The organism is Massilia sp. LXY-6 (assembly GCF_051233485.1).
Lineage (GTDB): Bacteria > Pseudomonadota > Gammaproteobacteria > Burkholderiales > Burkholderiaceae_D > Telluria.
The window spans coordinates 110,492-164,745 of sequence record NZ_JBKFGF010000003.1; the positions used below are offsets into that span (position 1 = coordinate 110,492).

Annotated in this window: 59 protein-coding genes and 1 tRNA gene (2 of these 60 running past the window's edge); 44 read left to right on the plus strand and 16 right to left on the minus strand. The window is 66.3% G+C overall.

The features are described 5' to 3' along the window. The 4 genes from ACI48D_RS02140 to ACI48D_RS02155 all read left to right on the plus strand — a co-directional run. Positions 1-654 carry the 3' portion of a SpoIIE family protein phosphatase gene (locus ACI48D_RS02140; RefSeq protein ID WP_435569560.1) on the plus strand. It extends 381 nt beyond the left edge of the window, so 654 of the gene's 1,035 nt are visible here — the last part of the coding sequence; the start codon falls outside the window, past its left edge; its stop codon occupies positions 652-654. After that, a complete protein-coding gene (locus ACI48D_RS02145; RefSeq protein WP_435569561.1) occupies positions 651-1,973 on the plus strand; it encodes an ATP-binding protein in 1,323 nt (440 codons plus the stop codon). The genes ACI48D_RS02140 and ACI48D_RS02145 overlap by 4 nt, the downstream gene beginning before the upstream one ends. Positions 1,974-1,976: 3 nt before the next feature. Continuing rightward, the gene (locus ACI48D_RS02150; protein ID WP_435569562.1) at positions 1,977-3,866 is read left to right on the plus strand and encodes a hybrid sensor histidine kinase/response regulator; all 1,890 of its coding nucleotides are present in this window, start codon (positions 1,977-1,979) and stop codon (positions 3,864-3,866) included. Positions 3,867-3,991: 125 nt separating this feature from the next. Beyond that, on the plus strand, positions 3,992-4,180 hold the full coding sequence (locus ACI48D_RS02155) for a hypothetical protein (RefSeq protein ID WP_056436957.1): 189 nt from the start codon (positions 3,992-3,994) through the stop codon (positions 4,178-4,180). Between the two features lie 68 nt (positions 4,181-4,248). On the opposite strand, the gene ACI48D_RS02160 is transcribed toward ACI48D_RS02155, so the two are convergent. Together ACI48D_RS02160 and ACI48D_RS02165 are read right to left on the minus strand one after the other, a co-directional pair. Beyond that, positions 4,249-5,667 (minus strand): M16 family metallopeptidase, encoded by a 1,419-nt coding sequence (locus tag ACI48D_RS02160; RefSeq protein ID WP_435569563.1) that lies wholly within the window; start codon positions 5,665-5,667, stop codon positions 4,249-4,251. 10 nt (positions 5,668-5,677) lie between these two features. Then, the gene (locus tag ACI48D_RS02165; protein WP_435569564.1) at positions 5,678-7,120 is read right to left on the minus strand and encodes a M16 family metallopeptidase; all 1,443 of its coding nucleotides are present in this window, start codon (positions 7,118-7,120) and stop codon (positions 5,678-5,680) included. Positions 7,121-7,531: 411 nt separating this feature from the next. Between ACI48D_RS02165 and ACI48D_RS02170 the strand changes: the two genes are divergently transcribed. From ACI48D_RS02170 to ACI48D_RS02180, 3 genes are all read left to right on the plus strand, one after another. Then, a complete protein-coding gene (locus tag ACI48D_RS02170; RefSeq protein ID WP_435569565.1) occupies positions 7,532-8,293 on the plus strand; it encodes a GIN domain-containing protein in 762 nt (253 codons plus the stop codon). Positions 8,294-8,366: 73 nt separating this feature from the next. Next, the gene (locus ACI48D_RS02175) at positions 8,367-8,981 is read left to right on the plus strand and encodes a tetratricopeptide repeat protein (protein ID WP_435569566.1); all 615 of its coding nucleotides are present in this window, start codon (positions 8,367-8,369) and stop codon (positions 8,979-8,981) included. A 166-nt stretch (positions 8,982-9,147) separates the two neighbouring features. Next, on the plus strand, positions 9,148-9,495 hold the full coding sequence (locus tag ACI48D_RS02180) for a KGG domain-containing protein (RefSeq protein ID WP_435569567.1): 348 nt from the start codon (positions 9,148-9,150) through the stop codon (positions 9,493-9,495). 51 nt (positions 9,496-9,546) lie between these two features. On the opposite strand, the gene ACI48D_RS02185 is transcribed toward ACI48D_RS02180, so the two are convergent. Further along, positions 9,547-9,741: a hypothetical protein gene (locus tag ACI48D_RS02185; protein WP_435569568.1), complete on the minus strand. Its 195-nt coding sequence runs from the start codon at positions 9,739-9,741 to the stop codon at positions 9,547-9,549. After that, entirely contained in the window at positions 9,738-9,944 is a 207-nt protein-coding gene (locus ACI48D_RS02190; RefSeq protein WP_435569569.1) for a hypothetical protein, read from the minus strand. The genes ACI48D_RS02185 and ACI48D_RS02190 overlap by 4 nt, the downstream gene beginning before the upstream one ends. 109 nt (positions 9,945-10,053) lie before the next feature. Here ACI48D_RS02190 and ACI48D_RS02195 point away from each other — a divergent pair, with 109 nt between their 5' ends. From ACI48D_RS02195 to nhaA, 32 genes are all read left to right on the plus strand, one after another. Further along, positions 10,054-11,037 carry an NAD(P)H-quinone oxidoreductase gene (locus tag ACI48D_RS02195; RefSeq protein WP_435569570.1) on the plus strand — a complete coding sequence of 328 codons (984 nt, stop codon included), beginning with the start codon at positions 10,054-10,056 and terminating at the stop codon, positions 11,035-11,037. A gap of 129 nt (positions 11,038-11,166) precedes the next feature. Then, positions 11,167-11,913 carry a triose-phosphate isomerase gene (tpiA, locus tag ACI48D_RS02200; RefSeq protein WP_435569571.1) on the plus strand — a complete coding sequence of 249 codons (747 nt, stop codon included), beginning with the start codon at positions 11,167-11,169 and terminating at the stop codon, positions 11,911-11,913. 54 nt (positions 11,914-11,967) lie between these two features. Then, entirely contained in the window at positions 11,968-12,399 is a 432-nt protein-coding gene (secG, locus tag ACI48D_RS02205) for a preprotein translocase subunit SecG (RefSeq protein WP_435569572.1), read from the plus strand. A gap of 239 nt (positions 12,400-12,638) precedes the next feature. After that, positions 12,639-12,723, plus strand: a tRNA-Leu gene (locus ACI48D_RS02210). 229 nt (positions 12,724-12,952) lie between these two features. Further along, positions 12,953-13,312, plus strand: a complete 360-nt coding sequence (locus ACI48D_RS02215; RefSeq protein ID WP_435569573.1) for an NADH-quinone oxidoreductase subunit A — start codon at positions 12,953-12,955, stop codon at positions 13,310-13,312. Between the two features lie 3 nt (positions 13,313-13,315). Further along, complete coding sequence (locus tag ACI48D_RS02220; RefSeq protein WP_135190173.1) at positions 13,316-13,792, plus strand: NuoB/complex I 20 kDa subunit family protein; 477 nt, start codon at positions 13,316-13,318, stop codon at positions 13,790-13,792. A gap of 21 nt (positions 13,793-13,813) precedes the next feature. Continuing rightward, positions 13,814-14,407, plus strand: a complete 594-nt coding sequence (locus ACI48D_RS02225; RefSeq protein WP_435569574.1) for an NADH-quinone oxidoreductase subunit C — start codon at positions 13,814-13,816, stop codon at positions 14,405-14,407. Beyond that, positions 14,407-15,660: an NADH-quinone oxidoreductase subunit D gene (locus tag ACI48D_RS02230; RefSeq protein ID WP_435569575.1), complete on the plus strand. Its 1,254-nt coding sequence runs from the start codon at positions 14,407-14,409 to the stop codon at positions 15,658-15,660. The genes ACI48D_RS02225 and ACI48D_RS02230 overlap by 1 nt, the downstream gene beginning before the upstream one ends. Before the next feature lie 34 nt (positions 15,661-15,694). Further along, positions 15,695-16,171 (plus strand): NADH-quinone oxidoreductase subunit NuoE, encoded by a 477-nt coding sequence (nuoE, locus tag ACI48D_RS02235; RefSeq protein ID WP_435569576.1) that lies wholly within the window; start codon positions 15,695-15,697, stop codon positions 16,169-16,171. Next, on the plus strand, positions 16,168-17,463 hold the full coding sequence (gene nuoF, locus ACI48D_RS02240; RefSeq protein WP_435569577.1) for an NADH-quinone oxidoreductase subunit NuoF: 1,296 nt from the start codon (positions 16,168-16,170) through the stop codon (positions 17,461-17,463). Before nuoE ends, nuoF begins: the two co-directional genes overlap by 4 nt. Before the next feature lie 21 nt (positions 17,464-17,484). Further along, positions 17,485-19,827: an NADH-quinone oxidoreductase subunit NuoG gene (gene nuoG / locus ACI48D_RS02245; RefSeq protein ID WP_435569578.1), complete on the plus strand. Its 2,343-nt coding sequence runs from the start codon at positions 17,485-17,487 to the stop codon at positions 19,825-19,827. A gap of 3 nt (positions 19,828-19,830) precedes the next feature. Further along, positions 19,831-20,913, plus strand: coding sequence for an NADH-quinone oxidoreductase subunit NuoH (nuoH, locus tag ACI48D_RS02250; RefSeq protein WP_435569579.1), 1,083 nt, complete (start codon positions 19,831-19,833; stop codon positions 20,911-20,913). Positions 20,914-20,925: 12 nt separating this feature from the next. Further along, the gene (nuoI, locus tag ACI48D_RS02255; RefSeq protein WP_435569580.1) at positions 20,926-21,414 is read left to right on the plus strand and encodes an NADH-quinone oxidoreductase subunit NuoI; all 489 of its coding nucleotides are present in this window, start codon (positions 20,926-20,928) and stop codon (positions 21,412-21,414) included. Positions 21,415-21,448: 34 nt separating this feature from the next. After that, the gene (locus ACI48D_RS02260) at positions 21,449-22,126 is read left to right on the plus strand and encodes an NADH-quinone oxidoreductase subunit J (RefSeq protein WP_435569581.1); all 678 of its coding nucleotides are present in this window, start codon (positions 21,449-21,451) and stop codon (positions 22,124-22,126) included. Further along, positions 22,123-22,431 carry an NADH-quinone oxidoreductase subunit NuoK gene (gene nuoK, locus ACI48D_RS02265; protein ID WP_036168632.1) on the plus strand — a complete coding sequence of 103 codons (309 nt, stop codon included), beginning with the start codon at positions 22,123-22,125 and terminating at the stop codon, positions 22,429-22,431. Before ACI48D_RS02260 ends, nuoK begins: the two co-directional genes overlap by 4 nt. A gap of 46 nt (positions 22,432-22,477) precedes the next feature. Next, positions 22,478-24,589: an NADH-quinone oxidoreductase subunit L gene (gene nuoL, locus ACI48D_RS02270; protein WP_435569582.1), complete on the plus strand. Its 2,112-nt coding sequence runs from the start codon at positions 22,478-22,480 to the stop codon at positions 24,587-24,589. 17 nt (positions 24,590-24,606) lie between these two features. Next, positions 24,607-26,124 (plus strand): NADH-quinone oxidoreductase subunit M, encoded by a 1,518-nt coding sequence (locus ACI48D_RS02275; RefSeq protein ID WP_435569583.1) that lies wholly within the window; start codon positions 24,607-24,609, stop codon positions 26,122-26,124. Between the two features lie 6 nt (positions 26,125-26,130). After that, a complete protein-coding gene (gene nuoN / locus ACI48D_RS02280) occupies positions 26,131-27,645 on the plus strand; it encodes an NADH-quinone oxidoreductase subunit NuoN (protein ID WP_435569584.1) in 1,515 nt (504 codons plus the stop codon). A 6-nt stretch (positions 27,646-27,651) separates the two neighbouring features. Then, a complete protein-coding gene (locus ACI48D_RS02285; RefSeq protein WP_435569585.1) occupies positions 27,652-27,972 on the plus strand; it encodes a DUF2818 family protein in 321 nt (106 codons plus the stop codon). A 60-nt stretch (positions 27,973-28,032) separates the two neighbouring features. After that, the gene (locus ACI48D_RS02290; RefSeq protein ID WP_435569586.1) at positions 28,033-28,590 is read left to right on the plus strand and encodes an NUDIX domain-containing protein; all 558 of its coding nucleotides are present in this window, start codon (positions 28,033-28,035) and stop codon (positions 28,588-28,590) included. Position 28,591: 1 nt separating this feature from the next. Further along, on the plus strand, positions 28,592-29,317 hold the full coding sequence (locus ACI48D_RS02295; protein WP_435569587.1) for a hypothetical protein: 726 nt from the start codon (positions 28,592-28,594) through the stop codon (positions 29,315-29,317). An 11-nt stretch (positions 29,318-29,328) separates the two neighbouring features. Further along, entirely contained in the window at positions 29,329-30,033 is a 705-nt protein-coding gene (gene ispD / locus ACI48D_RS02300; RefSeq protein ID WP_435569588.1) for a 2-C-methyl-D-erythritol 4-phosphate cytidylyltransferase, read from the plus strand. A gap of 5 nt (positions 30,034-30,038) precedes the next feature. Further along, positions 30,039-30,551, plus strand: a complete 513-nt coding sequence (ispF, locus tag ACI48D_RS02305; RefSeq protein WP_435569589.1) for a 2-C-methyl-D-erythritol 2,4-cyclodiphosphate synthase — start codon at positions 30,039-30,041, stop codon at positions 30,549-30,551. A 90-nt stretch (positions 30,552-30,641) separates the two neighbouring features. After that, positions 30,642-31,883, plus strand: a complete 1,242-nt coding sequence (locus ACI48D_RS02310) for an MFS transporter (protein WP_435569590.1) — start codon at positions 30,642-30,644, stop codon at positions 31,881-31,883. Position 31,884: 1 nt separating this feature from the next. Next, on the plus strand, positions 31,885-32,193 hold the full coding sequence (locus ACI48D_RS02315) for a hypothetical protein (protein WP_435569591.1): 309 nt from the start codon (positions 31,885-31,887) through the stop codon (positions 32,191-32,193). Between the two features lie 112 nt (positions 32,194-32,305). Beyond that, positions 32,306-32,713, plus strand: a complete 408-nt coding sequence (locus tag ACI48D_RS02320; protein ID WP_435569592.1) for a TerB family tellurite resistance protein — start codon at positions 32,306-32,308, stop codon at positions 32,711-32,713. Positions 32,714-32,780: 67 nt separating this feature from the next. Next, positions 32,781-33,335: an NADPH-dependent FMN reductase gene (locus ACI48D_RS02325; protein WP_435569593.1), complete on the plus strand. Its 555-nt coding sequence runs from the start codon at positions 32,781-32,783 to the stop codon at positions 33,333-33,335. Then, the gene (locus tag ACI48D_RS02330; RefSeq protein ID WP_435569594.1) at positions 33,325-33,765 is read left to right on the plus strand and encodes a VOC family protein; all 441 of its coding nucleotides are present in this window, start codon (positions 33,325-33,327) and stop codon (positions 33,763-33,765) included. Before ACI48D_RS02325 ends, ACI48D_RS02330 begins: the two co-directional genes overlap by 11 nt. A gap of 16 nt (positions 33,766-33,781) precedes the next feature. Further along, complete coding sequence (locus tag ACI48D_RS02335; RefSeq protein ID WP_435569595.1) at positions 33,782-34,729, plus strand: ion transporter; 948 nt, start codon at positions 33,782-33,784, stop codon at positions 34,727-34,729. A gap of 167 nt (positions 34,730-34,896) precedes the next feature. Continuing rightward, complete coding sequence (locus ACI48D_RS02340; protein ID WP_435569596.1) at positions 34,897-35,493, plus strand: phasin family protein; 597 nt, start codon at positions 34,897-34,899, stop codon at positions 35,491-35,493. A 145-nt stretch (positions 35,494-35,638) separates the two neighbouring features. Beyond that, positions 35,639-35,914 (plus strand): hypothetical protein, encoded by a 276-nt coding sequence (locus ACI48D_RS02345; RefSeq protein WP_435569597.1) that lies wholly within the window; start codon positions 35,639-35,641, stop codon positions 35,912-35,914. Between the two features lie 128 nt (positions 35,915-36,042). Beyond that, entirely contained in the window at positions 36,043-37,218 is a 1,176-nt protein-coding gene (gene nhaA, locus ACI48D_RS02350; RefSeq protein ID WP_435569598.1) for a Na+/H+ antiporter NhaA, read from the plus strand. Here nhaA and ACI48D_RS02355 read toward each other — a convergent pair. From ACI48D_RS02355 to ribA, 3 genes are read right to left on the minus strand one after another with little or no spacing between them, the layout of a single operon-like run. Then, positions 37,215-38,183: an FHA domain-containing protein gene (locus ACI48D_RS02355; protein ID WP_435569599.1), complete on the minus strand. Its 969-nt coding sequence runs from the start codon at positions 38,181-38,183 to the stop codon at positions 37,215-37,217. The two genes, nhaA and ACI48D_RS02355, sit on opposite strands and share 4 nt — an antisense overlap. After that, positions 38,180-39,655, minus strand: coding sequence for a S1 family peptidase (locus tag ACI48D_RS02360; RefSeq protein ID WP_435569600.1), 1,476 nt, complete (start codon positions 39,653-39,655; stop codon positions 38,180-38,182). The genes ACI48D_RS02355 and ACI48D_RS02360 overlap by 4 nt, the downstream gene beginning before the upstream one ends. 56 nt (positions 39,656-39,711) lie before the next feature. Next, on the minus strand, positions 39,712-40,371 hold the full coding sequence (gene ribA / locus ACI48D_RS02365; protein ID WP_435569601.1) for a GTP cyclohydrolase II: 660 nt from the start codon (positions 40,369-40,371) through the stop codon (positions 39,712-39,714). 163 nt (positions 40,372-40,534) lie between these two features. Here ribA and ACI48D_RS02370 point away from each other — a divergent pair, with 163 nt between their 5' ends. From ACI48D_RS02370 to ACI48D_RS02380, 3 genes are all read left to right on the plus strand, one after another. After that, entirely contained in the window at positions 40,535-42,826 is a 2,292-nt protein-coding gene (locus ACI48D_RS02370) for a sensor histidine kinase (protein WP_435569602.1), read from the plus strand. 167 nt (positions 42,827-42,993) lie between these two features. Continuing rightward, positions 42,994-43,422 (plus strand): hypothetical protein, encoded by a 429-nt coding sequence (locus ACI48D_RS02375; RefSeq protein WP_435569603.1) that lies wholly within the window; start codon positions 42,994-42,996, stop codon positions 43,420-43,422. Positions 43,423-43,453: 31 nt separating this feature from the next. Continuing rightward, on the plus strand, positions 43,454-44,179 hold the full coding sequence (locus ACI48D_RS02380; protein WP_435569604.1) for a response regulator: 726 nt from the start codon (positions 43,454-43,456) through the stop codon (positions 44,177-44,179). Here the strand turns inward: ACI48D_RS02380 and ACI48D_RS02385 are convergent. From ACI48D_RS02385 to ACI48D_RS02425, 9 genes are all read right to left on the minus strand, one after another. After that, a complete protein-coding gene (locus ACI48D_RS02385; protein WP_435569605.1) occupies positions 44,131-46,467 on the minus strand; it encodes a putative bifunctional diguanylate cyclase/phosphodiesterase in 2,337 nt (778 codons plus the stop codon). The two genes, ACI48D_RS02380 and ACI48D_RS02385, sit on opposite strands and share 49 nt — an antisense overlap. Before the next feature lie 26 nt (positions 46,468-46,493). Next, the gene (locus ACI48D_RS02390) at positions 46,494-47,129 is read right to left on the minus strand and encodes a methylamine utilization protein (RefSeq protein ID WP_435569606.1); all 636 of its coding nucleotides are present in this window, start codon (positions 47,127-47,129) and stop codon (positions 46,494-46,496) included. A gap of 14 nt (positions 47,130-47,143) precedes the next feature. Continuing rightward, positions 47,144-47,602: a nuclear transport factor 2 family protein gene (locus tag ACI48D_RS02395; protein WP_435569607.1), complete on the minus strand. Its 459-nt coding sequence runs from the start codon at positions 47,600-47,602 to the stop codon at positions 47,144-47,146. Between the two features lie 138 nt (positions 47,603-47,740). Then, positions 47,741-49,429: a hypothetical protein gene (locus ACI48D_RS02400; RefSeq protein WP_435569608.1), complete on the minus strand. Its 1,689-nt coding sequence runs from the start codon at positions 49,427-49,429 to the stop codon at positions 47,741-47,743. A 2-nt stretch (positions 49,430-49,431) separates the two neighbouring features. Continuing rightward, the gene (locus tag ACI48D_RS02405; protein WP_435569609.1) at positions 49,432-50,841 is read right to left on the minus strand and encodes a glycosyltransferase family 2 protein; all 1,410 of its coding nucleotides are present in this window, start codon (positions 50,839-50,841) and stop codon (positions 49,432-49,434) included. Next, positions 50,838-51,923 (minus strand): HEAT repeat domain-containing protein, encoded by a 1,086-nt coding sequence (locus ACI48D_RS02410; protein WP_435569610.1) that lies wholly within the window; start codon positions 51,921-51,923, stop codon positions 50,838-50,840. The genes ACI48D_RS02405 and ACI48D_RS02410 overlap by 4 nt, the downstream gene beginning before the upstream one ends. After that, positions 51,920-52,303 carry a response regulator transcription factor gene (locus ACI48D_RS02415; RefSeq protein ID WP_435569611.1) on the minus strand — a complete coding sequence of 128 codons (384 nt, stop codon included), beginning with the start codon at positions 52,301-52,303 and terminating at the stop codon, positions 51,920-51,922. Before ACI48D_RS02415 ends, ACI48D_RS02410 begins: the two co-directional genes overlap by 4 nt. 134 nt (positions 52,304-52,437) lie before the next feature. Then, entirely contained in the window at positions 52,438-53,139 is a 702-nt protein-coding gene (locus ACI48D_RS02420; protein WP_435569612.1) for a pirin family protein, read from the minus strand. Positions 53,140-53,255: 116 nt separating this feature from the next. Continuing rightward, positions 53,256-53,465, minus strand: a complete 210-nt coding sequence (locus tag ACI48D_RS02425) for a DUF3820 family protein (protein WP_435569613.1) — start codon at positions 53,463-53,465, stop codon at positions 53,256-53,258. Between the two features lie 41 nt (positions 53,466-53,506). Between ACI48D_RS02425 and ACI48D_RS02430 the strand changes: the two genes are divergently transcribed. Both ACI48D_RS02430 and ACI48D_RS02435 read left to right on the plus strand, forming a co-directional pair. Continuing rightward, complete coding sequence (locus ACI48D_RS02430) at positions 53,507-53,929, plus strand: DUF1810 domain-containing protein (protein WP_435569614.1); 423 nt, start codon at positions 53,507-53,509, stop codon at positions 53,927-53,929. Continuing rightward, positions 53,926-54,254 carry the 5' portion of a cysteine dioxygenase gene (locus ACI48D_RS02435; protein ID WP_435569615.1) on the plus strand. It continues 256 nt past the right edge of the window, so the window shows 329 of its 585 coding nt (coding positions 1-329); its start codon is at positions 53,926-53,928; its stop codon lies off the right edge, out of view. Before ACI48D_RS02430 ends, ACI48D_RS02435 begins: the two co-directional genes overlap by 4 nt.

The following is a 54,254-nucleotide window of genomic DNA, read 5'->3' on the forward strand; positions in this document are numbered from 1 at the left end:
CGTGGCAAGGGGGCCGCCTTCTTCATGCGCCTGTGGCGCGGCAGCCCGCCGCCCGAGGCCTGCGGCATCGAGATCGGCGCCCTGTGCGTGCCGCTGGCGGGCGAAGAAGCCTGCGGCGACGGCTGGGCCGCGAGCTGTGACCTGGACGGCGCCACCCTGCTCGGGGTGGACGGCCTGGGCCACGGCCCGGAGGCGGCCAAGGCCGCGCGCGCGGCGATCGAGGCCCTCGAGCGGCGGCCGTCGTCGGCGCCGTCCGAAGTGCTGCATGCGGCGCACGAGGCGCTGCGCATCACGCGCGGCGCCGCGCTGTCGGTGGCGCGCATCGACTACGGCGCTGACCTGCTGCGTTTTACCGGGATCGGCAACGTGAGTGGGCTGGTCCACGACGGCACGGCGCGGCGCGCGCTGGTCTCGCACAACGGCATCGTCGGCGCCAACATGCGCAAGGTGCAGGAGTTCAGCGTCGACTGCCCGCCGGGCGCCCTGTGCATCCTGCATTCGGACGGCGTGCAGACCCAGTGGGACCTGAACGATTATCCCGGCCTGCACGCGCGCACCCCGGCGCTGGTGGCGGGCATCCTGATGCGCGACTTCATCCGCCGCCGCGACGATGCCATGGTGCTGGTCGGCCGCCGCCGGGGAGGACATGCATGAGCGGCCAACGCATCCTCAACGTGAGCCTGGCCGGCGATCAGGACGTGGTGCTGGTGCGCCAGCGCGCGCGCCAGGTGTCGGCCCTGCTCGGCTTTTCGCAGCAGGACCAGGTGCGGATCGCCACCGCGGTGTCGGAAGTGGCGCGCGGCGCCTGCCAGCTGGGCTTCGGCGGGCGCGCCGCGTTCCTGGTGCGCGAGCATGCCGGCCGCCAGTGCCTGGAGATGACGATCGCGGCCGGCAGCACGGCCGTGGGCGCATCCCTGCCGGACGACGCCGTGGTGACCGCGCATCGCCTGATGGACGAGTGCACGATCGAGACCGACGCGCACGGCGTGCCGATGCTCACGATGTGCAAGCTGCTGCCGCCCCAGTCGTGGGTGGACGGGGCGCGCCTGGCCGAGCTGGGCGCCCAGCTGGCCAAGGACAGCCCGGTGGCCAACAGCTACCTGGAAGTGCACCAGCAGAACCAGGAACTGGTGTCCACGCTGGCCGAGCTGCGCGAGCGCCAGGAAGACCTGCTGGCGCTGACGCGCGAGCTGGAGGATACCAACCGCGGCATCGTCGCGCTGTACGCCGAGATCGAGGACAAGGCCGAGCACCTGCGCCGCGCCGACGAAATGAAGTCGCGCTTTTTGTCGAACACCAGCCACGAACTGCGCACGCCGCTGTCGTCGATCCGGGCGCTGGCCAAGCTGCTGCTGGACCGCCTGGACGGCGACCTCACGGTCGAGCAGGAGCGCCAGGTCAAGTTCATCGAAAAAGCCGCCAACGACCTGTCGGAACTGGTCAACGACCTGCTCGACCTGGCCAAGATCGAGGCCGGCAAGGTCGAGCTGCTGCCGGCGCCAGTGGTGGTCGAGAACCTGTTCCGCGCGCTCAAGGGCATGCTGCGTCCGCTGGTCGACGAGAGCAAGGTCGAGCTGGTGTTCGAGACGCCGGACTTCGACGAGCCCTTCGACTCGGACGAGGGCAAGATTTCCCAGGTGCTGCGCAACTTCATCTCGAACGCGCTGAAATTCACCGAGCAGGGTTCGGTGCGCGTGAGCGCGGACTGGGATCGCCAGCACGATACTATCGCATTCGCGGTGACCGACACCGGGATCGGCATCAGCCCGGACAACCTGCAGCTGATCTTCGAGGAGTTCAGCCAGATCGAGCATCCGCTGCAGCGCCGCAGCAAGGGCACCGGCCTCGGCCTGCCGCTGTGCCGCAAGCTGGCCGAGCTGCTGGGCGGCCGGGTCGAGGTCGAGAGCCAGGTCGGCGCGGGTTCCACCTTCAGGCTGGTCCTTCCGCGCAGCCTACCGCAAATTGATGGATAGACGATGACGAATCCCACCCTCATCCTGAATGTCGACGACAACGACGGCGCCCGCTACGCCAAGACCCGGATCCTGCAGAGCGCCGGATTCGAGGTCATGGAGGCCACCAACGGCACCGACGCGCTGGCGGCCGTCAAGCAGGGCCCGATCTCGCTGGTGCTGCTGGACGTGAAGCTCCCCGACATCAACGGCATCGAGGTCTGCCGCCGCATCAAGGCCGATCCCGACAGCGCGATGGTGCTGGTGCTGCAGACCTCGGCCGCGCTGACCGGCCGCGCCGACAAGATCCGCGGCCTGGAAGGCGGCGCCGACAACTACCTGGCGGCGCCGATCGAGGCCGACGAATTGATCGCCAACGTCAACGCGCTGCTGCGCATGCGCCGCACCCAGAGCGCGCTGCGCGACAGCGAGGAACGCTTCCGCCAGCTGACCGACAACATCGAGGACGTGTTCTGGATGTTCTCGGTGCCGGCCCGCGCTCTCGAATACGTCAGCCAGGCCTATCCCACGATCTGGGGCCGCAGCGTCGAGTCGCTCGAGCGCGAGCCGGGCAGCTGGATGGAGGCGGTACACCCGGAAGACCGCGGCTACGTCGAAGGCCTCTGGCGCGGCGTGCGGGAACATCCGCATTACGAAGCCGAATTCCGCATCGTGCTGAACGACGGCGCGGTGCGCTGGGTGCGCGACCGCCTGTTTCCGGTGCGCGACGAGCGCGCCGAGGTCTACCGCGTGGCGCGCGTGACCAGCGACATCACGCGGCGCAAGGAAATGGAAAGCCTGCTGCGCGCGGCCGACAGCAACAAGAACGAATTCCTGGCGACCCTGGCGCACGAATTGCGCAATCCGCTGTCGCCGATCCGCAATGCGGCCGCGCTGCTGGGCTCCAGCGGCGCCGGCGCGGCCGAACGCCAGGCCAGAGCCCGCGAGGTGATCACGCGCCAGGTCGACCACCTGGCCCACCTGGTCGACGACCTGCTGGACGTGGCGCGCATCTCGGAAGGCAAGATCGCGCTGCGCAAGGAGGAGGTCGAGCTGAAGGGCGTGATCGCGCAGGCGATCGAGACCGCAGGCCCGCTGATCGCGGCGCGCGGGCACCACCTCGAGGTGCTCCAGCCGGAACGCGAAATCTGGGTGATGGGCGATCCGGTGCGGCTGGCGCAGTCGATGGGCAACCTGCTGCACAACGCCGCCAAGTTCACGCCCAAGGGCGGCCAGATCAGGGTCGAGGTGCGGCTGGACGGCGAGCTGGTTCGCATCGCGGTGCAGGACAATGGCATCGGCATCGCCGAGGACAGCCTGCCGCGCATCTTCGGCATGTTCACGCAGGCCGCGGTGCCGCCGGACCGTGCACCGGAAGGGCTGGGCATCGGCCTGTCGCTGGTGTCGCGCCTGCTCGAGATGCACGGCGGACGCCTGTCGGCGACCAGCCCCGGGATCGGCATGGGCAGCACCTTCACGGTCGAGCTGCCGGTGCTGCGCACCGCGATGCCGGAGCCGTCCGCACCGGCCGCCGAGCAGGTCGGTCATGCCGCGCAGGGCGGCCGGCGCGTGCTGCTGGTCGACGACAACCTCGACGCCATGGAGATGATGTCCTTCCTGCTGGCCGAGATGGGCTACGACGCCACCACCACGGCCGACGCCACCCACATCATCGACCTCGCGCTGGAGCGCCGCCCGGACGTGATCGTGCTCGACATCGGCCTGCCGAACGTCGACGGCTACGAAGTGGCGCGCATGCTCAAGCGGCATCCCGAGCTGCAGTCGATCCGGCTGGTGGCGCACACCGGCTACGGTTCGCCGGAAGACCGCCGCAAGGCCCAGGAGGCCGGCTTCGACGCGCACCTGGTCAAGCCGGCCGAGCTGGATGACCTCGAGAAGGCGTTGCAGGGGTGATCGGATGCGTGGGCGATTGATGCCGGGGGCATCAATCGAGTGCCCACGCGCTACGTTCGTCATCGCACCGAAACGTCCCCGTGTCCGGTCTACTCTGGCGGCATCACCACCAGACGGAGGCCATCATGCCCAAGGGAGCCAGCCCAAAGCGCGAGCGCGAGTTCAAGAAGCTCGAGACCGAGTTCAAGAAGGAGCACCGCTATCCCGGCCGCGAGGAAGAGGTCGCGTCGCGCATCGTCAACAAGCAGCGCGCCGAACACGGCGAGACCAAGCAGTCGTCCAGCGGCGGCAGCAAGCAGTCGGCCAAGAAGTGAGGCAAGGATAAAAAACAAGCCTCCCGGGCTCGCACCCGGGAGGCTTTCGTTCGCCCGTACCTGAACGATTACTTGTCCGTCACGGTGAAGTCGCCGAAGGCCTTCAGCTGTTCGCCCACGGCCTTGCTATCGCCGACCACGACGATCGACTGGTTCTCGGGCGCGAAGTACTTCTTCGACACCTCGCGCACCTGTTCCGGCGTGACCTTCTGGATCAGCGGCACGTACTGGACCAGGTACTCGGCCGGCAGGCCGACCAGCCAGTTGCCGGCCAGGGTGGCGGCCACCGCGCGCTGCATCTGGTTGCTCAGCACGTAGCCGCCGGCAACGTAGCGCTTGTGCATCTGCATTTCCTGCGGCGTGATCAGCTCGCTGCCGATGCGCTTGTACTCGTTGAAGTACTCGGTCAGGGCCGCGCCGGTCACTTCGTTGCGCACGTCGGCGCCGCCGACGATGCTGCCGCCTTCGCGCATCATGCGCGCGCCGGCCGAGGCGCCGTAGGTATAGCCCTTTTCTTCGCGCAGCTTGATGTTGACGCGGCTCGAGAAGCCGCCGCCCAGCACCGTGCTGGCCAGGCGCAGCGGCACCTGGTCGGCGGCGGTGGCGGCGATGCCGGAACCGCCCAGGCGGATGGTCGACTGCACGCTGCCCGGACGCTCCAGCAGCACATGGACCGGCTTGGCGGCACCAGGCGCCTTGGGCGCCGCGGCCGGGGCCGGGCCTTCGGCCTTCCAGTCGCCGAAGGCCTGCCGGGCCAGTTTCAGCGCGTCCGCTTCCTTGATGCGGCCGGCGATCACCAGCAGCGCCTGGTCGGGACGGAAGCGCTTGGCGTGCTCGGCGCGCAGCAGCGCTTCGTCGGTCGAATTGATCGCTTCGACGGTCGGGGTGGTGTGGCCGTAGGGATGCTCGCCGAACAGTGCGCGGTTGAGGGCGCGGTCGGCGCGGAAGCGCGGCTGGGTCTCGGCCACGCGCAAGGATTGCAGCGCGTTGGCCTTGGCCAGCGCCACTTCCTTGGCCGGGAAGACTGGTGCGCGCGCGACTTCGGCCAGCAGCTGCATCATCGGGCCGGCTTGCGAGGCCAGCGCGTTGGCGCTGACGGTGATGCCGTCGGCGGAAGCGCTGCCGCCTACCGAGCCGCCCAGGCCCTGGGCCAGCTCGGCGATGGCGCGCGAGTCGTGCTTGGCGGTGCCTTCGTTCAGCAGGCCGGCCATCATGTTGGCGAAGCCCGGATGGGCGGCGTCGTCGGCGACGTAGCCGGCGCCGCGCACGGCCAGGACCATGTCGACGCGCGGTACGCCCTTGCGCGGCACCACCCAGACCTGCAGGCCGTTGGCCAGGGTCTTCTTGGCGATGTGCGGGGTCGGCAGCGGCTTGTCCTTGGCGTAGGCGGGCATGCCGGCCGGGGCCGCCGGGGCGGCTGCTTCGGCGGCGAAGGCCGAGCTTGCAAACGCCATCGAGATGGCGGAAATGAGCATCAGCTTTTTCATCGTGCTCTCCTTAGTTTTTTGCGCCGGCAGCGGCCGGTGCGGTTTTTTGTTCGGCCGGGGGCGGCGTGGTGACTGCCTTGTTCGCCGGCTGCGGCGCGGCCGGCGGGGCGGGTTTCGCCACCGGCTTCCGGTCGATCACGGTGCGGTTGGCCGGCACCAGGTAGGTCGCGGCGACGCGCTGGACGTCCTTCGAGGTGACGCCCTCGATCCAGCCCGGCACCTTGTTGACCACGTTGGCGTCGCCCCACAGGGTCTGCAGCTTGGCCAGGCTGTCGGCGCGGCGCAGGATGTTTTCCAGGCTGTTGTTCCAGTCGGCCACCATGCTGGTCTTGACGCGCTTCAGCGTGGCGTCGTCGACGCCGTCCCTGGCGACCTTGGCGATCTCCTCGTCCATTGCGGCGAGCAGGGCGTCGGCGTTGCTGTTCGGCTTGTACAGCGCGGTCACGGTGAACAGGGTCGGGCCGTCGTATTCGAACGGACCGGTCAGGCCGAAGCCGCCGGACATGTTCAGCGCGATCTGCCGGCCTTTCACCAGGCCCTGGTAGAACAGCGAGGCATCGCTGCCGGCCAGCAGCTCGGCCAGCACGGCCATCGGCGCCTGGTCGGGCGTGCCGCGGGCCGGCACCTTCCAGGCGGCGGCCACGGCTGGCACCTGGGCCAGGGCGTCGCTCTGCTCGATCCGCTTTTCCTCGGTGTTCAGGCCTTCGGTGAAGTCGGTGCCTTTCGGCGTCGGGCGCCTGGCGATGCCGCCGAAGTATTTCTGGGCCAGTGCGAAGCCCTGGGCCGGGGTGAGGTCGCCGGCGATCGCCAGCACCGCGTTGTTCGGGCCGTAGTAATCGCGGTGGAAGCCACGCACGTCGTCCAGGCTGGCGCCTTCGAGGTCTTCGAAGCTGCCGTAGCCGTCGTGATTGTTTTCCCACTTGTTGAAGGCCAGCTTGCTGATGTCGATCCAGTTGAAGCCGCCGTAGGGCTGGTTCTTCACGTTCACGCGGATCTCTTCCTTCACCACGTCCTGCTGGTTCTTCAGCGTGGCCGGATTGAAGTCGAGGGTCTTCATGCGGTCCGCCTCCAACCACAGGATCGGCTCGAGCGAGGACACCGGCGCGGTCTCGATGTAGTTGGTGAAGTCCGGGCGGGTCGAACCGTTGTTGTTGCCGCCGCCGCCGGTGATGGTGCGGTCGAACACGCCCTTCGGCGCATTCGGCGTGCCCTGGAACATCAGGTGTTCGAACAGGTGGGCGAAACCGGTGCGGTTGCGTGGTTCGAGGCGCATGCCGACGTGGTAGACGACCGAGACGCCCACGGTGGGCGAGCTGTGGTCTTCGGAGACGACGACCGTCAGGCCGTTGTCGAGCTTCTTGATGTTGACCGGCAGGGTCCACTGGTCGCTGTTCGCGGCGTACGCGGACAGCGACAGCGACACCCCGGCAAGCAGGGCGGGTAATAGGCGCATGCGCATTGAATAACCTCTGGTTTGGCTGAACTCGAAACTGCGTCTTTCTGTCCGGATCGTATCCGGGCAGCGGTTTATCTTAACGTAATGCCATGTAAAAAAGGAATTTTTTGTTTGAGAGCAACATAATCCGGAAGTCCTCCAGTGACAAATTCGTACAGTTTCCCGTCAAGACGTCCCGCATAATGGCCGGCTCGGCCGCGTCAAAGCGCCGGGCCGGATCTGCATGTCATTCCCGCCATCGTGTCGCTCGGGGCGCGCTTTCTGCAGTTCGTCGCAATCCCGTGGGCATGGACGAGCCAAGTCCTTACGCTGAGGCTGTAGTGATGCCAACTTGGAAATTGTCGAGGTAGCACGATTTCCAGGAGCACGGTACGCTTGCACAACAGGAACATGGACTCGGAGAATTGGATGAACAAGGTTTTCAAGCTCGGCACGGCGGCCACCGCCTTCTGGGCCTGCTTCGGCATGGCGCATGCGGCGCCCGAGGTCGCCACCGAGACGCGCCCGATCGATGCACGCGTGGTGCGCGTCAAGCTCGACGGTGCGGTCGACCTGCGGATCCGCCAGGGCAGCACCGCCACGCTGACCTTGAGCGGCGATCCGCGCTGGCTGGCTAAGACCGTCACCGTGCAGAGCGGCGACACGCTGAACATCGACAGCGACATCCACGGCCACATGCGCCTGGGTTCGCTGCATGCCGAGCTGACCCTGCCGGCGCTGCGCGAGCTGAGTTCCGAGAGCGTCGGCTCGACCGACGTCTCCGGCTTCTCGGGCGACGAGCTGGAACTGAGCCTGGATGGCGCCGGATCGATGCGGATATCCTGTCATTACCGGCTGGTGTCGGCCAGCCTGGGCGGCATCGGCAGCATGCACCTGCAGAGCCTGAGCGGCGAGGGCGTCGACCTGAACCTGCGCGGCGCCGGCTTCGTGACCCTGAGCGGGCGCGCCAGGTGGCTGAAGGCCGACCTCGGCGGGCTGGGCAGCCTGGACGCCAAAGAATTTACCGCCGACAGCGTCAACGTTGAGTTGTCCGGCCTGGGCAACGCCAGCGTCACGGCGCACCAGAACGCGAACCTGAACCTGTCCGGCATGGGCTCGGTGACGGTGTACGGCAAGCCGCTGAACCGCAAGGTGGCGGTCGATGGGCTGGGCAAGGTCAGCTGGAAGTAAGGCGACCCAGGGCGACAACCAGAACAAGACCCGAAGGGCAAGGACCCGCAGGGCATCCGTTCCGAACGAGACAATGAGAAAACACATCGTTGCCATCCTGCTGGCCCTTGGCTTGCACAGCAGTGCGATGGCAGGCTTCACGGAAGGCGCCAATGCCTACAACGCCCGCAACTACGCGCTGGCGCTGAAGGAAATCACGCCGCTTGCCAAGGCCGGCAACGCGGATGCGCAGCATTTGCTGGGCCTGATGTATTACATGGGTCGCGGCGTGCAGCGCGACTACAAGCAGGCCTTCGCCTGGCACTACAAGGCGGCGCTGCAGGGCAAGGCCGACGCCCAGTACGTGATCGGCGCGATGTATTACACGGGAAACTCGGTGCCGCAAGACCAGAAGCTGGCGGTGACATGGTTCCGCAAGGCCGCCGAGCAGGGCCATCCGGACGCCCAGCACGCGCTGGGCCTGATGTACCGCTATCACGTCGCCGGTATGCCGCAGGACATGGTGATCGCATACATGCTGTGGAATCTTGCTGCCGCGAACGGCCACCGCAGCGCGACCGAACAGCGCGCCATCATCGCGCGCCAGATGACCCAGGAACAGATCGAGGAAGCGCAGGCGCTGTCGCGCAACTGGAAGCCCGGCACGCCGCTGCCGACCCAATCGCGCACGGGCGGCGGCAACCCTTGAGTTGCTTTTCGATGTAAAGACCATACTGACATTCCATGAAGGCGTAGTCCTACAAAGCGATGGGGCGTCCGTGGTGGGCGGACCGGTCCATGATGACTAAGATGGTCCTGTCTCAGCCAGTTTTTCAACGGGCTGGTGCATAACCCAACTATTGGAGGCAACAATCATGGCATCGAACAACCAAGGCGGCGGCAACAAGGGTAACAACCAGAGCGGCGACACCAGCAACCGCGGTTTCGCATCGATGGATCCGCAGAAGCAGCGCGAAATCGCTTCGGAAGGCGGCAAGGCAGCCCACGCTTCGGGCAACGCCCACGAGTTCACCTCGGAAGAGGCACGCCGTGCCGGCTCCATGAGCCACAAGAACGACGGCAGCCAGCAAAGCGGTGGCGGCAGCGGCAGCCAGCAGAGCGGTGGCGGCAGCGGCAGCAGCGGCGGTGGCACCCGCGGCGGTACCCCGGAGCAGCATGCGAAGGCCGGCTCGCAGAGCCACAAGAACGACAACAAGAAGTAATTTGTAGCTTGTCGTAGCGTCGTCCCCGCCTTCGCGCGGGGACGACGTCGTTTACCGCTTAGTCGGCAGCGCCGGCTGCGCTTTCAGGTACCCCGTACCCAGCGAGCGGAACAATTCGAGCGGCACTGCATTGCCCATCGCCTGGTAGCCCAGGTCGTTCGGGTGCAGGTGGTCGCCGCTGTCATGGGCCGGCAGGAAGCGGGTCGGATGGGTGGGATCGCGGGTGACGCGGTCGAAGCCGATCACCGCATCAACTCGTCGCTCGAACGGATCCAGTTGTTGACCGCCTGCCGCACCACTTCCTTCTCCAGCGAATAGTAAGCGGCGCCTTCGAACGGCGTGAGCGTTGCGCCGACCACGGCAATGCCCCTCTCGTGGGCGCGGTCGAAGCGTTCCAGGATGTTGCGGCCGGCCAGCGAGCCTTCCGGCGGATTCGACAGCAGGCGCATTTACTTGCGCATTGATAGCGTTATCAGCAATTGTTGGCCGCCCTTCCACTTGGTGAGGGCATGCCGAGTGGCGTACAATTGACACTTATTTAACAGGCATTTCAACACTATGCGCGCTATCGAAATCACGCAATTCGGCAAGCCCGAAGTCCTGCAGCCCTGCGAGCGGCCACTGCCCGAATTGAAGGCCGGCGAAATCCTGATCCGTGTGATCGCCGCCGGCGTCAACCGTCCGGACGTTTTTCAGCGTATCGGCCAATACCCGGTGCCGCCGGGCGCGTCCGACCTGCCGGGCCTGGAAGTGGCCGGCGAGATCGTCGACGGCGAGCTCGGCACGAGCGGTTTCAACAAGGGCGACCTGGTGTGTGCCCTGGTGCAGGGCGGCGGTTATGCCGAGTACTGCGCGGCGCCGCTGGAGCAATGCCTGCCGGTGCCGAAGGGCCTGAGCCCGCTCGAAGCCGCCTCGCTGCCCGAGACCTTCTTTACCGTGTGGAGCAATGTGTTCCAGCGCGCCGCCCTCCAGCCGGGCGAGAGCCTGCTGGTGCAGGGCGGCAGCTCGGGCATCGGCGTCACCGCGATCCAGTTGGCCGCCGCCCTCGGCCACCGCGTGTTCGCCACCGCCGGCAGCGAGGATAAATGCCGGGCCTGCGAACGCCTCGGCGCCGAGCGCGCAATCGACTACAAGACCGAGGACTTTGCCGCCGTGGTGAAGGAGCTGACGGGCGGGAAGGGCGTCGACGTGGTGCTCGACATGGTCGGCGGCGATTACATCAAGCGCGAAATTTCCTGCCTGGCCGATGACGGCCGCATCGCCCTGATCGCGCTGCTCGGCGGCGCCCGCACCGAGGTCGACCTCGGCCAGGTGCTGCGGCGGCGCCTGACGATCACCGGCTCGACCCTGCGCCCGCGCCCGGTGTCCTTCAAGGCGCAAATCGCACGCGAATTGCGCGAACGCGTCTGGCCGCTCATCGAGGCCGGCAAGATCAGGCCGGTAATCCATCGCAGCTTCCCGCTCGAACAGGCGGCGCAAGCGCACGCGCTGATGGAGAGCAGCGCCCACGTCGGCAAGATCATGCTCGAGGTCGCCGCATAGGCGCGCACCCGAGCAACGAATACCCACAACTTTGGAAGCAACCATGAAAACCATGCATTTGGTCAGCCTTCGTTTGACCGCCCTTTCAACGACCGCTAAAATAGCGGGTTATTTGACCGTGAGGTTCTGATGCGGGCCAAGCTCATCGTAGGTAACTGGAAGATGAACGGCAGCCGTGCCGCAAACGCGGCCTTGCTGGATGGGATCGCCGCGGGCCTGGACGGCGCCAAGGCATCGATCGCCGTGTGCGTGCCGGCGCCTTATCTGCAGCAATGCGAAGATGCGCTGAAAGGCGGCCCGATCGCCTGGGGTGCGCAGGATGTCTCGGCCTACTCGGGCGGTGCCTACACGGGCGAAGTGTGCGCGAAGATGCTGTCGGACTTCGCCTGCCGCTACGTGATCGTCGGCCACTCGGAGCGCCGCGCCTACCATGGCGAGAGCAGCGAGCTGGTGGCGAAGAAGGCGCAGGCGGCACTGGGCGAAGGACTGACCCCGATCGTCTGCGTCGGTGAAACGCTGGAGCAGCGCGAAGCGGGGCGGACCGTCGACGTGGTCGGCGCCCAGCTCGGCGCGGTGCTGGAGCTGCTGCCGGCCGAGGCGGTCGGCAAGATCGTGGTCGCCTACGAACCCGTGTGGGCGATCGGCACCGGCAGGACCGCGACGCCGGAGATGGCGCAGGAAGTGCACGCCCAGCTGCGCGCCCAACTGCGGGCCCGCGCCGGCTCCGCGGCGGATGGCGTGGCCATCCTGTACGGCGGCAGCATGAAGCCGGAGAATGCGCATGAACTGCTGGCGCAGCCCGACATCGATGGCGGCTTGATCGGCGGGGCGGCGTTGAAGGCGCAGGATTTTCTGGCTATTATTCACGCCACCTGATCATGCCGCCCGAATAAGAATTTGCAACGTAGTTAACCTTGGAATGGAATAATAATGAACGTGTTGTTCAATCTGATCGTTGTTCTGCAGGTCGTGTCCGCGCTGACCATCATCGGTCTCGTGCTCGTCCAGCACGGTAAGGGTGCCGATATGGGCGCCGCCTTCGGTTCCGGCGCGTCCGGCAGCCTGTTCGGCGCCAGCGGTTCTTCGAACTTCCTGTCGAAGTCGACCGCGGTGGCCGCAGCGATCTTCTTCGCCTCGACCCTGGCGCTGGCCTACTTCGGCACCAACCGTCCGGCGGCCAGCGTGGGCGGCGGCGTGATGGAGCGTACGCCGGTACCGGCCGCTCCGGCGAACAATGCGGGCAATGCCGTTCCGAACACGGTGCCGGCGGCTCCTGGTGCAGCTGCGCCTGCGGCCCCGGCTCCGGCCGCGACCCAGGACGTGCCGGGCGCCGCTCCGGCCGCTCCGGCTCCGGCCAAGTAATTCGGCCAGCTAAGGCAGGCTCCCGGTCCACCCCGTAAAAGTGGACCCCTCCGTGCAGGCTTGTGCGGGGTGGTGTAGTATCGGTGGGTTCTCTCCGCCAGTAAGCCCTGGCGGCTTCTCGATCCGCCAGGCTGTGAATACAGCGAAAAGCAAGTTGAGAAATTCAGTAAACTTCCTTGTATAAACGCAATTTGGGCATTGAAAAAAGGTGCTTAGACAGGGTAGAATACTGGTCTCCAGCCGACGTGGTGAAATTGGTAGACACGCTATCTTGAGGGGGTAGTGGCGCAAGCTGTGCGAGTTCGAGTCTCGCCGTCGGCACCAAGATACAGAAGCCAGCTAGGGCGCATGGACTCCGCTCCTTGCCTTTAGCTGGCTTTTTTACGAGGATCATGAGGACTTCAGAAAGCGTTGCGAGCGATAGTTCGCAGCAGCTTTCTGAGGTTCTCAGTCGTACGATCCTGGTGGTAGGCCCCAAGCCAGGATTGCGCGATGCGGTGCTGCAGTCATGCAGTGTTTTCATCAACCGATCGTTCAAAAAGGCTTTCCTGCTGTGAACCTCGAGAATTACTTCCCCGTCCTTTTGTTCCTCCTTGTCGGTATCGGCGTTGGTGTCGCTCCACAAGTCCTCGGCCGCATCATTGCGCCGCACCGTCCCGACGCCGCCAAGCTGTCGCCGTACGAATGCGGTTTCGAAGCATTCGAAGATGCGCGCATGAAATTCGACGTCCGGTACTACCTGGTCGCGATCCTGTTTATTTTGTTTGATCTGGAAACGGCATTCTTCTTCCCATGGGGCGTCTCGATACGCGAACTGGGCTGGCCCGCGTTCGTCACGATGATGGTCTTCATCGCCGAATTCGTCGTCGGTTTCTGGTACATCTGGAAGAAAGGTGCCCTTGATTGGGAATAAGCCATGGCTATTGAAGGCGTTTTAAACGAAGGTTTTGTTACCACTACAGCCGATAAGCTGATCAACTGGGCCCGTACCGGCTCGATGTGGCCGATGACATTCGGCTTGGCTTGCTGCGCAGTCGAGATGATGCACGCCGGCGCCGCCCGCTACGACCTCGACCGCTTCGGCGTCGTGTTCCGTCCGTCCCCGCGCCAATCCGACGTGATGATCGTCGCCGGCACCCTGTGCAACAAGATGGCGCCGGCACTGCGCAAGGTCTACGACCAGATGGCCGAGCCGCGCTGGGTCATCTCGATGGGCTCCTGCGCCAACGGCGGCGGCTACTACCACTACTCCTACTCGGTCGTGCGCGGCTGCGACCGCATCGTGCCGGTCGACGTCTATGTCCCGGGCTGCCCGCCGACCGCCGAAGCTCTGCTGTACGGCATCATCCAGCTGCAGAACAAGATCAAGCGCACGAACACCATCGCGCGATAAGAGAACCTGCCGAATTAAATCATGACGACAAAACTCGAAGTCCTTGAGCTCGCCCTGAAGAATGCGCTCGGCGAGCGCGCCGCCATTTCGTCGGCGCTCGGCGAAGTCACCGTGGTGGTCAAGGCCGCCGACTACCTCTCCGCGATGCAGGCCCTGCGCGACGATGCCTCCCTGCGCTTTGAAGAAATGATCGACCTGTGCGGCGTCGACTACCTGAACTACGGCGAAGGCGCCTGGGATGGCCTGCGCTTCGCGGTGGTGGTCCACCTGCTGTCGATCGAGCACAACTGGCGCGTGCGCGTCCGCGTGTTCTGCCCGGACGACGACATGCCGCTGGTGTCCTCGATCACCGGCATCTGGCGCAACGCCAACTGGTTCGAGCGCGAAGCGTTCGACCTGTTCGGCATCCTGTTCGAAGGTCATGGCGACCTGCGCCGCATCCTGACCGACTATGGCTTCATCGGCCACCCGTTCCGCAAGGACTTCCCGATTTCGGGCTACGTCGAGATGCGCTACGACCCCGAGCAGAAGCGCGTGATCTACCAACCCGTGACGATCGAGCCGCGTGAAAACATTCCGCGCGTGATCCGCGAAGAAACCTACGGGATGAAATAATGGCTGAGCTTAAGAATTACACCCTGAACTTTGGTCCGCAGCACCCGGCAGCGCACGGCGTGCTGCGCCTCGTGCTGGAGCTGGACGGCGAGGTGATCCAGCGCGCCGACCCGCACATCGGCCTGCTGCACCGCGGCACCGAGAAGCTGGCCGAAACCCGCACCTACCTGCAGTCGGTGCCGTACATGGACCGCCTCGACTACGTCTCGATGATGTGCAACGAGCACGGCTATGTGCTGGCGATCGAGAAGCTGCTGGGCATCGAAGCGCCGATCCGCGCGCAGTACATCCGTGTGATGTTCGACGAGATCACGCGTATCCTAAACCATCTTATGTGGTTGGGCGCGCACGCATTGGACATCGGTGCCATGGGCCCCTTCCTGTACGCCTTCCGCGACCGCGAAGACCTGTTCGACGTCTATGAAGCGGTGTCGGGCGCGCGCATGCACGCGGCCTACTACCGCCCGGGCGGCGTGTACCGCGACCTGCCGGACGCCATGCCGAAACACAGGCCGTCGCTGGTGCGCAGCCAGCGCGCCGTGGACGAGCTGAACGAGATCCGCCAGGGTTCGGTGCTCGACTTCATCGACGGCTTCACCAAGCGCTTCGACGGCTACGTGGACGAGTACGAGACCCTGCTGACCGACAACCGTATCTGGAAACAGCGTACCGTCGGCATCGGCGTGGTGACCCCGGAAGACGCGAAGGCAATGGGCTTCTCGGGCGCCATGCTGCGCGGCTCGGGCATCGCCTGGGACCTGCGCAAGACCCAGCCGTACGCCGTGTACGACAAGATGGACTTCGACATCCCGGTCGGCACCAATGGTGACTCCTACGACCGCTACCTGGTCCGCATCGAAGAGCTGCGCCAGTCCAACCGCATCGTCAAGCAGTGCGTCGCCTGGCTGGCTGCGAACCCGGGCCCGGTCATGATCGACAACAACAAGATCGCGCCGCCCTCGCGCGTCGACATGAAGTCGAACATGGAATCGCTGATCCACCACTTCAAGCTGTTCACCGAAGGCTTCCACGTGCCACCGGGCGAGGCCTATGCCGCGGTCGAGCACCCGAAGGGCGAGTTCGGCATCTACATCGTGTCGGACGGCGCCAACAAGCCCTACCGCCTGAAGATCCGTACCCCCGACTATGTGCACCTGCAGAGCCTGGATGAGATGGCGCGCGGCCACATGATCGCCGATGCCGTGACCATCATCGGTACGCAAGACATCGTGTTCGGCTCGATTGACCGCTGAGTGGACAAAGAGCGTCCGATAAGGAAGAGAAAAAATGTTATCTGAGCAGTGCTTACAAAAGATCGACCGCGAGCTGGCGAAATATCCGGCAGACCAGCGTCAATCGGCCGTGATGGCCGCGCTGGCCCACGCGCAGGTCGAAAAGGGATGGCTGTCGCCGGAAACGATGCAGGAAGTCGCCGACTACATCGGCATGCCTGCCATCGCCGTGCAGGAAGTGGCCACCTTCTACAACATGTACAACCTGAAGCCCGTCGGCAAGCACAAGATTACCGTCTGCACCAACCTGCCGTGCGCCCTGTCGGGTGGCGAGCGGGCCGGCCAGCGCATCAAGGATGCCCTCGGGATCGACTACCGCGGCACCACCGAAGACGGGCAGTTCACCCTGCTCGAAGGCGAATGCATGGGCGCCTGCGGCGACGCGCCGGTGATGCTGGTGAATAACCACCGCATGTGCTCGTTCATGAACGACGACAAGATCGACGCCCTGCTGGAGGAACTGAACAAATGACCAGCCTGCACGACCGCCACATCAATCCGCTGATCCTGAAGGACCTGAACGGCGACAACTGGCACCTGGCCGACTACGTCAAGCGTGGCGGCTACTCGGCCCTGCGCAAGATCCTGGAAGAGGGCATCACGCCCGAGCAGATCATCGCCGACCTGAAGACCTCCGGCCTGCGCGGCCGCGGCGGCGCGGGTTTCCCGACCGGCCTGAAGTGGAGCTTCATGCCGCGCCAGTTCCCGGGCCAGAAATACCTCGTCTGCAACACCGACGAAGGCGAGCCGGGCACGTTCAAGGACCGCGACATCATCCGCTACAACCCGCACGCGCTGATCGAAGGCATGGCCATTGGCGCCTACGCGATGGGCATCACCGTGGGCTACAACTACATCCACGGCGAGATCTTCCAGGAATACCTGCGCTTCGAAGAGGCGCTGGAAGAGGCGCGCGCCGCCGGCTTCCTGGGCGATAACATCATGGGTTCGCAGTTCTCGTTCCAGCTGCACGCGCACCACGGCTACGGCGCCTATATCTGCGGCGAAGAAACCGCGCTGCTGGAGTCGCTGGAAGGCAAGAAGGGCCAGCCGCGCTTCAAGCCGCCGTTCCCGGCCTCGTTCGGCCTGTACGGCAAGCCGACCACGATCAACAACACCGAGACCTTCGCAGCCGTCCCGTTCATCCTGAACATCGGCCCCGAGAATTACCTCGGCATGGGCAAGCCGAACAACGGCGGTTCGAAGATCTTTTCGATCTCGGGCGACGTCGAGCGTCCGGGTAACTACGAAGTCCCGCTCGGCACGCCGTTCGCCAAGCTGATGGAGTTGGCCGGCGGCATGCGCGGCGGCAAGAAGATCAAGGCCGTGATCCCGGGCGGTTCGTCGGCGCCGGTCATCCGCGGCGAAGTCATGATGGACACCGACCTGGACTACGACTCGATCGCCAAGGCCGGTTCGATGCTCGGTTCGGGCGCCGTGATCGTCATGGACGAGACCCGCTGCATGGTCAAGTCGCTGCTGCGCCTGTCCTACTTCTACTACGAGGAATCGTGCGGCCAGTGCACCCCGTGCCGTGAAGGCACCGGCTGGATGTACCGCATGGTCCACCGTATCGAGCACGGCCAGGGCCGTCCGGAAGACATGGACCTGCTGAACAACATCGCTTTCAACATCAAGGGCCGCACCATCTGCGCCCTCGGTGACGCTGCGGCGATGCCGGTGGAAGCGATGATCAAGAACTTCCGCGAGGAATTCGAATATCACATCGAGCACAAGCATTGCCTCGTGCCCGCATACCTTTAAACCAGGTCAGGTAACGATCAAATGGTTGAAATTGAATTAGACGGCAAGAAAGTAGAAGTCCCGCCAGGTTCCATGGTGATGGACGCCGCGAACAAACTGGGAACCTACATCCCGCACTTCTGCTATCACAAGAAACTGTCGATCGCAGCGAACTGCCGCATGTGTCTGGTGGAAGTGGAAAAGGCACCGAAGCCGATGCCGGCCTGCGCGACCCCGGTCTCGCCCGGCATGATCGTGCGCACCCACAGCGACAAGGCGGTGCAGGCACAGAAGTCGGTGATGGAGTTCCTCCTCATTAACCACCCGCTGGATTGCCCGATCTGCGACCAGGGCGGCGAATGCCAGCTGCAGGACCTCGCGGTCGGCTACGGCAAGAGCGGCTCGCGCTACAGCGAAGAAAAGCGCGTCGTGACCCCGAAGGAAGCCGGTCCGCTGATCTCGATGGAAGAGATGAGCCGCTGCATCCAGTGCACCCGTTGCGTGCGCTTCGGCCAGGAAGTGGCCGGCGTGATGGAATTCGGCATGGTCGGCCGCGGCGAGCACTCGGAGATCACCACCTTCGTCGGCAAGACCGTCGACTCCGAAGTGTCGGGCAACATGATCGACCTGTGCCCGGTGGGTGCGTTGACGTCGAAACCGTTCCGCTACTCGGCACGTCCGTGGGAACTGCAGCGCCGCCGCTCGATCTCCCCGCACGACTCGCTCGGCACCAACCTGATCGTCCAGGTCAAGGGCGGCAAGGTGATGCGCGTGCTGCCGCTGGAGAACGAACACGTCAACGAATGCTGGCTGTCGGACAAGGACCGCTTCGCGTACGAGTCGCTGGACAACGCCGATCGCCTGGTCAATCCGATGATCAAGCAGGACGGCAAGTGGATCGACACCGACTGGCAGACCGCGCTGGAATACGTGGCCCACGGCCTGCGTAACATCCGCCACGAGCACGGCGCCGACAGCATCGCCGCCGTCGCCACGCCGCACTCGACCGTCGAAGAACTGTACCTGCTGCAGAAAGCCATGCGCGGCTTCGGCATCGAGAACGTCGACTTCCGCCTGCGCCAGAGCGACTTCGCGCTGGACGGCGCCGTCATCCCGCACCTGGGGATGCCGATCGCCGAGCTGTCGACGCTCAAGCGCGTGCTGGTCGTCGGCTCCTTCCTGCGCAAGGACCACCCGCTGGCCGCGACCCGCCTGCGCGCCGCCGTCAAGTCGGGCGCCAAGCTGTCGATCGTCCACGGTGCGGACGACGACAACCTGATCCCGACCAACGGCCGCATCATCGCCGCCCCGTCGGACTGGCTGGCCGCGCTGTCGGATATCGCCGTCGCCGTCGCCGCCGCCAAGAGCATCGCAGCCCCGGCCGGCTTCGAAGGCATCGATGCTTCCGACGTTGCAAAAGCCATCGCCGCGACGCTGGTGGTCGAGAACGCCGCGGATCTGCCGGGCGCCGTCCTGCTGGGTAACGCCGCCGCACAGCATCCGCAAGCATCGCAGCTGCATGCCGTCGCCCAGTGGATCGCCGAGCAGACCGGCGCCAAGTTCGGCTACTTCGTCGACGCCGCCAACACCGTCGGCGGCTACCTCGTGAATGCTGTCTCGAACAACGCGGCGAACCTGTTCGCGCAGCCGAAGAAAGCCTACGTGCTGCTGAACGCCGAGCCGGAACTGGATGCCGCCAACCCGCAGCAAGCCATCCGTGCCCTTGCCGGCGCCGAGATGGTCGTCGCGATGTCGGCCTTCAAGCACGGCATGGACTACGCCGACGTGCTGCTGCCGATCGCGCCGTTCAGCGAGACCGCCGGTACCTTCGTCAACTGCGAAGGCCGTGCACAGAGCTTCAACGGCACCGTCAAGCCGCTGGGCGAGACCCGTCCGGCCTGGAAAGTGCTGCGCGTGCTGGGCAACCTGCTGGGCTTGTCGGGCTTCGATTACGAGAATTCGGAATCGATCCGCGACGAAGCGCTGGGCAAGGGCGCTACCTCCCTCTCTAGCAAGCTGAACAACGTCGCCAGGCTGGCGCCGACCGCGGCCAGGTATGCCGTGCCGAAGGAAGGCGAGCTCAAGCTGGAGCGCCTGGCCGACGTGCCGATCTACTTCGCCGACGCCATCGCGCGCCGTTCGGAGCCGCTGCTGCGCACCGCCGACGCCCAGGCCCCGCTGGCCAGCATTTCGGCCAAGCTGGCCGAGGTGCTGGGCGTGAAGGCCGGCGACATGGTGACCGTGCAGCAAGGGGAGGGCAGTGCGACCCTGGTCGCCGCCATCGATGCGCGCCTGCCGGCGAACGTCGTGCGCGTGGCCGCCGCTCACCAGCTGACCTCGTCGCTGGGCGCCATGTTCGGTCCGATTTCGATTGAAAAGGCTTAAAAAATGTCGATGCCTGATGTACTCAATAGTTTTTATACAGGCGGCGAGAGCCTGGTAGGTCCGACCGTCTGGACCTTTGCCTGGACGCTGCTCAAGATCGTCGTCATCGTCGCCCCGCTGATGGGCCTGGTGGCTTACCTGACGCTGTGGGAGCGCAAGCTGATCGGCTGGATCCAGATCCGCGTCGGCCCGAACCGCGTCGGTCCGATCGGGCTGCTGCAGCCGCTCGCCGACGGCGTCAAGCTGCTGCTCAAGGAAATCGTGATCCCGGCCAAGGCCAACTCGTCGCTGTTCGTGATCGGCCCGATCATGACCATCATGCCGGCGCTGGCTGCCTGGTCGGTGATTCCCTTCGGCCCGGAAGCGGCGCTGGCCAACGTCAACGCCGGCCTGTTGCTGCTGCTGGCGATCACCTCGATGGAGGTGTACGGCATCATCATCGCAGGCTGGGCGTCGAACTCGAAGTATTCGTTCATGGGTGCGATGCGCGCCTCGGCCCAGATGATCTCGTACGAGATCCCGATGGGCTTCGTGATGGTCGTGATCCTGATGGTGTCGGGCAGCCTGAACTTTTCCGACATCGTCGGTGCGCAGACCCGCGGCCACTTCGCCGGCATGGGCCTGAACCTGCTGTCGTGGAACTGGCTGCCGCTGCTGCCGCTGTTCGTCATCTATCTCACCTCCGGCCTGGCCGAGTGCAACCGCCACCCGTTCGACGTGGTGGAAGGCGAATCGGAAATCGTGGCCGGCCACATGGTCGAGTACTCCGGCATGTCGTACGCGATGTTCATGCTGGCCGAATACGCCAACATGATCCTGGTCGCGACGCTGGCATCGATCATGTTCCTGGGCGGCTGGTCGGCTCCGTTCTCCTTCCTGGAATTCGGCGCGCTGGGCGGCTTCTTCTGGCTGTTCGCGAAGGCCTTCCTGGTCGTGTCGCTGTTCATCTGGGTGCGCGGTACCTTCCCGCGTTACCGCTATGACCAGATCATGCGCCTGGGCTGGAAAGTGTTCATCCCGCTCACCCTGGTATGGCTGGTCCTGGTCGCTGCCGTGATGCAGACGCCGTGGAACATTTGGAAGTAAGGAAGCGCTGAAATGACTCGAGTAAAAGATTTCCTCGGCAGCCTGATGCTGACCGAGCTATTCAAGGGCCTGGCCCTGACCGGCAAGTATGCGCTGTCGCGCAAGATCACCGTGCAGTACCCGGAAGAAAAGACCCCGATCTCGCCGCGTTTCCGCGGCCTGCACGCGCTGCGCCGCTACCCCAACGGGGAAGAGCGCTGCATCGCCTGCAAGCTGTGCGAAGCGGTATGCCCGGCAATGGCGATCACGATCGAATCGGCACAGCGCGAGGACGGCACCCGCCGCACCACGCGCTATGACATCGACCTGACCAAGTGCATCTTCTGCGGCTTCTGCGAAGAATCCTGCCCGGTCGATTCGATCGTCGAGACCCAGGTGCTGGAATACCACGGCGAAAAGCGTGGCGACCTGTACTACACCAAGGAGATGCTCCTGGCCGTGGGTGACCGCTACGAAAATGATATTGCAGCTGCTCGCGAAGCAGATGCCAAATATCGTTAATCCCGCTAATAACAAGAGGGCTCCTGCGTAAGTCATGGAATTCACAACTGTTCTGTTCTACGTGTTCTCGGCGATCATGATCGTCGCCGGGTTACGCGTCATTACCGCCAAGAACCCGGTTCACGCCGCGCTGTTCCTGGTGCTCGCGTTTTTCAACGCCGCCGGTATCTGGATGCTGCTGAAGGCCGAGTTCCTCGCCATCGTGCTGGTGCTGGTCTATGTCGGCGCCGTGATGGTGCTGTTCCTGTTCGTCGTCATGATGCTCGACATTAACGTCGACCGCATGCGCGAAGGCTTCTGGGGCTATCTCCCGGTCGCCTCGGCGATCGGCGCCCTGATCGTGCTGGAGATGGCCGCCGTCCTGTGGCGCGGCTTCCTCGGCACCGCCGAAGCACCGCTCGAGTCCGCCGTCGGCCACATCGGCGGCACCAAGGAGCTGGGCAAGCTGATCTATACCCAGTACATCTACGGCTTCGAGATCGCCGGCCTGATCCTGCTGGTGGCGATCATCGCCGCCGTCGCGCTGACCCTGCGCAAGCGCAAGGACACCAAAGCCATCGACCCGGCCCTGGCCGTCAGCGTCAAGCGTAACGACCGCCTGCGCATCGTGAAGATGCAGGCAATCGACCAGAAGGCGATCGATGCCGCAGCCGTTGCCGCCGCAGCAGCGCAAGCCCAAGCGGCCGAAGCGAACACCAAGGAGACCCCATGACTTTATCGCTCGCTCATTACCTGATCCTGGGCGCGATCCTGTTCGCGATCTCGGTGGTCGGTATTTTCCTGAACCGGAAGAACATCATCATCCTGCTGATGGCCATCGAACTGATGCTGCTGGCAGTGAACCTGAACTTTGTTGCGTTCTCGCATTATCTGGGCGACGCGGCCGGGCAGATCTTCGTGTTCTTCATCCTGACTGTCGCGGCCGCCGAATCGGCGATCGGCCTGGCGATCCTGGTGGTCCTGTTCCGTAACCTGGACACGATCAACGTGGAAGACCTCGACAGCCTGAAGGGCTAAGCGGTTTGTCTGTCAACTCCTCGATAAATAAGACATAAGGTTCAATATGGCGGGGCAAATTAACCCTAACCTCTTGCTGGTGGTGCCACTCGCACCACTCGCGGGCTCGGCGATCGCCGGCCTGCTCGGCACCAAGTTCTTCGGGAACGTCGTCGGCCGCAAGGTGTCGCATACCGCGACCATCGCGGGCGTCTTCATCGCCATGGTCATCTCGATCATGACGCTGATGAACGTGCTGGACGGCGCTACCTTCAACGGCGACGTCTACACCTGGATGACCATCGGCAGCATGAAGATGACGGTCGGCTTCCAGATCGACGCGCTGTCCGCAATGATGATGTGCGTGGTGACCTCGGTGTCGCTGATGGTCCACATCTACACGATCGGCTACATGGCCGAGGATGAAGGCTACAACCGCTTCTTCTCGTACATCTCGCTGTTCACCTTCTCGATGCTGATGCTGGTCATGTCCAACAACTTCCTGCAGCTGTTCTTCGGCTGGGAAGCGGTGGGCCTGGTCTCGTACCTGCTGATCGGCTTCTGGTACACCCGTCCGACGGCGATCTTCGCGAACATGAAGGCCTTCCTGGTCAACCGCGTCGGCGACTTCGGCTTCATCCTGGGTATCGGCCTGCTGCTGGCCGCGACCGGCACGATGAACTACGGCGAGACCTTCGCCAAGGCCGGCGCGCTGTCCGCGATGACCGTGCCGGGCACCACCTGGCCGCTGCTGACCGCCGCCTGCATCTGCCTGTTCATCGGCGCGATGGGCAAGTCGGCGCAGTTCCCGCTGCACGTCTGGCTGCCGGACTCGATGGAAGGCCCGACCCCGATCTCGGCACTGATCCACGCGGCCACCATGGTGACCGCCGGTATCTTCATGGTGACGCGCATGTCGCCGCTGTTCGAGCTGTCGGACACCGCGCTGTCCTTCATCATCGTGATCGGTTCGATCACCGCGCTGTTCATGGGCTTCCTGGGCATCATCCAGAACGACATCAAGCGCGTGGTCGCTTACTCGACCCTGTCACAGCTGGGCTACATGACCGTCGCCTTGGGCGTGTCGGCGTATAACGTGGCCGTGTTCCACCTGATGACCCACGCCTTCTTCAAGGCCCTGCTGTTCCTCGGCGCCGGTTCGGTCATCATCGGTATGCACCACGACCAGGACATGCGCAACATGGGCGGCCTACGCAAGTACATGCCGATCACCTGGATCACCTCGCTGCTCGGCTCGCTGGCCCTGATCGGTACCCCGTTCTTCGCGGGCTACTACTCGAAGGACTCGATCATCGAGGCCGTGCACGAGTCCCACCTGTGGGGTTCGGGCTTCGCCTACTTCGCGGTCGTGGCCGGCGTGTTCATCACCGCCTTCTACTCCTTCCGCATGTACTTCCTGGTGTTCCACGGTGAAGAGCGTTTCGGCAAGGCGCATGCGCATGACCACGGCCATGCTCACCATGACGACCACGCCCACAACGGCGAAGGCAAGGATCCGCACGCGCTGCACGATTCGGATGCGCACCACGAGGAAGAGGAAGACGACCACGGCCACCACGGCCTGGCCCCGGGCCAGAAGCCGCACGAGTCGCCGCTGGTCGTGACCCTGCCGCTGATCCTGCTGGCGATCCCGTCGGTCATCATCGGTTTCTTCGCGATCGAGCCGATGCTGTACGGTGGCTTCTTCAAGAACGTCATCTTCATCGGCGAGAACCACCCGGCGATCGAAGAGATGGGCAAGGAGTTCCACGGTGCCCTGGCGATGGGCCTGCACGGCTTCACCGCGCTGCCGTTCTGGCTGGCCCTGGCCGGTGTCGTTGCCGCCTACTACTGCTACATGATCAATCCGCGCGTGCCGGCCTGGTTCTATGCCAAGCTGCGTCCGATCCACACTCTGCTGGACAACAAGTACTACATGGACAAGTTCAACGAGGTGGTCTTCGCCGGCGGCGCACGCGGCGTGGGCAAGGCCTTGTGGCAGGTGGGTGACCGCGTCCTGATCGACGGCCTGGTCGTCAACGGTTCCGCCAAGCTGGTGGGCTGGTTCTCGACCGTCGTTCGTACGTTCCAGACTGGTTACATCTACCACTATGCGTTCGTGATGATCCTGGGCGTGCTGGGTACGCTGCTGTACTTCTTCCCGTTCTGGCACGCTTAATCAGAGAGAAAAACAAGATGCAGTCCACGATTTCCTCCTACCCGTATCTCAGCCTCTCGGTCTGGCTTCCGATCATTTTCGGTGTGATCGTGCTGGCCGTCGGCCGTGACAGCAAGGCGGGCTTCACCCGCGTGCTGTCGCTGATCGGCGCGGTGGTCAGCTTCCTGCCGACCATCCCGCTGATGTCGAGCTTCAGCAATACCGCCCATGGCCCCCAATTCGTCGAAAAGGCGGCCTGGATCGCTCGCTTCAACATCAACTACTACCTGGGCATCGACGGCCTGAGCCTCTGGTTCGTGCCGCTGACCGCCTTCATCACCATCATCGTGGTGATCTCCGCCTGGCAAGTGATCGAGGAACGCGTCGCCCAGTACATGGGCTCCTTCCTGATGCTGTCGGGCCTGATGATCGGCGTGTTCGTCGCGCTCGACGGCCTGCTGTTCTACTTCTTCTTCGAAGCTACCCTGATCCCGATGTTCATCATCATCGGCGTGTTCGGCGGCCCGAACCGTGTGTACGCGGCATTCAAGTTCTTCCTGTACACCTTCATGGGTTCGCTGCTGACCCTGATCGCGATCATTTACCTGTACAACCGTTCGGGCGGCTCGTTCGACATCCTGGCATGGCACGCGCAAAAGCTCACCATGAAGGAACAGGTCCTGATCTTCCTGGCCTTCCTGATGGCCTTCGCCGTCAAGGTCCCGATGTTCCCGGTGCACACCTGGCTGCCGGACGCCCACGTGGAAGCGCCGACCGGCGGTTCGGTGGTGCTGGCCGCGATCATGCTGAAGCTGGGCGGCTACGGCTTCCTGCGGTTCTCGCTGCCGATCGCCCCGGACGCCTCGCACTACCTGGCGCCGCTGATCATCGTGCTGTCCCTGACCGCCGTGATCTACATCGGCCTGGTGGCGATGGTCCAGAAGGACATGAAGAAACTGGTGGCCTATTCGTCGATCGCCCACATGGGCTTCGTCACCCTCGGCTTCTTCATCTTCAACGAGATCGGCGTGCAGGGCGGTATCGTCCAGATGGTCTCGCACGGCTTCGTGTCGGGCGCCATGTTCCTGTGCATCGGCGTGCTGTACGACCGCATGCACTCGCGTGAAATCGCCGACTACGGTGGCGTCGTGAACCGCATGCCGAAGTTCGCCGCCTTCTCGGTCCTGTTCGCGATGGCCAACTGCGGCCTGCCGGCGACCTCGGGCTTCGTGGGCGAATTCATGGTGATCCTGGGCGCGGTGCAGTTCAACTTCTGGACCGGCCTGCTGGCCGCCACCGCTCTGATCCTGGGCGCCGCCTACTCGCTGTGGATGGTCAAGCGCGTCGTGTTCGGCAAGATCGGCAACAAGCACGTGGCCGAACTGACCGACCTGAACGGCCGTGAATTCTTCATGCTGGGCGTGCTGGCGATCCTGACCATCTACATGGGCCTGTATCCGGCACCGTTCACCGATTCGATGCAAGTCTCGGTGGCCGACCTGCTGCAGCACGTGTCGGTCAGCAAACTGCCGGTGGCGCATTTAGCCGGAAACTAAACAGATATGAATCCGATGATTAACACTACTGTCTCGGTGGCGTCCATTAACATGGCGCCGCTGTCCGCGGAAATCTTCCTAGTGATCGCGTCCTGCGCGATCCTCCTGATCGACATGTTCCTGAAGGAAGGGAAGCGGAACATCACCTACGTCCTGTCGCTGCTCACCCTGGTGGGCTGCGCGGTGATCACGTATGCCGACTTCAATGCCGGCACCACGACCTACACCTTCTTCAACATGTTCGTGTCGGACCCGATGGCGAACCTGCTGAAGCTGTTCACCTACCTGGCCGTCGGCATCACCCTGGTGTACTCGCGCCAGTACTCCGGCGACCGCGGCATGATGTCCGGTAACATGGGCGGCGAGTTCTACGTGCTCGCGCTGTTCACCATGCTGGGTCAGATGATCATGATCTCCGGCAACAACATGCTGCCGATCTACCTGGGCCTGGAACTGATGTCGCTGTCGCTGTATGCGCTGGTGGCAATGCGCCGCGACCACGCGACCTCGACCGAAGCCGCGATGAAGTACTTCATCCTGGGTTCGCTGGCCTCGGGCTTCATGCTCTACGGTATCTCGATGATCTACGGTGCCACCGGTTCGCTGGACATCACCACGATCGCCAAGCTGACCGCCGCCAACGCCGCCAACCACACCATCCTGGTGTTCGGCCTGGTGTTCGTGGTCGCCGGCATGGCCTTCAAGCTGGGCGCCGTGCCGTTCCACATGTGGGTGCCGGACGTCTACCAGGGCTCGCCGACCGGCGTGACCCTGCTGCTGGGTGCCGCGCCGAAGCTGGCCTCGTTCGCGATGATGATCCGCATCCTGGTCGAAGGCCTGCTGCCGATGGCCTTCGACTGGCAGCAGATGCTGCTGGCGCTGGCCGTGCTGTCGCTGGCCGTGGGTAACCTGACCGCGATCTCCCAGTCGAACATCAAGCGCATGCTGGCTTACTCGACCATCGCCCAGCTCGGCTTCGTCCTGCTCGGCATGATGGCCGGCGTGACCAACGGCAGCGCCGCCAACGCGGCCCCGGCCTACAGCGCCGCGATGTACTACACCATCACCTACGTGCTGACCACCCTAGGCAGCTTCGGCCTGGTGATGATGCTGGCGCGCTCGGGCTTCGAAGCGGAAGAAATCTCCGACTTCAAGGGCCTGGCCAAGCGCAGCCCGTGGTACGCCGTGGTCATGACCGTCCTGATGTTCTCGCTGGCCGGGGTGCCGCCGATGATGGGCTTCATGGCAAAGTGGGCGGTCCTGCAGTCAGTGGTCGCGACCGGCCAGTACTGGCTGGCGATCGTCGCCGTCATGTTCTCGCTGATCGGCGCCTTCTACTACCTGCGCGTGGTGAAGACCATCTGGTTCGACGCCGTAGCGGATGCCTCGCCGATCGTGACCCCGCTCGACATGCGCGTGGCACTGTCGCTGAACGGCGTGCTGGTGGTGGTGCTGGGCGTGATGCCGGGCGCACTGCTGCAGGCTTGCCTGAGCGCCATGACCCAGACCCTGGGTTCGTAACAGCCTGTGGACCTGTCCCTGGCAACCTGGTTGGTGATCGCGGTCGCGATCGCGTTCGCCAACCTGCCTTTCCTGAACGAGAGCGTGTTCGGCTTCATTCCCATGAAGCCAGCGCAGGGCAGGGCGCACACGAAGTTGTTCGGCGTGCGCCTTCTCGAGTTGTTTGTTTTATACTTCGTCGTCGGCGGACTCGCCCATTTGCTCGAATCCCGGATCGGTAACGCGTTCCCCCAAACCTGGGAATTCTATGCAATCACGGCTTGCATGTTTGTCGTGCTGGCCTTTCCGGGTTTCGTTTTACGATACCTGCGCAAGCGCCGGAACTGAGCACCCGCGTCCATGGCGCCGGTGCCTGTCGAATAATGAAGTAACACCGGAGCATCAACCATGGATTCCCACCTGAGAGAAACCCGCATCGACGGCGAACTGGCCTACGATGGCCACTTCCTCAAAGTCACGCGCGACCGCATCAAGCTGCCCGACGGCTCCGAGAGCCAGCGCGAATTCATCCGCCACCCCGGCGCGGTCGTGATCCTGCCGCTGCTGTCCGATGGCCGCGTGCTGCTGGAGCGCCAGTTCCGCTATCCGAACGACCGCGTCTTCATCGAGTTCCCGGCCGGGAAGATCGATCCCGGCGAGGAAGCGCTGGCCACCGCCAAGCGCGAACTCGAAGAGGAAACCGGCTACACCGCCACGGAGTGGCACTTCGTCTGCACCATCCACAACGCGATCGCGTATTCGGACGAACACCTCGACATCTTCCTGGCGCGCGACCTGACCCAGGGCGAAGCCAAGCTGGACGACGGCGAGTTCCTCGAGCTCTTCACGGCCACCATCCCCGAACTGCTGGAGATGGTGCGGCGCGGCGAGATCACCGACGTGAAGACCATCATCGGCAGCTTCTGGCTCGAGAAATTCGCCGCCGGTACCTGGACTCCCACCTGAGATGCCGACCTCGGTGCCGCTGTGGCCGCTGCTCGGGCTGAGCCTGCCCCTCTGCCTGCTGATGGCGGCGGGGACGGCGGCCGCCACGCCGCTCGAGGCGCGCTGCGAAGCCGGCCTCGACGGCGCCGGCCGGCGCCCCGCGGTCCGCGTCGAGGCGCATGACGCCGGCTACCGCGTCGACAACAGCCTGTCCTACCGCGCCCTCACGCGGATCAAGCGCGAGCACGCCGGCGACGTCGTGCTGGGCCTCACGCGCGCCGAGTCGCGGGTGGCGATCAGCGTCGAAGGCAGCATCGCCGCCGACGCGGACAGCGGCGTGGAATGCATGTTGCCGCAGGTGGCGGTGAGCCTGTCCTACCTGCCGATCGTGGTCTATGTCGGCAGCGAGTTCGCGCCGGGCACCTGCGCGTACCGCGAGATACTTGCGCATGAGATGCGCCATCTCAAAGCCTATGTCGAGTACCTGCCGAAAGTGGAAAGCAAGGTGCGCGCTTCGCTGGCGAGCCGTTTCGATGGCCGTCCCGTGCTCGCGCCGCAGGGCCAGGCGCTGGCGCGCGTGCAGGCCGAACTCGACGGACGCTGGATGCCCTTCATCAAGGGCGAGATGGGGAAAGCCAAGGCGCTGCAGGCGAGTATCGACAGCCCGGGAGAGTACGCGCGTCTCAGCAAAGTTTGCGAAGGTGAGGTACAGTCTCTTATTGGATCGACAAGACGATCCCGTTCATAACAAGCTCATAAATGAATCAAGCACCACGTTACTTTGCCTTAATTCCCGCCGCGGGCGTCGGCGCGCGCATGGGCGCGGGCAGCCCCAAGCAGTACCTGAAGATCGGCGGCAAGCCGATGCTTCGCCACACCCTCGACGCCTTCCAGTCGAGCGACCTGATCGCGCATACCTTCGTGGTGGTGAGCCCGGACGATCCGTATATCGACGCGGTCGCCCCGAACCACGGCGTGACGGTGCTGCGCTGCGGTGGCGCGAGCCGCATGGAGTCGGTGCGCAACGGCCTGGCCGTGCTGGCGAATACGCTGGCGCCGACCGACTGGGTGCTGGTGCACGATGCCGCCCGTCCCGGCCTGACCGCCGCGCTGATCGAGAAACTGATCAGCGCGACCGGGGAACACCCGGTCGGCGGCCTGCTGGGCCTGCCGGTGGTCGACACGGTCAAGCGCTGCATCGAGGGCGAAGCCTGCGGCACCATCCCGCGCAACGGCCTGTGGCTGGCGCAGACGCCGCAGATGTTCCGCTACCGCCTGCTGCGCGAAGCGCTGACGGCAGCGACCGATCCGAACTCGATTACCGATGACGCCAGCGCGGTTGAAGCCCTGGGATTGACCCCCAAGTTAGTCGAAGGACATCCCCGCAACCTGAAAGTGACGCTGCCGGACGACATCCGGATTGCCGAGTTGTACCTGGCAGTGTCCCAACCCGAACTCGTGTAAACGCCATGGCCCTTGCATCGTATAACCCAACTCCGCCGTTCCGCATCGGGACCGGCTATGACTGCCACGCCCTGGTCGAAGGCCGCAAGCTGATCGTCGGCGGCGTCACCATCCCGCACCGCCTCGGCCTGCTCGGCCACTCGGATGCCGACGTGCTGCTGCACGCCATCATCGACTCGCTGCTGGGTGCCGCCACCCTCGGCGACATCGGCAAGCACTTCCCGGACACCGACCCGATGTTCGCCGGCGCCGACTCGCGCACCCTGCTGCGCGAAGTCGCCTCGCGCGTGGTCGCCACCGGCTACACGATCGGCAACATCGACGCCACCATCATCGCCCAGCAGCCAAAAATGGCGCCGCACATCCCGCAGATGGTGTCGCGCATTGCCGAGGACCTCGGCGTCTCGCCGCAGCAGGTGAACATCAAGGCCAAGACCAACGAGAAGCTCGGCTTCCTCGGCCGCGAAGAAGGGATGGCGGCGCAGGCGACTGCGCTGCTGGTGCGCGCACAAGGCTGACCGGTTTACTCCGTCGTTTTTTGGTAGTCACCTGCAGCTTCCCGTGCGCCATGCGACACTGTCGGCAATAAAGACAACAAGGGAAGCAAGATGACCACCGACACCGCGATGAGTCCGCGCGCCGCCTGGCTCCTGATCCTGTCCGCCAGCGCGATCCTGATGATCACGATGGCGGCGCGCCTGACCACCGGCCTGTTCCTCTCGCCGATCAATACTTCGACCGGACTCGGCGTCGCCTCGATCAGCTTCGCGATGGCGGTCGGCCAGTTCATGTGGGGCGCCTCGCAGCCGATCTTCGGCGCGGTGGCCGACAAATGGGGACCCGCGCGCGTGATCGTGGTGGGCGGCGCGATGCTGGCGCTCGGCCTGGCGGCCACGCCCTTCGTCTCTTCGCAGTGGGGGCTGATGCTGACCCTCGGCGTGCTGTCGGCCGCCGGCGCCGGCGCCGGCAGCTTCTCGATCCTGATCGGCGCCACCGCCCAGCGACTGCCGGCCGAGCGCCGTCCCTTCGCCGCCGGCTTCATCAATGCCGGCGGTTCGTTCGGCCAGTTCGTGTTCTCGCCGCTGGTGCAGGCCGTGATCCAGGCCAGCGGCTGGGTGGTGGCCATGATGTCGCTGGCGGCGACCACGCTGCTGACCATCCCGCTGGCCTTCCTCATGCGCGGCCGGCAAGCACCGTCGACCGCGGCGGCCGCCGCCGTCGACGAGTTCACCCTCGGCCGCCAGGTGCGCGCGGCGCTGCGCGACAAGAGCTACCTCTACCTGCACGCCGGCTTCTTCACCTGCGGCTTCCACATCGCCTTCCTGGTCACCCACCTGCCGGGCGAGGTCGCGCTGTGCGGCCTGCCGGCCGGCGTGTCCGCCACGGCGCTGGGGCTGATCGGCCTGTTCAACATCGCCGGCTCGCTGGTCGCGGGCGCGCTCGGCCAGCGTTACCGCATGAAGTGGCTGCTGACCGCCATCTACGCCGGCCGCGCCGTGATCATCGGCCTCTACCTGCTGGCGCCGAAGACCGCGCTGACCTTCTACATCTTCGCCGCCGCGCTCGGCTTTTCCTGGCTGGCGACGGTGCCGCCGACGGCAGGCCTGGTCGGCAAGCTGTTCGGCACCCGCTACCTGTCGACGCTGTTCGGCCTGACCCTGCTGTCGCATCAGGTTGGCGGCTTCTTCGGCGCCTGGCTGGGCGGACTGTCCTTCGTCCACTTCGGCGATTATTCCTGGATGTGGTACGCCGACATCCTGCTGGCGCTGGCCGCGGCGCTGGTCAACCTGCCGATCCGCGAAGCGCCGGTGCACGCGGCGACCCGCGCCGCCGCCGCGGCGGAAGCCTGAGATGGCGCGCGACCCCTGGGCCTACCGCGAGGTCGCGGTCGAATCCGAGCAGGACCCGCGCAGCGGCGGATTGCGCATCAAGCCGATGGCGGGGCAGGCCTACGCCACCTCGATGCGCGTGCAGTGCTCCCGGGCCATGCGCGACCCCGCGCTGTATCCGCCCGGGACGCGCTTCCTGATCCGCGCCAAGCTGACCGACCGGGCGGGCGGGGCGCCTTACCTGTATGCGCACCATGGGGATGCGGTGAAGCTACTGGATGACAAGGAAGCGGCGAGCTTCCTGGACGAGTACCGGCGCCGGCGTATTTGAGCGTTCTCAATGTTTCTTCGAAAAAACCAGAGTAATCATCAGGGTTTATTCGATTTTACTTTCGCGCTGAAGGCCTTAGTCTGATACCTCCACCATTTGAGGAGTTTCCGACATGCGTTCCTATCCCACCAACAGCGCCAAAGCAGTGTCGAGGCTGCTGGCCCTGACCATGATCGTCGACGGTCATCTTGCTCCGTCGGAGCTGAAGGCAATGCGCCGTTCGGCCGTGCCGCCGCAGACCGCGCTCGACGAGGACGAATTCGACCTTGTGGTCCAGGACCTGTGCGAAGACCTGCTCGCCAGCGCCGCGCGGCGCTGCAGCGCCGAGGTCGAGATCGACACCCACCTGCTCGATGCCCTGCTGGGCGAAGTCGAGGACCAGGCCCTGCGCATGTCGGTCATGAACACGATGCTCGACATTGTCCACGCCGACAGCGTGCTGGACGCCCGCGAGACGCTGTTGATCGAGCGCGCATTCAAGCTGTGGTCCGGCCCGCAGCGACGCGTGCATGCCGCTTGAACACGGGCTTGAAAAAGCCGCTACACTTTGTGCGAAAGCTATATCTTTAACAGCCGAAAGGAAGCCCATGGCAACGCGAAAGATCGCAGTACTCGTAGGCAGCCTCCGCAAGGAATCGTTCACCCGCAAGCTGGCCAAGCAGCTGATGCTGATTGCCCCGCCCACGCTGGAGCTGGAGATCGTCGACATCTCCCAGCTGCCGATGTACAACCAGGATGAGGAGACCGAGTCGCCACCGCCGGCCTGGACCGAGTTCCGCGACCGCATTCGCGAGGTCGACGGCGTGCTGTTCTGCACGCCCGAGTACAACCGCTCGCTGCCCGGGGTGCTGAAGAACGCGATCGACGTCGGCTCGCGCCCCTACGGCCAGGCGGCCTGGAACGGCAAGCCCGCCGCCGTGGTCAGCAATTCGCCGGGCGCGCTGGGCGGCTTCGGCGCCAACCACGCGGTGCGCCAGTGCCTGGTGTTCCTCAACATGCCTTGCATGCAGTCGCCCGAGGCCTATATCGGCGGGATCGGCAGCAAGTTCGACGGCGACAAGCTCACCGACGAATCGCTGAACGGCTTCCTGCAGCAGTTCATGGAATGCTTCGCCACCTGGGTCGAGCGCCATGCCGACTGAGGGGGCGTCCGCTGCGCGCGGGCCGATCGCGATCCGCGAGATCGACCACGTGGTGCTGCGCGTGAGCGACCTGGCGCGCATGCAGCGCTTCTACGGCGAGGTGCTCGGCTGCGCGGAAGTGCGGCGCCAGGCCGAGATCGGGCTGGTGCAATTGCGTGCCGGCAGCGCGATGCTGGACCTGGTGGCGGTGGACGGCAAGCTCGGCCGCATCGGCGGCGCGGCGCCGGGCCGCGAGCGGCGCAACGTCGACCACGTCTGCTTCCGCGTCGAACCCTTCGACGAGGCCGCGATCCGCGCCCACCTGGCGGCGCACGGGGTCGATGCCGGGCCGGTCGAATCGCGCTTCGGCGCCGAGGGGGAGGGACCATCGATCTACCTGCATGATCCTGAAGGCAATATGATCGAGCTGAAGGGACCGCCTTCGTCCTGATGCGCAAGGGGTGCGGATGAAGGCTTCGGACCGGAACCAGGACCGTCCCGCCGGCGGCTACGTGCCCCAGGCCCCGGTATCCTACGGCAAGCCGCCGCCCGGCCTGCGGCGGCACCTGTACGACATCATCTTCGAGGCCGACACCACGGCCGGGCGCCGCTTCGACATCGCGCTGGTGTTCGCGATCCTGCTCAGCATCCTGGTCGTGGTGCTGGACAGCGTGCCGGACCTGCACCACGACTACGGCGACGCCCTGAACATCGCCGAATGGGTGTTCACCGGGCTGTTCACCGTCGAATACCTGGCGCGCCTGGTGTGCGTGCAGCGGCCCTGGCGCTATGCGACCGGCTTCTACGGCCTGATCGATCTGCTGGCCGTGCTGCCGAGTTATTTTTCCCTGATGGTGCCGGGCACCGAGCTGTTGCTCGACATCCGCATCCTGCGCCTGCTGCGCGTATTCCGGATCTTCAAGCTCACCCTCTACATCGAGGAATACACGCGGCTGGGCGAGGCGCTGTCGGCCAGCCGGCGCAAGATCATGGTGTTCCTGTCGGTGGTGCTGATGGCGATCCTGATCCTCGGCACCGTCATGTACGTGGTCGAAGGGCCGAAGAACGGCTACACCAGCATCCCCGTCGCGATGTACTGGGCCACCGTGACCATGACCACGGTCGGCTACGGCGACATCACGCCGCACACCCACCTCGGCAAGGCGATCGCTTCCTTCATGATGCTGATGGGCTGGGGCATTCTGGCGGTGCCGACCGGGATCGTGACGGCCGAGATCGCGGCCAAGCGCAACGACCGCCGCAGCGGCCTGCGGCCACGCAATGTGGCCGCAGGCCGCTGCGCCGCCTGCGGCAGCGCCGGACACGAGCAGGGTGCGCGCTTCTGCAAGGATTGCGGCGCGGCACTGGCGGTGGCGGCACCTGCGCCGCAAGGTCAACCGGACCCATCGCCCTGATTTCAAGTCCGGCACGTTTAATACAGATCAAACGCACGTAACGGTACACCTTTAGTCTTCTAGCTTCATGCCACGGACATGCGGCGGTGCAGCAAAGTCTGCGCTGGCGAGCCCATGCGGCGCCGTGGCCTTTTCCAATCCAATGATGTTGAAAGCGAGGCAAACGCATGTATCCATTTCCTCAAAGTGTGGCCCCGGCAGTGCGCACCCACGTCGACGCCCAGACCGCATTCCTGAACGACATGTCGAAGTCGCTGTTCCGGTCTTTCCAGCAGATGTGCGACCTGAACATCCAGCTGATGCAAACCCTGATCGAGGAAACCACCCTGGCCAGCAAGCAGGTGCTGAGCGCCGACCGCCAGACCGAGTTGCTGAGCGCCGCCACCGCACGCGCCCAGCCGACCAGCGACAAGCTGCGTGCCTACCAGCAGCACATCACCCGCCTGGCGGCCGACGCCCAGGTGGAACTGGCACGCGTGACCGAGGAGCACGTGCAGAACACCACCCGCACCGCGCGCGCCCTGGCCGACGAAGTGGCGCGCGACGCCACCGAGCAGACCGAGCGCGGCCTGCGCGCACAGCAGGAGACGGTGCGCCAGTTCGCCGATCCGTTCGCCCACACCGGCAACGGCGCCGCCTCGACCAGCGGCGACGGCGCGCGCGCCGCTGCTTCGCAGGGTGCCGGCGCCCAGGCCGGCCAGCAGCACGCGCCGTCCGGCACGCAGCCGGGCAGCCAGGGCCAGCGTGGCGCAACCACGCACTGAGCGCAGGCCAACGGGGCGCCTTCCGTACCGGCGCCCCGTGCAGCAGCGCCCGGAATAGAAAAAACAATTGCAATCGGGACCGTCCGCCCTAGAATGAAAGGAGGATGGGCAAACGGGGATGGCGATGGAGTCCCGGACAATCAGCATGGCGATGCACCTAGTGCTGTCGCTGGCGGCGGGCGCGGCCCTGTCGGGCTGCGCCGTTTATGGTCCGCCGTACGCGGCCTACGAAGCGGCGCCGGCATACTACCCCTACACCTATGCCAGCCCGGTTTATGTCGGACCGCCGCTGTCGCTCAGCTTCGGCTACTACGAGCACCACTACCGCGGCCCTTACGGCTGGCGCGGCGGATACGGCTGGGGCGGGCACGGCTGGGGCGGACGTGGCTGGCACGGAGGAGGCTGGCACGGCCGGCATTGAGACCCGCCGAGGCGCCCGAAAGCCGGAATCCAGCGCTGCGATGGGGTATACTTGCCTTGGGTGCGCACACATCGGTGTGGTGCAGGGTTTGCGTCGGTCGGGCCGCCACGCGTTGACCGGCTGCCTGAATGAATACCCAATCGTCCGCATCGTCCCGCGCCTTATCCCATACCTTCCAGCGTTTTTTTGCGTCCAAAAAAGCGGGCGGCATCGTCCTCATCGCCTGCATGCTGCTGTCGCTGCTTCTCGCAAACTCTCCCGCAGGCGAAAGCTATCTCGCGTTCTGGCATCGGGACCTTGCCGGAATGAGCGTCGAGCACTGGATCAACGATGGCTTGATGGCAGTGTTCTTCCTGATGGTGGGCCTGGAGCTCGAACGTGAACTGTACAACGGCGAGCTTTCCGACTTCCGCAACGCACTGCTGCCTATCGTTGCAGCCGTCGGTGGGATCTGCGTTCCGGCCCTGCTGCACTTTGCCTTGAATGCCGGTACCTCGACCCAGCGCGGCATCGGGATTCCGATGGCGACCGACATCGCGTTTGCGCTGGGCGTGCTGGCCCTGCTCGGAAGCCGTGTGCCCGCTTCGCTCAAGATTTTCCTGACCGCCCTGGCCGTGATCGATGACCTGGGCGCCATCCTGGTGATCGCCATTTTCTACACGACCGGCCTCCAGACCGGCTACCTCATCGGCGCCCTGGCGGTGTTCGCCGCGCTCGTATGCCTGAACCGCTTTGCGCGCGTCATGGCGCTGCTTCCCTATCTGGCCGGCGGTGCGCTCATGTGGTTCCTGATGCTGAAGTCGGGGATACATGCAAGCATCGCCGGGGTATTGCTGGCGTTTGCGATTCCCTATTCGGCGCGGCAGGACGACGAGGAATCGCCTTCCCATCGGCTCGAGCATTTGCTGCATGCGCCGACCTCCTTCCTCATCCTCCCGCTGTTCGCCCTGGCAAATACAGGGATCGTCATCGGCGCCAACTGGGCCACGGAGCTGGCATCATCGAACAGCCTGGGCATCTTTGGCGGGCTGGTGCTGGGCAAGCCGATCGGCATCGTCCTGTTCAGCTTCGCAGCGGTAGCGCTCGGGATGTGCAGGTTGCCGCCCGATCTGTCATGGCGCCATGTATTGGGCGCCGGTATGTTGGGCGGCATCGGTTTCACCATGTCGATTTTTATCACCAACCTGGCGTTTCCCGGGTTGGCCGATGCGATCACGGCGTCCAAGATCGCCATTCTTCTCGCATCGCTGACGGCGGGTGCCGTCGGCTTCCTGTGGCTGAGATTCTGCGTGAAGGCACACTAGTCTTCCAGCTCGTCCTCGCCGGGCTTGCGGCCGCGGCCGCGGTCGAGCGGCTCCTTCATGCTCTCCACCTCGCGCATGAATTCGTCGATGCCATGGTCGCGGCTGACCCGGACCTCGGGCGGCAGCAGCACCGCCATGTACAGCTCGTCCGCCAGGCGGCCGGTGCGTTGCACGTTGATCGTCAGGATCAGGCCCGAACCCAGCACCGCCAGGCCGGCGGCGATCCAGCGGTAGCGGCGCCGGTTCTGCGGCATCACGGTGCAGAGGTGGAAATAGACCATCCCGGCCACCAGCAGCGTCACCGCGTGCGAGGCGTAACGGGTGAAGAATTCCGCCGAAAACGCATACGCGAGGGTGGCGGCCAGCAGGACGGTGAGGGTCAGCGCGAGCAGGCCGCAGCCGAACACGAACAGGTGCCGGCCCAGGCGGGCGTGGCGTCCGAACAGGCGGTTGGCGAAGGCCCACACGCCGCCCCACAGCAGGGCCGCGCCGACGCTCCAGGCCAGCGCCTCGAAATAGCGCACGAATTCGAAGTACTGGGTGTCGCTGATCCAGCGCGCGAACAGGGCGACGCCGCAGGCCAGCACGATCCCGGCGGCGCCCGGCAGCGCGCCTTCCCAGCGGTGAAAGGTGCGGTCTTCGAGCTCGGCAGCGACCGGAAAGCTGGCGGCGCGCACCCGCAGCGAGGTATGGCCGATGCGCACCACCGTGTCGCCGGACAACACGACCTCGGGCCGGCGCCGGCCCCGGTGGACGATCCCGTTCCTGCTGCCGAGGTCGCGCAGCAGCAGGCGCCCGGCGGCGTCCAGCTCGATCAGGGCATGGCTGGCGGCGACGTAGTCGTCGTCGAGGATCAAGTCATTATCGTAGCCGCGTCCGATCCGGATCGGCAGCGACCCGATGCGGCTGCGCTGCAGCACGTCGCCGTTGCGCGCCAGCGTCTCGACGTACCAGGGGCCGCTCATTGCCGCGCTCCCCGAGCCGGCCCCTGGGCCGCTCCCTGCGGCCGGCTGCGTCCCAGCGCCGACAGGAAGGCGCGCGTGGCGCGCATGCCGTTCTCGAAGGAGACCCCGGCCAGGTCGAGGCGGCTCTGCAGGCTGGCCCGGCCGTCGTCGGTGCTGGCGCTGAGCAGGGTGAAGTTGTACAGGCCGGCGAACTTGCGGTAGGCGCGCACGCAGGTGACGGCGCGCAGCGGCAGGATGGCCGTGTGCACGAACTGCTCGGTGCAGGACGGGCGGGTCAGGCGGGTGTCGCGCGAGGGGCCCATGCGGTCGACCCGGAAGCGGTCGCTGGCCAGCACCGCAAACTGCAGCGGATGCATGCTGGACGAGCGCAGGTAGGTGTGCGACATCGACACGTGCCCGGTCTGCTGGGTGTCGGAGACGTAGACCGCGACTTCCATCGCGCAGCTGACCGAATCGCCCGTGTATTCGGCTTCGAGGCGGAAATTCGAGCGCCCCCAGCAGCGCAACTGCTGCGATTCGCGCACCGGCACGTGGTAGGGCCCCATGGTCTTGATCGACAGCGGCTCGGCCAGCAGGCGGTCGATCATCTCGCGCTGGTGGGCCAGCAGCTGCTGGGCGATCAGCGGGTTGAAGTTCTTCGGCGGATGCGGCTGAGCACTGACCTTGCGCAGCAGTTCCTGGGCGTAGCGCACCGGCACCAGGAAGCTGACCGACTCGCCGTCGAGGCGCTTCGAGACGTTCACGCCGGCCACCGTGCCCGACGCCGTCACGCTCGGCCCGCCACTCATGCCGGAGTTGATCGGGCCGGTAAAGATCAGCTGGTCGTAGAAGCTGCGCGTCACCACGCCGTTGTACGCGCCTTCCGAGATCGCGAAGCCGAGATCGAGCGGATTGCCGAGCGAATACAGGGACTGGCCCTGGGTGAGCTTGACCGGGTGGTCGGGCACCTGGAAGAAGCCGGCGCCCGAGCGGTTCACGCGCACCACGGCCAGGTCGTGCAGGACGTCGACCGCCAGCAGTTCCACCGGGCCGGTCTTGCCGTCGGTGTCGACGTATTCGCCGCTGAAGACGTCCGGGTCGAGCGCCATCTGCGATACCACGTGATAATTGGTCAGCACCAGCTTGCTGGTCCCGACCAGGAAGCCCGAGCCGACGGTGGACTGGCTGCGGCCGTTCTTCAGCAGCATGCGGATCTGCAGCAGGTCGGCCTTGGCCGCCGAGTACAGCTGCTGGGCGGCGGTCGAGGGGGGCGGCAGGGCCGTGGTTTCGTCGGTTTCGCCGGGGCCGGGCGCGGGCGGCGTGGTGGCCGGCGGAGTGGCGGGAGGAATGACCAGCGGCGGCTGGGGTGCCGTCTTGCTACCAGTACCTTGCACTGTTGCAACGCTCTTTTGCGCGACGGGGGCGGCGGCGCCGCTCATGGCGACCAGGGCGCAGGCGATGCATAACGGGATGGCGAGCGGAGGCAGTCGCATCCAGCCATCTTGCCAGAGAAATCACGAAGGCTGCGCCCGATCGCGGCGGTGGTGTCTTACAACTCGCCGTCCAGCACCGCTTCGGCCACCGGCGTCATCATGTGGCCCAGCTTGGCCTGCTTGGTGTTCAGGTAGCCGTTGTTGAAGGCATTGCGGTTGACCAGCAGCGGCACCCGTTCGGCGACCTCGAAGCCCAGCTTGGTCAGGGCGTCGATCTTGCGCGGATTGTTGGTCATCAGGCGCACGGCTTCGATGCCGAAATGGCGCAGCATCGGCTGCACCAGCTCGTAGTTGCGGGCGTCGGCGTGGAAGCCCAGCTGCAGGTTGGCCTCGACCGTGTCGGCGCCGGCTTCCTGCAGGCGGTAGGCGCGGATCTTGTTCACCAGGCCGATCCCGCGGCCTTCCTGGCGCAGGTAGAGCAGGATGCCGCGGCCCTCGGCGGCGATCTTCTTCAGCGCGCCCTCGAGCTGGGCGCCGCAGTCGCAGCGCTGCGAGAACATCACGTCGCCGGTCAGGCATTCCGAGTGGATGCGCATCAGCGGCGGCTCGGCGGTGGAAAGATCGCCCAGCGTCATCGCAAGGTGCTCCTTCCCGGTCGTGTGCTCGACGAAGGCGTGCAGCGTGAACTGCGCCCACGGCGTCGGCAGGGTGCACGACGTGACGTAGTCGACGAGGTTGGACGCGCTACTGGGCGAAACTGCGGCGTTGTCTTGCATGACGGGTTCCTGGACGAAAGCGGTGATTTCTACAGCTGTAAATCCCAAGTTTACCGGAAATCCGACAGGGCCGTGCGGCAACGGCCGATCCGGCCACTGATTTGTGTCCGTAGGGCATCATGGTGTGCTACGCTGGCGGCGGCCTTTTCCTTCCCGATCTTCCATGCCGTCCTCCCTATCCTTTCCCCGCGCGCTGCTGCCGCGCCGCCTGGGCGCCTGGCTGGCGCTCGCCTTCACCCTGCTGTCGATCGTCCTGTCGGTGCTGCTTGTGAGCGTGATCGAGCACCGCAACAACGAGCAGGTCAGGTCCAGCATCGGCTACGGCCTGGCCGAACTGGCCATGCAGACCTCCGACAAGCTCGAGCGCGGCATGTACGAACGCTACCGCGAAGTGCGCCTGATCGCGCAGCGCCGCGGCCTGCGCCCGGAAACCCCGCCGGAACGCCGCCGCCAGGCACTCGACGAGCTGCAGGACAGCTACGGCTACTACAGCTGGATCGGGATCGCCGGCCTGGACGGCAAGGTGCAGGTCGCGGCCGATGGCCTGCTGGAGGGCGCCGACGTGTCGAAGCGCCCCTGGTTCAGCAAGGCGCTGAAGGGCGTCCACGCCGGCGACGTGCACGAGGCCGTGCTGCTGGCCAGGCTGCTGCCGCAGCAGGCGGAGCCGTGGCGCTTCGTCGACGTCGCCTTTCCGATCCCGGACGACGCCGGCCGCGCGCAGGGCGTGCTGGGCGTGCACCTGTCCTGGCAGTGGGCGCGCGACGTCGAGCGTTCCGTGATCGCGCCGATCGAGGCACGGCGCCGGGTCGAGGCCCTGATCGTCGACGCCAAGGGCACCGTCCTGCTCGGCCCGCCCGGCTGGCAGGGCAGCCGGCTCCCGCTGGCCAGCCTGAAGGCGGCGCAGGCGCGGAAGGAGGGCGGCTACCTGGTCGAGGACTGGCCGGACGGCGGATCCTGGCTGGTCGGTTACGCGCGCGGCCACGGTTACGCCGACTATCCCGGCCTGGGCTGGACCGTGCTGGTGCGCCAGAACGTCGACGATGCCTACGCGCCGGTGCGCCGCCTGCGCGACTACGGCCTGGCCGCCGGCGTGCTGCTGGCGGCGCTGTGCTCGCTGGCCGGCATCCTGGTGGCGCGCCGCATCACCCGCCCGCTGGACGAGCTGGCGGATGCGGCGCGCCACATCCGCGCCGGCCAGACCGTGGCGATCGCGCCGGGCCGCGGCGGCTACGAGGAGGTCGAGGCCCTGTCCGGCACGCTGGACGTGCTGGTGAGCGACCTGGTCCGGCGACGGCGCGAACTGGAACACCTGAACGCCACGCTCGAACTGCGGGTCGAGCAGCGCACGCTCGAACTGGAGCGCGCCCTGAACACGGTGCGCGCCAGCCAGCAGCGCATCGTCAACATCATCGAGACCGCCCAGGACGCCTTCATCAGCGTCGACCTGGACGGCCGCATCACCGACTGGAATTCGGCGGCCCGGGCCATGTTCGGCTGGAGCCGCCAGGAAGTGCTGGGACGGCTGCTGGTCGAGGTGACGATTCCGGAACGCCACCGCGACAGCGCAAGGCAGGCGCTGCGGCACTTCCGCGAGACCGGCCGGCTCGACCTGCTGGGGCGCCGCGTCGAGCGCACCCTGGTGCGGCGCGACGGCGCGGAGTTGACCGCCGAGATGACGGTCGGCCTGGTCGGCACCGGCGAGGGCGTGTTCTTCAGCGTGTTCCTGCACGACGTTTCGGAGCGCAAGGAAATCGAACGCCTGAAGAACGAATTCGTCTCCACCGTCTCGCACGAACTGCGCACCCCGCTGACCGCGATCAGCGCCTCGCTGTCGCTGCTGGCGGACGGCATGGCCGGCGAGCTGCCGGCCGATGCCCAGGGCCTGGTCGGCATCGCCAACGCCAGCTCGGAGCGCCTGGTGCGCCTGATCGGCGACGTGCTCGACATCCAGAAGATGGAAGCGGGGCAGATGGACTATCACCGCGTGCCGCAGGAGGTGGCGCCGATCGCCGAGGCCGCGGTGGTCGCGATGGACAGCTTCGCGGCCCGGGCCGGGGTGACGCTGCGCTTCGAGGCGGAGCCGGGAGCCGGCGGCCTGCGCGCCGAGGTCGACCGCGACCGCCTGACCCAGGTGCTGACCAACCTGCTGTCGAACGCGGTCAAGTTTTCCGCAGCGGGCGGCGAGGTGCTGACCCGCCTGGAAGCCTGCGATCAGGCAGTGCGGATCGCCGTGAGCGACCACGGCGCCGGCATTCCGCAAGCCTTCCGCGGACGCATCTTCCAGCGCTTCGCCCAGGCCGACGCGGCCGACTCGCGCAGGAACGGCGGCACCGGCCTGGGCCTGAGCATCTGCAAGACCATCGTCGAGGAGCATGGCGGGCGGATCCGGTTCGAGACCGCGGAGGGCAAGGGGACCACCTTCTTCGTCGAATTGCCGGCACTCGCCTTCGCCTAGATCCGATACGAAAAGCGGTGCGCGCAAACCAGGAATGAGTCATTTCGGATCGATCTGCCTTTTGCCGGATCGAGACCGTTTGGTGATGCCCGCGCCAATTCCCTTGTAACAGCCGGACGCAGCCCTAGACTGACATGCGTAGTCCTACTTCCTGAAGGAGAACGATCATGCGTCCCTTGTCCATGGCAATTCCCGTGTCCCTGCTGCTGTTGCTGCTGGCGTCCCAAGCCGCCGCCCAGTCGCGGGATTACCCGCTCACCGAGCCCGCCCAGGTATCGACCGTGCGCGTGACGGCTCCCGTGCGGGGCTACTTCGTCACCCCCGGCGAGGCCGACGAGATCAAAGGCCGCTACGCCATGTCGAACGGCTGGCAGCTGGATGTGCGGCCCGCTTCGAGGAGCATCATCGCCAGGATCGACAACCAAGGCCCGATGCAGCTGATCGCCCTGTCCGCCGACAAATTCGTCACCGCGGACGGCAACGTGACGATGGAATTCAACCAGGGCGGCTTCGGCGACGAGATGACGATGAGCTACGTGCCGAGCTCGCGCGTGGCCGCGATGATCGTGATCAGGTCGACCGTGGCGGCGCGCTGAGCTTGCGCGGGCGAGCGGGCCTGGAGGAACGATGATTCGGACCCTGGTAGTCGAAGAAAGCGGTGTCGCCAGGCTCGGCATCCGCTCGCTGCTCGACCGGCATGCGCATTCCCTGGAGATCGACGAAGCCTCCAGCCGCGTGGAAGTGATCACGAAACTGTGCGAGCGCTACTACGAGCTCATCATCGTCGAGCCGGACATGGCCGGCGGCACCGGCCTCAGCCTCGTCAGGCAGCTGCGCGAAAATTCCCCCTGGTCGGACCTGCTAGTGTTCACCGCACTGGACGAGTTGAGCTTCGGCGTGGACGCGATCCGCAATGGCGCGAAGGGCTACCTGATGAAGACCTGCACCGGCGAGCAGTTCGGGAAGGCGGTGAAGCGGGTCGCCGGCGGACAGGTGTACCTCAGCACGGCGCTGGCGGCGGAGTTCGCGACCGGCGTGCGCAGGTACGACACCCGCAACAAGCCGCACCAGACCTTCAGCAAGCGCGAATTCCAGGTCTTCTCGATGGCGGTATGCGGGATGACGCCGATCGAAAGCGCCCACCTCCTCCAGATGAGCACGGAAACCATCGGCGCCTTCCGGCGCAGCGTGATGGACAAGCTGAACGTCGCTACGCCGCACGGCATGGCCCAGTATGCGGCCGCGCAGGGCCTGCTCGACGATTGCCGCGCGACCTGCAGCCGCCTGTGGGCCGGCCGCTTCGGTCAGGACTGCGTCGCCAGGCCGGCAAGGTGGAGGTCGACCTTCGCGTAAATCTCGTCGGCCATCACCGGCTTCGAGATGCGGTAGCCTTGCGCCACGTCGCAGCCGTGGGCGCGCAGCCAGTCCAGTTCCTCGGCCGTCTCGACGCCCTCGGCCACCACCGACAGCCCCAGCGCGTGGCTGAGCATGATGGTCGACTGGACGATCGCGGCGTTGCGCGGCGAGTCGGCGATCGCGGTGACGAAGCTGCGGTCCAGCTTCAGTTCGTTCACCGGCAGGCTTTTCAGGTACGCCAGCGAAGCCTGGCCGACCCCGTAGTCGTCGATGGAGAGTTTCACCCCGAGTGCCGCAAGAGCATCGAGGTGGGCCAGCGCCAGCGCCGGCTCGTCCATCAGGGCGCTCTCGGTGATCTCGAGGCACAGGCACGCGGGCGGCACGCCGTGGCGCGCCAGCAGGCCTTCGATGTGCCCGGGCAGTTCCGGATCCAGCAGGTCGAGGGTCGACAGGTTGGCCGACACGGCGATGTCGAGTCCTTCCGCGCGCCACTGCGCCAGCTGGCGGATCGCGGCGTCCAGCACCCAGGGCGTGATTTCGCGGATGAAGCCGGTCTGCTCGGCGAAGGGGACGAAGCTGCCCGGCGGGACCATGCCGCGCTGCGGGTGGCGCCAGCGCAGCAGGGCTTCGGCGGCGGTGATGCGCCCGGTTTTCAGGTCCATCTTGGGCTGGTAGGCCAGCAAGAATTCTCCTCCATGCGCACCTTTCGCCATGGCGGCGCGCATGTCGCCGATCAGGGACAGCTGTTCCGGCGCCGGTTCGGCGCCCGCTTCATGGGCGAAGGCCAGGCCGGAGCGGCGCCGCCTGGCCGCCGCCAGCGCCAGCTCGGCGCGCCGCAGCAGGGTGCCGGCGTCCAGCCCGTCGTGCGGATATAGGGCGATGCCGATGCTGCCGCCGATGTCGAGGCGCTGGCCGTCCAGCGTGATCGGATCGCGCAGCTGGGCCAGCACCGCATCGGCGAAGGCGCGCGCGCACTCCTCGCCGGCGATCTCGAGCAGGAAGGCGAAGCGGGCGCCCCACAGGCGCGCCACCATGAGCGGCGGGCGCTCCAGCTTCGACAGGCGCGCGCCGACCTCGCGCAGCAGGCGGTCGCCGACCTGGTAGCCGAGCGCGTTGTTGATCAGGGCGAAGCGGTCGATGTTCAGCACCGCCACCGCGCGCGGGCTGCCGGCCGGCAGGCGCGCGAAGCTCTCCAGGAAGCGGGTGCGGTTGGGCAGGTCGGTCAGGCCGTCCACGTAGGCCAGGCGCACGATCCGTTCCTCGCGGCTGGCGATGCCGTCGCGCATGTGCGCGAAGCTGGTGGCGAGCCGGCCGATCTCGTCCTGGGGCAGGGCCGGCAAGGCCTGGCCGTAGTCGCCCTGGGCGATGCGCTGCGCCGCCTTCGACAGCTCGTCCAGCGGCTTGACGATGCGCCGCGCCAGCGTGATGCTGCCGAGCGCGAACACCAGGATGGCCACGCCGACCACGCCCAGCAGGCGTCCCTGCAACTGCTTGAACGGCGCTTCGACCATCGCCACCTGCAGCTGCAGCACGGCCTGCATGGCGCCGTCCAGCGGCAGGCGCATGGTGCGCCATGGCTCGCCCTGCAGCTCCTGCACCTGCTGCGCTCCCGCCGCCGGCAGGCTGGCCAGCGACAGGGCGGCGCGCTGCGGCGCCTCGAACGAGGAGGCCAGCAGCACCGGGCCGCGCGCGCCGAAGCGCACCACGTGCACGGCCAGGCCGGTGATCCCGGCCATGTCGCGCGCCCAGCCGTGGTCGACCCGGAACGCCATCGCCACCCAGGCGATGCGGCGCGGCGCCATGATCGGCACCAGCACCACCTGGTACAGCTGGCCGTTGCGCATCTGGCGGAAGCCCGCGCTGCGTCCGTTCGCCTCGGCGTCGAGCAGCAGGTCGGGGAAGGGGAAGGCGTCGCCGGGCGCGGTCTCGCGCTGGCTGCTGGCGATCAGCGCGCCGTCGGTGCCGGCCACCATCATGACCTGGGCGTGGATGCGCTGGCCGTGGTTGCGGATCACCGAGCGCACGGTGGGCTGGTCCTGGGTCGCGATCGCCTCGCGGAAGGCGAAGTCGGCGGACAGCACGCCGGCCGCGGTCTCGAGCTGGCGCTGGTTCTGTTCGAGCAGGCGCTGGAACACCTTGGCGCCGACCTCCAGCTCGTTGCGGCCTTCGCTGCCGACGATGCGCGCGCTGCTGTCGTGCACCAGGGCCAGCACCAGGCCCATGACCAGTAGCAGCAGGCCCACGAACACGAGGACGATGCGGCGCTGGAGCGAGGGCAGGGCCATGGTGAGGCTTCCTTTATCTCGGTAACTCAGTAACGGTCCTGGTCGACCTCGGTATGCGGCCTGGGCTCGCGGTTTCTCGCATCCAGCACCAGGTTCAGTGCCGGGGCGGCGGCGCCGACCTCGATCTCGCCGGCGGGCACGCGCGCCTTCTGCAGCGGATGCCACAACTGCAGGCGGTAGCGGCCAGCGGGGACATTGGCGATGCGGACCTGGCCATCCGGCCCGGTCTTGCCGAAATACGGCGATTCCACGACCAGCACATAGGCTTCCATCCAGTCGTGGATATTGCAGCCGATGACGACTTCGCCCGGCTTGTCGAAGGCGATCGGCTGGCCGGGCTTGCCGGCGTACAGCTTGATCTCGAAGCGCTTCGGCTGGGAAAACGAGTACACGTGGTGGCGCACCGTGTCGTTGTTCGGGAAGTCGACCGCGGTACCGGTCTGCACCACCGTCACGTAGGGCGAGAATTCGGCGCCGCGCTGCTCGATGAGGGCGTGCGGACGGTTCTTCGCCGCCGGTGCCGGCGCGAGCGGTTCGAGCACCACGGCGGCATCGGCCAGCGGCCGCCCGGCGGGAGTCCGCACCAGCGCGTCCAGGGTGGCCGCGCCGGCCAGCACCGGCAGCGCCAGCAGTGCCAGCAGTGCCAGAAGGGGTGCGCGCATCGGCATCGGGAGCCTTACTGGTCGAGCTGCAGGCTCGGTGCGATCTGCCAGACTTCGGTGCTGAGGTCGCCGTCGCGGTAGGTCAGCGCATGCCAGACCTTGACCGGCACCTGGCCGCCGTAGTCGGCGCGCTGCTGCACCGAGGCGCCCTTCGGATTGGCGAAGGACACCAGCTTGCCGAAGTTGGCGGGGCGCGGCTTGCCGGCGTTCGCGGCGATGAATTTCTGCCAGACGGCGCGGATCTCGGCCTTGCCGCGGTAGCGGCCGTCCAGCGGCCCGCCGACCCACTCCAGGTAGGCATCCTCGGCGTAGTCTTTCATCAGCGCGTCGAGGTCGCCGGCGGCGACCGCGTCCAGGTGGGCGCGCGCCTTGGCGTCGTCGAGCGGTCCGGCGACCGCGTTCGCGCCCGGCAGGCAGGCGAGGCCCGCCAGGGCCAGCGCCGCGCAATGCTGCTTGGCTTTCCAGACTTTCATGAGCGTCTCCTTCGCGTGGTGCTGCTTTTATTTATGACTGGAAATTAATAATACACGGAAAGAAGATGGCAATCTAGAAACAGCGGGAAGCGTTGTTTTCAGGCCGTACATACAGCGGATGCCGGCCCCGGGGGCGGCTCAGCGCAGTTCGTGCAGGGCGATGCCGCCGAAGGCATCGTCCCAGGCGCCGAAGTCGGCTTCGAGCGCCGGCAGCAGGCGCAGCAGGGCCTGTTTGTCGCGATGGAAGGTGGTGGCGCCGGCGTCGATCTCGCGGGTCGATTGCAGGCGGAACAGGTCGGCCTGCGGCGCGCCGGCGACGGGTTCGCGCAGCAGGGCCAGCACCTGCTGGCCGTGCACGCGCAGGCGCAGCAGCTCGCCCGCTTGGCCCGCTTCGGCGCGCACGTAGCGGCGCTGGGTCTCGGGCGCGATCTCGCCGGCTTCCAGCGCGATCCGCACCTGCCTGCCGTGGCGCGCGCCCCAGTCCAGGAAAGGGACGGCGAAGCCGGTCAGCTGCGTCGGATCGGTGCGGTAGTCCATCACCGCCAGCGCGTCGACCAGCGGCGCCAGTGCGTCGAGCAGGGCGGTCTTGCGGTCCCACCAGAACGGCACCACGAGTTCCAGGCGCAGGCTGCCGGCCGCGCCGCGCAGGGTGCGCGCCATCGCCAGGTAGCGCGCATCCCAGTCGGCCTTGCCGGCACCGTACTCCTGCAGCAGGTAGGGCTCGACGTCGAACTGCAGGCCCGCCAGGCGCGCCGCCGGTTCGGCCGCGGCGTTGTAGGCGGCGTAGGCCCGCACCAGCCTGGCCAGCGCCGGCTGGCGCTCGGGCAGCACCATGTGCGGGTCGCCGTCCACGCTCAGCACGCGGATGCCGCGCGTGCCCGCCGCCCGCACGAAGGCGGCCAGGCGCGCCGGTTCCCGCACCGCGTCATCTCTGAATGGGACCGTGATGAACAGTTCGCGCACCCGGTGCGCTTCGGCCCAGTCGAGCAGGGCGGCGCCGCGCTCGCGCCAGTCGGCCGCCTGCCACACCCAGGTCGCGCGCGCGGGCGCACGCGCCGCCGCAGACGGATCGGGTTCGAGGGACAGTTGGTGGAGCGTCAGGCTCGCCGCCTGCGCCGGGCATTGCAGGACGAAGTGGCGCCAGCCGGCGCGGTCGAGGGCAGCCGGCAGCGCCAGGCGCAGCGGAGCGGCATCGGCCGAGGTGCGGGCCGGCAGGGCGCCGAGCGCGAGTGCGGTTTCGCGCGCGGCATGCGCGCCGTCGGCCGCCTGCAGCGCGAAGCCGGCGCCGCCCGCATACGATGCCGCCAGGCGCAGGCGTGCGCGCGGCAGGAACCACGGGCCGCTCAGCAGGGCGCCGGCCGGGCGCGCGCCGGCGCCGCAGTCCACCGCCAGCCGGCCGTCCTCCAGCCTGACCCGGACCCGTTCCTCGACGCCGAAGGCGCGCGCCTGCATGCGCCCCAGCAGGTTGACACCCAGCGGCATGCGGCCGGACTGCGGCGTGTCGGGGCGCTCCGATGGCAGCAGGTGTTCGCTGACGGCGAAGCGGCCGTCGCGCACGCGGCCGTGCAGCAGGATGGTGTTGTCGACGTCTTCGTGCGGGGCCAGCGGGAACAGGGTCTCGACCCGCGCGCCGGGCGGCAGGGCGATGCCGGCGCAGCCCGGACCTTCCTTGTGCTCGTCGATCAGCCAGCGCAGGCGGGTGCCGTCTTCAGCGACGGTATCGGCAAACGGCGGCCGGGCCGGCGCCCCGGACTGCGGGCACAGGTGCAGCGAGGCGGCGTGGGCGGGAGCGCTCATCACGAACAAAGAAAACAGCAGCGCGCGCATGCTCAGGGCTGGTCCGAGAAGCTGCCCTTGCGCGTCATGATGCCCCAGCTGGCTTCCTTCTGCATCGCCCAGCGGAACAGGCCGGTCAGGCGCCACCAGGTGTTCAGCTGGCGGTAGCCGAGGTTTTCGATCACCACCACCAGCGCCAGCGCCAGCAGCTGCTTGCCGCGCGGGTAGATGTGGAAGGACATCTCTTCCAGCAGCAGGCCGGAAGCGGACAGCAGGATGCCCAGCCCGATCGCCACGAACATGAAGGTCGAGAAGGCCTGCCAGGAGATGCCGCCGGTGAGGAAGGCCACGAACATGAACAGGTAGCCACCCATCTCGACCACCGGCCCCAGCCATTCAAACAACAACATGAACGGGAAGGCCAGCCAGCCCGGCACGCCGCCGTTCCGGGAAAACATCAGGCCCCAGTTGGCGGTCAGGCTCTCGGCCAGGCCGCGCTGCCAGCGGATGCGCTGGTTCTTGAGGGTCTTGAAATCTTCCGGCGCCTCGGTCCAGCACACCGGATCGGGCACGAATTCGATGCGGTAGGGCTGGCGCCGCGCGCGCAGCAGGCGGTGCAGGCGCACGATCAGCTCCATGTCCTCGCCGATGGTGTCCGCGCGGTAGCCGCCGACGCTGACCACGGCATCCTTGCGGAACACGCCGAAGGCGCCGGAAATGATCAGCATGCCGTTCACGGCCGACCAGCCGAGGCGCCCGAACAGGAAGGCGCGCAGGTATTCGACTACCTGGAACAGGGCCCAGGGATTGCGCGGCAGGCCGACCTTCGTCAGGAAACCGCCGCTGACCTCGCAGCCGTTGGCCACGCGGATGGTGCCGCCGGTGGCGACCATGGTCGGGTCGCGCAGGAAGGGCTGGGTCACGCGCTCCAGGCTGTCGCGCTGCAGGATCGAGTCGGCGTCCACGCCGCAGAACAGCGGATAGCGCGCGGCGTTGATGCCGGCGTTGAGCGAGTCGGCCTTGCCGCCGTTGAACTTGTCGATCACCCGCAGGTTCGGGAAGCGGGTCGAGCGGTAGATGGCGCGGATCTCCTTGGCCGGGATCAGGCGCCGGTAGGCTTCCGGGAAGGGCAGCAGGCCGAACTCGCGCTTCAGCACCTCCAGCGTGGCATCTTTCGAGCCGTCGTTGACCACCACGACTTCGTATTCCGGATAGGTCAGCTGCAGCATCGAGCGCACCGAGGCGGCGATGGTCGCTTCCTCGTTATACGCCGGCACCAGGATGCTGACCGGCGGCTCCAGGCCCGACCAGGCGCGCGGCAGGTCGTCCAGCATCTCCTCCTGGCCCTTGCGGTGCAGGGTGCGCAGCGACAGCAGGTTCAGGACCAGGTAGCCGCCGTTCAGCAGCACGAAGTAGCACAGCACGAACCAGGTGACGAACTGGACCAGCAGATGCGCGTTCATGCGGCCTCCGCCTGCGCATCCGCGTTGCGCTGTGCGGCGGCGGCGTCCTGCTCGGCCATCACCTGGGCCAGCATGTCGGCCGCGAAGCGGTCGTCCAGCGAGGCGCGCAGGTCGTCGAGCTCGGCGCGCCGCAGCCACGGCAGCTCGGCCAGGGCCTGCGCCGCGCGGTAGCGCACCCACCATTCGCGGTCGGCCAGCAGGGCGACGAGGCGCGCGGTGTCGGCACGCTCGCCGATGCGGCCCAGCGCCTTGGCGGCCTGCACGCGCACCTGCCAGTCTTCATGCGCCAGCAGGCCGCGCACCGCTTGCTGCAGCAGCGGCGTATTCACGATGCGCAGCGCGGCAAGCGTGACCGGCACCGCATCGCTGGCCAGCGCCGCCGCCAGGGCCGCGGCCGGCAGTTCGACGCGCAGGGCTTCGGCGATGCGCAGGGCGCGCGGCAGGCGCCGGGCGTCCAGGCGCGGCAGCATCCCGGCCAGCACCGCCGCCACCGGCGTGCCGGCCTGCTGCAGGATGCCGGCCACGTGCGACATCGCCCAGTCATCGCGTTCGATGAAGAGCGGGGTCAGGTATTCGGCGGCGGCCTGCGGATCGATCCGCACCAGCGCCCACAGCGCCGTCAGCGACAGGGTCGGGTCGTCCAGGCCGGCCAGGCGCAGCAGCGCGGGCCAGGCCTGGCGGTCGCCGAGGTGGCCCAGCATCAGCGCGGCCAGCAGGCGCTCGGTGCGCGCGCGCCGGCCCAGCATGGCGCGCGCCTCGTTATCGAGGCCGAGACGGCAGGCGATCGTGTTCAGGGCGGCGCCGGCTTCGCCGCGCAGCGAGGATTGCAGATGCACCCACAGCTTGATGAAGTGCAGGCGTTCGGACGCGAGCAGCTTGGGCAGCTGCGCCGGGCTGTCGCCGACGATGGCGGCGTTCAGCAGCGGGCGCCAGCGCGCGAGGGTGCGAGCCTGGCGCCGCTCGCGGGCACGCAGGGAGATCCGCAGACGGACGATCTGCAGGCCGAGCAGGAGGGTCAGCAGCAGGGCGCCGGTGCCGGTCCAGAAGGCCGCCGCCAGGATCGGGTCTGCCCCGAAGCTCATGCGGCGGTCTTGATGAAGCGGCGCAGGCGCGCCAGCAGTTCCTGGGGCTGGAAGGGTTTGATGATGAAGTCGTCGGCGCCGGCGTCGAGCGCGCGCACGGTGTCGCGTTCGGTGTTCTTGGCGGTCAGCATGATGACCGGGGTGTCCTGCCAGCCGGCCTGGGCGCGGATCCGGGCGACGATCTCGAACCCGTCCACGTAAGGCAGCATCACGTCGAGCAGCACCAGGTCCGGCGCCGGGCTGGCGGCGACGTGCTCGATGGCGGCACGGCCGTCGGCGACGTGGGTGACCCGGTAGCCTTGGCGTTCGAGCATGAAGGTCAGAACGTGGGCGATGTGGACATCGTCCTCGACGACGAGGACGGACAGTTGTACGCTCATGGGGGGCCGCAAAAAGTTGCTTTGAGGCTCCATTCTAACCGGGGCGGCGGCCTTGCGGTCCATGTGGAGGCCGCTTTGTGGGCCGGCTGTGACTGCCGGCCCACACTTTTGGTAGGCTTGCCAGCCCTACCGGGTCAGGCCGGCAGGTCGAACAGCAGCAGCTCGGCCGCTTCGGCGTCGGTAAAGCGGACCTTGTCCTCGGCGCCGATCTTCAGCGCGTCGCCGCCCTTCAAGGCCACGCCGTTGACCTCGACCCGGCCGCGGATCACGTGCACGTAGCCGAGCCGTCCGGCCGCCAGGCTGTGCTCGACCTGGTCGGCGCCGTTCAGGATGGCGGCGTACAGCGAAGCGTCCTGGTGGATCAGCACCGAGCCTTCACGGCCGTCGCCGGAGGCGATCAGGCGCAGCCGGCCCTGCTTTTCCTCGACCCCGAAGTGCTTCTCCTCGTAGCTCGGAGGAATGCCCTTCGCGTTCGGCTGGATCCAGATCTGCAGGAAGTGCACCGGTTCCGTCTGCGATCCGTTGAACTCGCTGTGCCGCACGCCGCTGCCGGCGCTCATGCGCTGCACGTCGCCGTAGTGCAGGACCGAGCCGGTGCCCATGCTGTCCTTGTGCTCCAGCGCGCCGTCCAGCACATAGGAGATGATCTCCATGTCGCGGTGGCCGTGGGTGCCGAAGCCGGCCCCGGGCGCTACGCGGTCTTCGTTAATCACCAGCAGCGGACCGAAGCCGGTGTGGCGCGGATCGTAATAGTCGGCAAACGAAAAGCTGTGCTGCGACTGCAGCCAGCCGTGGTGTGCGCGGCCCCGTTCTTCACTTTTACGTACTTCCAGCATGATGCGCTCCCTCTGGTGTGTTCTCGATGGAAACCAGTATAGCGAGCCGCGTGCGGAATGAAAAACGAGTAGTTTTGCGGGCTATGATCGAAAAAATCGATCGCCGTCTTCGACCCTTAGCGCCGCAGCGGATCCAGCAGGCCGCGCAGGGCGTTATGATCGAGTTCGTACATCAGTTCCAGCAGTTCGCCCAGCTCGCCGCGCGGAAATCCTTCACGGGCAAACCAGGCGAGGTAGTGGCCGGGCAGTTCGGCGATCTTCTTGCCCTGGTATTTACCGAAGGGCATTTCGCGGACGAGGAGGAGTTGCAGGTGTTCGGGTTTCATGGAGGGCAGTGTAGTAGCATGGCCGCGAGGAGGGAAGCATCATGGATACCGACGACGACCTGCAACGCTTCGTGGACGCCCAGCGCGACGTCTACGCCACCGCGCTCGCCGAACTGCGCGCCGGCCGCAAGCGCACCCACTGGATGTGGTTCATCTTTCCGCAGATCGCGGGCCTGGGACATAGCGAGATGGCGCGCCGCTATGCGATCCGCGACGGCGACGAGGCCGCCGCCTACCTGGCCCACCCGGTGCTGGGACCGCGCCTGCGCGAATGCACGTCGGCCGTCGCCATGCATGACGAGCGCGAGGTCGGCGCGATCTTCGGCCATCCGGACGACCTGAAATTCCACTCCTGCATGACCCTGTTCGCCGACGTCGCCCCGGACGAGGCGATCTTCCAGACCTGCCTCGACCGCTTCTTCGATGGCGTGCCCGATTCCGCCACCATCGAGCGGCTGGCATGAGCTCGCCGCGGATCGATGCCTTGCCCGCGTTCGTGGGCGCCTTCGAACAGCTGCTCGGAAGCGGTGCCGACGAGGCCGCGATCTTCCGTGACGGCCGTGCGCTGCTGGCGGTCCTGATCGCCGACGACGCCTGGCTGCCGGCGGCGCTGGCCGAGCCGGACCCGGACAGCTACCGCATCCACCTGCTGCATGCCGATCCGGCACGCCGCTTCTCGGTGTCGGCGATGGTCTGGGGCCCGGGGCAGGGCACGCCCATCCACGACCACACGGTCTGGGGCATGGTGGGCGTGCTGCGCGGCCGCGAACGCTGCGAGGAGTTCGGCCT

Excerpts from the sequence above, each read along its gene's own strand:
- ACI48D_RS02145 (WP_435569561.1), top strand. The coding sequence starts at position 651 with ATGAGCGGCCAACGCATCCTCAACGTGAGCCTGGCCGGCGATCAGGAC.
- ACI48D_RS02150 (WP_435569562.1), top strand. The coding sequence starts at position 1,977 with ATGACGAATCCCACCCTCATCCTGAATGTCGACGACAACGACGGCGCC.
- ACI48D_RS02155 (WP_056436957.1), top strand. The coding sequence starts at position 3,992 with ATGCCCAAGGGAGCCAGCCCAAAGCGCGAGCGCGAGTTCAAGAAGCTC.
- ACI48D_RS02160 (WP_435569563.1), bottom strand. The coding sequence starts at position 5,667 with ATGAAAAAGCTGATGCTCATTTCCGCCATCTCGATGGCGTTTGCAAGC.
- ACI48D_RS02165 (WP_435569564.1), bottom strand. The coding sequence starts at position 7,120 with ATGCGCCTATTACCCGCCCTGCTTGCCGGGGTGTCGCTGTCGCTGTCC.
- ACI48D_RS02170 (WP_435569565.1), top strand. The coding sequence starts at position 7,532 with ATGAACAAGGTTTTCAAGCTCGGCACGGCGGCCACCGCCTTCTGGGCC.
- ACI48D_RS02175 (WP_435569566.1), top strand. The coding sequence starts at position 8,367 with ATGAGAAAACACATCGTTGCCATCCTGCTGGCCCTTGGCTTGCACAGC.
- ACI48D_RS02180 (WP_435569567.1), top strand. The coding sequence starts at position 9,148 with ATGGCATCGAACAACCAAGGCGGCGGCAACAAGGGTAACAACCAGAGC.
- ACI48D_RS02190 (WP_435569569.1), bottom strand. The coding sequence starts at position 9,944 with ATGCGCCTGCTGTCGAATCCGCCGGAAGGCTCGCTGGCCGGCCGCAAC.
- ACI48D_RS02195 (WP_435569570.1), top strand. The coding sequence starts at position 10,054 with ATGCGCGCTATCGAAATCACGCAATTCGGCAAGCCCGAAGTCCTGCAG.
- tpiA (WP_435569571.1), top strand. The coding sequence starts at position 11,167 with ATGCGGGCCAAGCTCATCGTAGGTAACTGGAAGATGAACGGCAGCCGT.
- secG (WP_435569572.1), top strand. The coding sequence starts at position 11,968 with ATGAACGTGTTGTTCAATCTGATCGTTGTTCTGCAGGTCGTGTCCGCG.
- ACI48D_RS02220 (WP_135190173.1), top strand. The coding sequence starts at position 13,316 with ATGGCTATTGAAGGCGTTTTAAACGAAGGTTTTGTTACCACTACAGCC.
- ACI48D_RS02225 (WP_435569574.1), top strand. The coding sequence starts at position 13,814 with ATGACGACAAAACTCGAAGTCCTTGAGCTCGCCCTGAAGAATGCGCTC.
- ACI48D_RS02230 (WP_435569575.1), top strand. The coding sequence starts at position 14,407 with ATGGCTGAGCTTAAGAATTACACCCTGAACTTTGGTCCGCAGCACCCG.
- nuoE (WP_435569576.1), top strand. The coding sequence starts at position 15,695 with ATGTTATCTGAGCAGTGCTTACAAAAGATCGACCGCGAGCTGGCGAAA.
- nuoF (WP_435569577.1), top strand. The coding sequence starts at position 16,168 with ATGACCAGCCTGCACGACCGCCACATCAATCCGCTGATCCTGAAGGAC.
- nuoG (WP_435569578.1), top strand. The coding sequence starts at position 17,485 with ATGGTTGAAATTGAATTAGACGGCAAGAAAGTAGAAGTCCCGCCAGGT.
- nuoH (WP_435569579.1), top strand. The coding sequence starts at position 19,831 with ATGTCGATGCCTGATGTACTCAATAGTTTTTATACAGGCGGCGAGAGC.
- nuoI (WP_435569580.1), top strand. The coding sequence starts at position 20,926 with ATGACTCGAGTAAAAGATTTCCTCGGCAGCCTGATGCTGACCGAGCTA.
- ACI48D_RS02260 (WP_435569581.1), top strand. The coding sequence starts at position 21,449 with ATGGAATTCACAACTGTTCTGTTCTACGTGTTCTCGGCGATCATGATC.
- nuoK (WP_036168632.1), top strand. The coding sequence starts at position 22,123 with ATGACTTTATCGCTCGCTCATTACCTGATCCTGGGCGCGATCCTGTTC.
- nuoL (WP_435569582.1), top strand. The coding sequence starts at position 22,478 with ATGGCGGGGCAAATTAACCCTAACCTCTTGCTGGTGGTGCCACTCGCA.
- ACI48D_RS02275 (WP_435569583.1), top strand. The coding sequence starts at position 24,607 with ATGCAGTCCACGATTTCCTCCTACCCGTATCTCAGCCTCTCGGTCTGG.
- nuoN (WP_435569584.1), top strand. The coding sequence starts at position 26,131 with ATGAATCCGATGATTAACACTACTGTCTCGGTGGCGTCCATTAACATG.
- ACI48D_RS02290 (WP_435569586.1), top strand. The coding sequence starts at position 28,033 with ATGGATTCCCACCTGAGAGAAACCCGCATCGACGGCGAACTGGCCTAC.
- ACI48D_RS02295 (WP_435569587.1), top strand. The coding sequence starts at position 28,592 with ATGCCGACCTCGGTGCCGCTGTGGCCGCTGCTCGGGCTGAGCCTGCCC.
- ispD (WP_435569588.1), top strand. The coding sequence starts at position 29,329 with ATGAATCAAGCACCACGTTACTTTGCCTTAATTCCCGCCGCGGGCGTC.
- ispF (WP_435569589.1), top strand. The coding sequence starts at position 30,039 with ATGGCCCTTGCATCGTATAACCCAACTCCGCCGTTCCGCATCGGGACC.
- ACI48D_RS02310 (WP_435569590.1), top strand. The coding sequence starts at position 30,642 with ATGACCACCGACACCGCGATGAGTCCGCGCGCCGCCTGGCTCCTGATC.
- ACI48D_RS02315 (WP_435569591.1), top strand. The coding sequence starts at position 31,885 with ATGGCGCGCGACCCCTGGGCCTACCGCGAGGTCGCGGTCGAATCCGAG.
- ACI48D_RS02320 (WP_435569592.1), top strand. The coding sequence starts at position 32,306 with ATGCGTTCCTATCCCACCAACAGCGCCAAAGCAGTGTCGAGGCTGCTG.
- ACI48D_RS02325 (WP_435569593.1), top strand. The coding sequence starts at position 32,781 with ATGGCAACGCGAAAGATCGCAGTACTCGTAGGCAGCCTCCGCAAGGAA.
- ACI48D_RS02330 (WP_435569594.1), top strand. The coding sequence starts at position 33,325 with ATGCCGACTGAGGGGGCGTCCGCTGCGCGCGGGCCGATCGCGATCCGC.
- ACI48D_RS02335 (WP_435569595.1), top strand. The coding sequence starts at position 33,782 with ATGAAGGCTTCGGACCGGAACCAGGACCGTCCCGCCGGCGGCTACGTG.
- ACI48D_RS02340 (WP_435569596.1), top strand. The coding sequence starts at position 34,897 with ATGTATCCATTTCCTCAAAGTGTGGCCCCGGCAGTGCGCACCCACGTC.
- ACI48D_RS02345 (WP_435569597.1), top strand. The coding sequence starts at position 35,639 with ATGGCGATGCACCTAGTGCTGTCGCTGGCGGCGGGCGCGGCCCTGTCG.
- nhaA (WP_435569598.1), top strand. The coding sequence starts at position 36,043 with ATGAATACCCAATCGTCCGCATCGTCCCGCGCCTTATCCCATACCTTC.
- ACI48D_RS02355 (WP_435569599.1), bottom strand. The coding sequence starts at position 38,183 with ATGAGCGGCCCCTGGTACGTCGAGACGCTGGCGCGCAACGGCGACGTG.
- ACI48D_RS02360 (WP_435569600.1), bottom strand. The coding sequence starts at position 39,655 with ATGCGACTGCCTCCGCTCGCCATCCCGTTATGCATCGCCTGCGCCCTG.
- ribA (WP_435569601.1), bottom strand. The coding sequence starts at position 40,371 with ATGCAAGACAACGCCGCAGTTTCGCCCAGTAGCGCGTCCAACCTCGTC.
- ACI48D_RS02370 (WP_435569602.1), top strand. The coding sequence starts at position 40,535 with ATGCCGTCCTCCCTATCCTTTCCCCGCGCGCTGCTGCCGCGCCGCCTG.
- ACI48D_RS02375 (WP_435569603.1), top strand. The coding sequence starts at position 42,994 with ATGCGTCCCTTGTCCATGGCAATTCCCGTGTCCCTGCTGCTGTTGCTG.
- ACI48D_RS02380 (WP_435569604.1), top strand. The coding sequence starts at position 43,454 with ATGATTCGGACCCTGGTAGTCGAAGAAAGCGGTGTCGCCAGGCTCGGC.
- ACI48D_RS02385 (WP_435569605.1), bottom strand. The coding sequence starts at position 46,467 with ATGGCCCTGCCCTCGCTCCAGCGCCGCATCGTCCTCGTGTTCGTGGGC.
- ACI48D_RS02390 (WP_435569606.1), bottom strand. The coding sequence starts at position 47,129 with ATGCGCGCACCCCTTCTGGCACTGCTGGCACTGCTGGCGCTGCCGGTG.
- ACI48D_RS02395 (WP_435569607.1), bottom strand. The coding sequence starts at position 47,602 with ATGAAAGTCTGGAAAGCCAAGCAGCATTGCGCGGCGCTGGCCCTGGCG.
- ACI48D_RS02400 (WP_435569608.1), bottom strand. The coding sequence starts at position 49,429 with ATGCGCGCGCTGCTGTTTTCTTTGTTCGTGATGAGCGCTCCCGCCCAC.
- ACI48D_RS02405 (WP_435569609.1), bottom strand. The coding sequence starts at position 50,841 with ATGAACGCGCATCTGCTGGTCCAGTTCGTCACCTGGTTCGTGCTGTGC.
- ACI48D_RS02410 (WP_435569610.1), bottom strand. The coding sequence starts at position 51,923 with ATGAGCTTCGGGGCAGACCCGATCCTGGCGGCGGCCTTCTGGACCGGC.
- ACI48D_RS02415 (WP_435569611.1), bottom strand. The coding sequence starts at position 52,303 with ATGAGCGTACAACTGTCCGTCCTCGTCGTCGAGGACGATGTCCACATC.
- ACI48D_RS02420 (WP_435569612.1), bottom strand. The coding sequence starts at position 53,139 with ATGCTGGAAGTACGTAAAAGTGAAGAACGGGGCCGCGCACACCACGGC.
- ACI48D_RS02425 (WP_435569613.1), bottom strand. The coding sequence starts at position 53,465 with ATGAAACCCGAACACCTGCAACTCCTCCTCGTCCGCGAAATGCCCTTC.
- ACI48D_RS02430 (WP_435569614.1), top strand. The coding sequence starts at position 53,507 with ATGGATACCGACGACGACCTGCAACGCTTCGTGGACGCCCAGCGCGAC.